General features: G+C 71.9%; 42 protein-coding genes and 1 pseudogene (1 of these 43 running past the window's edge). 21 read left to right on the top strand and 22 right to left on the bottom strand.

The genetic code is table 11. The annotated features are described in order from the left end of the window. From ACIRFL_RS25620 to tkt, 5 genes and pseudogenes are all read right to left on the bottom strand, one after another. Positions 1-491, bottom strand: a pseudogene (locus ACIRFL_RS25620) (glucose-6-phosphate isomerase); the annotation flags it as partial. A gap of 1 nt (position 492) precedes the next feature. Next, positions 493-1,419 carry a glucose-6-phosphate dehydrogenase assembly protein OpcA gene (gene opcA, locus ACIRFL_RS25625; RefSeq protein WP_404032653.1) on the bottom strand — a complete coding sequence of 309 codons (927 nt, stop codon included), beginning with the start codon at positions 1,417-1,419 and terminating at the stop codon, positions 493-495. Continuing rightward, the gene (zwf, locus tag ACIRFL_RS25630; RefSeq protein WP_404032656.1) at positions 1,416-3,017 is read right to left on the bottom strand and encodes a glucose-6-phosphate dehydrogenase; all 1,602 of its coding nucleotides are present in this window, start codon (positions 3,015-3,017) and stop codon (positions 1,416-1,418) included. The genes opcA and zwf overlap by 4 nt, the downstream gene beginning before the upstream one ends. After that, positions 3,014-4,195: a transaldolase gene (gene tal / locus ACIRFL_RS25635; protein ID WP_404032659.1), complete on the bottom strand. Its 1,182-nt coding sequence runs from the start codon at positions 4,193-4,195 to the stop codon at positions 3,014-3,016. Before tal ends, zwf begins: the two co-directional genes overlap by 4 nt. A gap of 19 nt (positions 4,196-4,214) precedes the next feature. Beyond that, positions 4,215-6,290, bottom strand: coding sequence for a transketolase (tkt, locus tag ACIRFL_RS25640; RefSeq protein ID WP_404032661.1), 2,076 nt, complete (start codon positions 6,288-6,290; stop codon positions 4,215-4,217). A gap of 145 nt (positions 6,291-6,435) precedes the next feature. Here tkt and ACIRFL_RS25645 point away from each other — a divergent pair, with 145 nt between their 5' ends. Beyond that, positions 6,436-7,362, top strand: coding sequence for a helix-turn-helix domain-containing protein (locus ACIRFL_RS25645; RefSeq protein WP_404032664.1), 927 nt, complete (start codon positions 6,436-6,438; stop codon positions 7,360-7,362). Positions 7,363-7,603: 241 nt separating this feature from the next. Continuing rightward, positions 7,604-9,925, top strand: coding sequence for an Ig-like domain repeat protein (locus tag ACIRFL_RS25650; protein WP_404032667.1), 2,322 nt, complete (start codon positions 7,604-7,606; stop codon positions 9,923-9,925). Between the two features lie 119 nt (positions 9,926-10,044). On the opposite strand, the gene ACIRFL_RS25655 is transcribed toward ACIRFL_RS25650, so the two are convergent. The 6 genes from ACIRFL_RS25655 to ACIRFL_RS25680 all read right to left on the bottom strand — a co-directional run bounded on the left by ACIRFL_RS25655 (position 10,045) and on the right by ACIRFL_RS25680 (position 18,798). After that, positions 10,045-11,442 carry a glycoside hydrolase family 16 protein gene (locus ACIRFL_RS25655; RefSeq protein WP_404032670.1) on the bottom strand — a complete coding sequence of 466 codons (1,398 nt, stop codon included), beginning with the start codon at positions 11,440-11,442 and terminating at the stop codon, positions 10,045-10,047. A gap of 243 nt (positions 11,443-11,685) precedes the next feature. Further along, positions 11,686-14,604, bottom strand: coding sequence for a glycoside hydrolase family 2 TIM barrel-domain containing protein (locus ACIRFL_RS25660; RefSeq protein WP_404032672.1), 2,919 nt, complete (start codon positions 14,602-14,604; stop codon positions 11,686-11,688). After that, complete coding sequence (locus tag ACIRFL_RS25665; RefSeq protein ID WP_404032675.1) at positions 14,604-15,440, bottom strand: carbohydrate ABC transporter permease; 837 nt, start codon at positions 15,438-15,440, stop codon at positions 14,604-14,606. The genes ACIRFL_RS25660 and ACIRFL_RS25665 overlap by 1 nt, the downstream gene beginning before the upstream one ends. 15 nt (positions 15,441-15,455) lie before the next feature. Next, positions 15,456-16,409, bottom strand: a complete 954-nt coding sequence (locus ACIRFL_RS25670; RefSeq protein ID WP_404032677.1) for a carbohydrate ABC transporter permease — start codon at positions 16,407-16,409, stop codon at positions 15,456-15,458. Then, a complete protein-coding gene (locus ACIRFL_RS25675) occupies positions 16,409-17,695 on the bottom strand; it encodes an extracellular solute-binding protein (RefSeq protein WP_404032680.1) in 1,287 nt (428 codons plus the stop codon). The genes ACIRFL_RS25670 and ACIRFL_RS25675 overlap by 1 nt, the downstream gene beginning before the upstream one ends. A 50-nt stretch (positions 17,696-17,745) precedes the next feature. Continuing rightward, positions 17,746-18,798: a carbohydrate kinase family protein gene (locus ACIRFL_RS25680; protein WP_404032683.1), complete on the bottom strand. Its 1,053-nt coding sequence runs from the start codon at positions 18,796-18,798 to the stop codon at positions 17,746-17,748. Positions 18,799-18,926: 128 nt separating this feature from the next. On the opposite strand from ACIRFL_RS25680, the gene ACIRFL_RS25685 reads away from it, so the two are divergent. The 3 genes from ACIRFL_RS25685 to ACIRFL_RS25695 are packed head-to-tail and all read left to right on the top strand — an operon-like array spanning position 18,927 to position 24,105. Beyond that, the gene (locus tag ACIRFL_RS25685) at positions 18,927-19,691 is read left to right on the top strand and encodes a DeoR/GlpR family DNA-binding transcription regulator (protein ID WP_404032869.1); all 765 of its coding nucleotides are present in this window, start codon (positions 18,927-18,929) and stop codon (positions 19,689-19,691) included. Beyond that, entirely contained in the window at positions 19,688-21,025 is a 1,338-nt protein-coding gene (locus ACIRFL_RS25690; RefSeq protein WP_404032686.1) for a 6-phospho-beta-glucosidase, read from the top strand. The genes ACIRFL_RS25685 and ACIRFL_RS25690 overlap by 4 nt, the downstream gene beginning before the upstream one ends. 35 nt (positions 21,026-21,060) lie before the next feature. Beyond that, on the top strand, positions 21,061-24,105 hold the full coding sequence (locus ACIRFL_RS25695) for an alpha-mannosidase (protein ID WP_404032689.1): 3,045 nt from the start codon (positions 21,061-21,063) through the stop codon (positions 24,103-24,105). Positions 24,106-24,405: 300 nt separating this feature from the next. On the opposite strand, the gene ACIRFL_RS25700 is transcribed toward ACIRFL_RS25695, so the two are convergent. The 4 genes from ACIRFL_RS25700 to ACIRFL_RS25715 form a co-directional block, all read right to left on the bottom strand. After that, complete coding sequence (locus tag ACIRFL_RS25700; protein ID WP_404032692.1) at positions 24,406-25,509, bottom strand: ATP-grasp domain-containing protein; 1,104 nt, start codon at positions 25,507-25,509, stop codon at positions 24,406-24,408. A gap of 303 nt (positions 25,510-25,812) precedes the next feature. Continuing rightward, entirely contained in the window at positions 25,813-26,040 is a 228-nt protein-coding gene (locus ACIRFL_RS25705) for a hypothetical protein (protein WP_404032695.1), read from the bottom strand. Between the two features lie 186 nt (positions 26,041-26,226). Then, positions 26,227-26,775: a toxin-antitoxin system, toxin component gene (locus ACIRFL_RS25710; RefSeq protein WP_404032872.1), complete on the bottom strand. Its 549-nt coding sequence runs from the start codon at positions 26,773-26,775 to the stop codon at positions 26,227-26,229. A 32-nt stretch (positions 26,776-26,807) separates the two neighbouring features. Then, positions 26,808-27,464, bottom strand: coding sequence for a helix-turn-helix domain-containing protein (locus tag ACIRFL_RS25715; RefSeq protein WP_404032697.1), 657 nt, complete (start codon positions 27,462-27,464; stop codon positions 26,808-26,810). Between the two features lie 232 nt (positions 27,465-27,696). Here ACIRFL_RS25715 and ACIRFL_RS25720 point away from each other — a divergent pair, with 232 nt between their 5' ends. Next, positions 27,697-28,368 (top strand): hypothetical protein, encoded by a 672-nt coding sequence (locus tag ACIRFL_RS25720; protein ID WP_404032700.1) that lies wholly within the window; start codon positions 27,697-27,699, stop codon positions 28,366-28,368. Between the two features lie 75 nt (positions 28,369-28,443). Here ACIRFL_RS25720 and ACIRFL_RS25725 read toward each other — a convergent pair whose 3' ends face one another. Both ACIRFL_RS25725 and ACIRFL_RS25730 read right to left on the bottom strand, forming a co-directional pair. Continuing rightward, complete coding sequence (locus ACIRFL_RS25725; protein ID WP_404032703.1) at positions 28,444-29,226, bottom strand: cache domain-containing protein; 783 nt, start codon at positions 29,224-29,226, stop codon at positions 28,444-28,446. A 33-nt stretch (positions 29,227-29,259) separates the two neighbouring features. Then, positions 29,260-30,018, bottom strand: a complete 759-nt coding sequence (locus ACIRFL_RS25730; RefSeq protein ID WP_404032706.1) for a FadR/GntR family transcriptional regulator — start codon at positions 30,016-30,018, stop codon at positions 29,260-29,262. Between the two features lie 95 nt (positions 30,019-30,113). Between ACIRFL_RS25730 and ACIRFL_RS25735 the strand changes: the two genes are divergently transcribed. The 12 genes from ACIRFL_RS25735 (at position 30,114) to ACIRFL_RS25790 (ending at position 46,335) form a co-directional block, all read left to right on the top strand. After that, positions 30,114-31,151, top strand: coding sequence for an ABC transporter ATP-binding protein (locus ACIRFL_RS25735; RefSeq protein WP_404032709.1), 1,038 nt, complete (start codon positions 30,114-30,116; stop codon positions 31,149-31,151). 25 nt (positions 31,152-31,176) lie between these two features. Next, complete coding sequence (locus ACIRFL_RS25740) at positions 31,177-32,376, top strand: ABC transporter substrate-binding protein (protein WP_404032711.1); 1,200 nt, start codon at positions 31,177-31,179, stop codon at positions 32,374-32,376. A 4-nt stretch (positions 32,377-32,380) separates the two neighbouring features. Further along, a complete protein-coding gene (locus tag ACIRFL_RS25745; protein ID WP_404032713.1) occupies positions 32,381-33,286 on the top strand; it encodes an ABC transporter permease in 906 nt (301 codons plus the stop codon). 10 nt (positions 33,287-33,296) lie between these two features. Beyond that, the gene (locus ACIRFL_RS25750; RefSeq protein ID WP_404032716.1) at positions 33,297-34,112 is read left to right on the top strand and encodes an ABC transporter permease; all 816 of its coding nucleotides are present in this window, start codon (positions 33,297-33,299) and stop codon (positions 34,110-34,112) included. A 721-nt stretch (positions 34,113-34,833) separates the two neighbouring features. Continuing rightward, complete coding sequence (locus ACIRFL_RS25755) at positions 34,834-35,832, top strand: LacI family DNA-binding transcriptional regulator (protein WP_404032719.1); 999 nt, start codon at positions 34,834-34,836, stop codon at positions 35,830-35,832. A 119-nt stretch (positions 35,833-35,951) separates the two neighbouring features. Further along, complete coding sequence (locus tag ACIRFL_RS25760) at positions 35,952-37,304, top strand: ABC transporter substrate-binding protein (protein WP_404032722.1); 1,353 nt, start codon at positions 35,952-35,954, stop codon at positions 37,302-37,304. 5 nt (positions 37,305-37,309) lie between these two features. Further along, positions 37,310-38,263 (top strand): carbohydrate ABC transporter permease, encoded by a 954-nt coding sequence (locus tag ACIRFL_RS25765; RefSeq protein WP_404032724.1) that lies wholly within the window; start codon positions 37,310-37,312, stop codon positions 38,261-38,263. After that, on the top strand, positions 38,260-39,135 hold the full coding sequence (locus ACIRFL_RS25770) for a carbohydrate ABC transporter permease (RefSeq protein WP_404032728.1): 876 nt from the start codon (positions 38,260-38,262) through the stop codon (positions 39,133-39,135). The genes ACIRFL_RS25765 and ACIRFL_RS25770 overlap by 4 nt, the downstream gene beginning before the upstream one ends. A gap of 30 nt (positions 39,136-39,165) precedes the next feature. Beyond that, positions 39,166-40,773, top strand: coding sequence for a glycoside hydrolase family 13 protein (locus ACIRFL_RS25775; protein WP_404032731.1), 1,608 nt, complete (start codon positions 39,166-39,168; stop codon positions 40,771-40,773). Between the two features lie 168 nt (positions 40,774-40,941). Continuing rightward, a complete protein-coding gene (locus ACIRFL_RS25780; RefSeq protein WP_404032734.1) occupies positions 40,942-43,119 on the top strand; it encodes a discoidin domain-containing protein in 2,178 nt (725 codons plus the stop codon). Between the two features lie 264 nt (positions 43,120-43,383). Continuing rightward, positions 43,384-45,435 (top strand): phosphocholine-specific phospholipase C, encoded by a 2,052-nt coding sequence (locus tag ACIRFL_RS25785; RefSeq protein WP_404032737.1) that lies wholly within the window; start codon positions 43,384-43,386, stop codon positions 45,433-45,435. A gap of 66 nt (positions 45,436-45,501) precedes the next feature. Then, positions 45,502-46,335 (top strand): phospholipid scramblase-related protein, encoded by an 834-nt coding sequence (locus ACIRFL_RS25790; protein ID WP_404032739.1) that lies wholly within the window; start codon positions 45,502-45,504, stop codon positions 46,333-46,335. On the opposite strand, the gene ACIRFL_RS25795 is transcribed toward ACIRFL_RS25790, so the two are convergent. Continuing rightward, positions 46,318-47,292 (bottom strand): hypothetical protein, encoded by a 975-nt coding sequence (locus tag ACIRFL_RS25795; protein ID WP_404032742.1) that lies wholly within the window; start codon positions 47,290-47,292, stop codon positions 46,318-46,320. The two genes, ACIRFL_RS25790 and ACIRFL_RS25795, sit on opposite strands and share 18 nt — an antisense overlap. After that, a complete protein-coding gene (locus ACIRFL_RS25800) occupies positions 47,289-48,083 on the bottom strand; it encodes a phosphatase PAP2 family protein (RefSeq protein ID WP_404032744.1) in 795 nt (264 codons plus the stop codon). The genes ACIRFL_RS25795 and ACIRFL_RS25800 overlap by 4 nt, the downstream gene beginning before the upstream one ends. A 232-nt stretch (positions 48,084-48,315) precedes the next feature. Between ACIRFL_RS25800 and ACIRFL_RS25805 the strand changes: the two genes are divergently transcribed. Beyond that, a complete protein-coding gene (locus ACIRFL_RS25805; protein WP_404032746.1) occupies positions 48,316-48,930 on the top strand; it encodes a TetR/AcrR family transcriptional regulator C-terminal ligand-binding domain-containing protein in 615 nt (204 codons plus the stop codon). 633 nt (positions 48,931-49,563) lie between these two features. Here the strand turns inward: ACIRFL_RS25805 and ACIRFL_RS25810 are convergent. After that, on the bottom strand, positions 49,564-50,559 hold the full coding sequence (locus ACIRFL_RS25810; RefSeq protein ID WP_404032749.1) for a DUF2510 domain-containing protein: 996 nt from the start codon (positions 50,557-50,559) through the stop codon (positions 49,564-49,566). 251 nt (positions 50,560-50,810) lie between these two features. Between ACIRFL_RS25810 and ACIRFL_RS25815 the strand changes: the two genes are divergently transcribed. Continuing rightward, complete coding sequence (locus tag ACIRFL_RS25815; RefSeq protein ID WP_404032752.1) at positions 50,811-53,492, top strand: ATP-binding protein; 2,682 nt, start codon at positions 50,811-50,813, stop codon at positions 53,490-53,492. Positions 53,493-53,846: 354 nt separating this feature from the next. Here the strand turns inward: ACIRFL_RS25815 and ACIRFL_RS25820 are convergent, their stop codons facing one another. Continuing rightward, positions 53,847-54,917 (bottom strand): ATP-dependent DNA ligase, encoded by a 1,071-nt coding sequence (locus ACIRFL_RS25820; RefSeq protein WP_404032755.1) that lies wholly within the window; start codon positions 54,915-54,917, stop codon positions 53,847-53,849. Positions 54,918-55,006: 89 nt separating this feature from the next. Here ACIRFL_RS25820 and ligD point away from each other — a divergent pair, with 89 nt between their 5' ends. Then, the gene (ligD, locus tag ACIRFL_RS25825) at positions 55,007-56,032 is read left to right on the top strand and encodes a non-homologous end-joining DNA ligase (RefSeq protein ID WP_404032758.1); all 1,026 of its coding nucleotides are present in this window, start codon (positions 55,007-55,009) and stop codon (positions 56,030-56,032) included. Positions 56,033-56,094: 62 nt separating this feature from the next. Here ligD and ACIRFL_RS25830 read toward each other — a convergent pair whose 3' ends face one another. Then, positions 56,095-57,671 carry the 3' portion of an OmpL47-type beta-barrel domain-containing protein gene (locus ACIRFL_RS25830; protein ID WP_404032875.1) on the bottom strand. 571 nt of this gene lie beyond the right edge of the window, so only the last 1,577 of its 2,148 coding nucleotides appear in the window; its start codon lies beyond the right edge, outside the window; its stop codon occupies positions 56,095-56,097.

The following is a 57,671-nucleotide window of genomic DNA, read 5'->3' on the forward strand; positions in this document are numbered from 1 at the left end:
GCAGGACCCAGATCAGAGCCACCGATCCCGATGTTCACCACATTCCTGATCCGCCGGCCGGTATGACCCGTCCACGCACCCGAACGCACCCGCCCGGCGAAATCCGCCATCTTGTCCAGCACCGCGTGCACCGCGGGGACCACGTTCTCCCCGTCGACCTCGATCACCGCATCCCGCGGCGCCCGCAGCGCCGTATGCAGCACCGCCCGGCCCTCCGTGACATTGATCTTCTTCCCACGGAACATCGCGTCCCGCAGCCCGAACACATCACTCGCCACGGCCAGTTCCTGGAGCAGCGCCAGCGTCTCGTCGGTGATCAGGTGTTTGCTGTAGTCGATCAGCAGGTCGCCGACGCGTACGGCATACCGCTCGGCCCGCCCGGGGTCGGCCGCGAACAGCTCGCGCAGGCCCGGTTGCCACGCGGCGCGGTGGTCGGCGAGCGCGACCCACTCGGGCCGCCGGGTGAGCACGGGGTGAGGGGACTCGGCCATGTCAGACGTTCTCCTTGGTGCCCTCGCCGCGCAGGGCGATGGCGTACATCTCGTCGGCGTCGAGGCGGCGCAGCTCCTCGGCGATGAGTTCGGAGGTGGGCCGGACCTTCAGGGCGAGGGTGCGCGGCGGCTGCCCGGGCAGGGTCAGCGTGGCGAGTGGGCCCTCCGGCCGGTCGATGAGGATCTCGCCGTCCGTGGTGCCGAGCCGGACGGCCGTGACGACCGGCCCGGCCGTGACGATCCGTTCGGCCGGAACCCCGAGGCGCGCCTCGAGCCAGCGGGCGAGCAGTTCGGCGCTGGGGTTCTCCGCCTCGCTCTCCACGACCGCCGAGGTGATCTTCACCCGGGCCTGGTCGAGGGCGGCGGCCAGCATGGAGCGCCACGGGGTGAGCCGGGTCCAGGCCAGGTCGGTGTCGCCGGGCGCGTAGGAGCGGACCCGGGCCTCCAGCGCGTCCAGCGGGTGCTCGACGGCGTACATGTCGGTGATCCGGCGCTGGGCGAGCGTGCCCAGCGGGTCCTTGGCCGGGTTGTCGGGGGCGTCCACCGGCCACCAGACGACGACCGGGGCGTCCGGCAGCAGCAGCGGCAGCACCACGGAGTCGGCGTGGTCGGAGACATCGCCGAACGTGCGCAGCACCACCGTCTCGCCGGTGCCCGCCTCCGAGCCGACCCGGACCTCCGCGTCCAGTCGCGACCGGGTGCGCTCGCGGGGGGTGCGGGCATGCCGCTTGATCACGACGAGGGTGCGCGAGGGGTGCTCGCGGGAGGCGTCCTCGGCCGCCTTGATGGAGTCGTAGGCGTTCTCCTCGTCCGTGACGATCACCATCGTCAGGACCATGCCCACCGCCGGGGTGCCGATGGCACGGCGACCCTGCACAAGGGCCTTGTTGATCTTGCTTGCCGTGGTGTCGGTCAGGTCGATCTTCATGGCCTGCGCCAGCTCCGTCCGTCTCGTGCGAGCATCTCGTCGGCTTCCTCGGGTCCCCAGCCGCCCGACGCGTACTGGGCCGGCCTGCCGTGCGCCGCCCAGTACTCCTCGATCGGGTCGAGGATCTTCCAGGACTCTTCCACTTCCTCGGTCCGCGGGAAGAGGTTGGCGTCGCCGAGCAGCACGTCCAGGATGAGCCGTTCGTACGCCTCCGGGCTGGACTCCGTGAACGACTCGCCGTAGGCGAAGTCCATGGACACGTCCCGGATCTCCATGGAGGTGCCCGGCACCTTCGAGCCGAACCGGACGGTCATGCCCTCGTCGGGCTGGACGCGGATGACGACCGCGTTCTGGCCCAGTTCCTCGGTCGCGGTGTGGTCGAAGGGGGAGTGCGGTGCCCGCTGGAAGACCACCGCGATCTCGGTGACCCGGCGGCCGAGCCGCTTGCCGGTGCGCAGATAGAAGGGGACGCCCGCCCAGCGGCGGTTGTCGATCTCCAGCTTGATCGCGGCGTAGGTGTCGGTCTTCGACCTGGCGTCGATGCCGTCCTCCTGGAGGTAGCCGACGACCTCCTCGCCGCCCTGCCAGCCCGCCGCGTACTGCCCGCGGACGGTGTGCGCGCCGAGGTCGTCGGGCAGCCGCACCGACCTGAGCACCTTCAGCTTCTCGGTGAGCAGCGACTCCGCGTCGAAGGCGATGGGCTCCTCCATGGCGGTGAGCGCCATCAGCTGGAGCAGGTGGTTCTGGATGACGTCACGGGCGGCGCCGATCCCGTCGTAGTAGCCGGCCCGGCCGCCGATGCCGATGTCCTCGGCCATGGTGATCTGCACATGGTCGACGTACGAGCGGTTCCATACGGGTTCGTACATCTGGTTGGCGAAGCGCAGCGCCAGGATGTTCTGGACGGTCTCCTTGCCCAGGTAGTGGTCGATCCGGAACACCTGGTCCGGTTCGAACACCTCGTGCACGACCTTGTTCAGCTCCTCGGCCGACTTCAGGTCGTGGCCGAACGGCTTCTCGATGACCGCGCGCCGCCAGGAGCCCTCCGGGGGGTCCGCCAGGCCGTGCTTCTTCAGCTGCCGCACGACCTTGGGGAAGAACTTGGGCGGCACGGAGAGGTAGAAGGCGAAGTTGCCGCCGGTGCCGCGGGAGGCGTCCAGTTCCTCGACGGCCTCGCGCAGCTGCTTGAACGCCGTGTCGTCGTCGAAGTCGCCGGGCACGAACCGCATGCCCTCGGCGAGCTGCTGCCAGACCTCCTCGCGGAACGGGGTGCGGGCGTGCTCGCGGACGGCGTCGTGCACCACCTGCGCGAAGTCCTGGTCCGCCCAGTCCCGGCGGGCGAAGCCCACCAGTGAGAAGCCCGGCGGCAGCAGACCCCGGTTGGCCAGGTCGTAGACGGCCGGCATCAGCTTCTTGCGGGACAGGTCGCCGGTCACACCGAAGATCACCAGGCCGGAGGGGCCGGCGATCCGGGGAAGCCGGCGGTCGCGGGTGTCGCGCAGCGGGTTCACCCAGTCGGCGGTCGGTGCGGCATCGGCGGCCCGTGCGGCCGGGACGCGCGCGGCGGCCGCCGCCGGTTCCTGCTCGGGGGTGCTCATCGGGCGTCAACTCCCTTGCTGTCCAGTGACTTCGCGACGGCGGTCAGCAGGTCCTGCCAGGCCGCCTGGAACTTGGCGACGCCCTCGTCCTCCAGCTTGCGGACGACGTCGTCGTAGGAGATGCCGAGCCGTTCCACGGCCGCGAGGTCGGCCCGGGCCTGTGCGTAGCCGCCGGTCACCGTGTCACCGGTGATGTCGCCGTGGTCGGCGGTGGCGTCGAGCGTCGCCTCCGGCATGGTGTTGACGGTGCCGGGCGCGACCAGACCGTCCACGTACAGGGTGTCCTTGTAGGCCGGGTCCTTCACGCCGGTGGACGCCCACAGCGGGCGCTGCTTGTTGGCCCGGGCCCCGGCGAGCGCGGTCCAGCGCGGGCCGCCGAACACCTCCTCGTAGGCCTCGTAGGCCAGCCGCGCGTTCGCCAGCGCCGCCCTGCCCTTGAGGGCGAGGGCCCGGTCGGTGCCGAGGAGCGTCAGCCGCTTGTCGATCTCGCTGTCGACCCGGGAGACGAAGAAGGAGGCCACGGAGTGCACGGCGGACAGGTCGAGGCCCGCCGCCCGGGCCTTCTCCAGACCGGCCAGATAGGCGTCCATGACCTGCCGGTAGCGCTCAAGCGAGAAGATCAGCGTGACATTGACGCTGATGCCGAGGCCGATCACCTCGGTGATGGCCGGCAGGCCCGCCTCGGTGGCCGGAATCTTGATCATCACGTTGGGGCGGTCGACGAGCCAGGCGAGCTGCTTGGCCTCGGCGACCGTCGCCCGGGTGTCGTACGCGAGGCGCGGGTCGACCTCGATGGAGACCCGGCCGTCCCGGCCGCCGGTCGCGTCGTACACCGGCCGCAGCACATCGGCCGCGGCGCGGACGTCGGCGGTGGTCATCATCCGTACGGCCTCGTCGACCGTGACACCGCGCACGGCCAGGTCGGCCAGCTGCTCCTCGTACCCCGATCCGCCGTCGGTCCCGCTCGGGTCGGCGGACCCGCCCACGGAGCCGATGGCGGCCTGGAAGATGGACGGGTTGGTGGTGACACCCACGACGTGCCTGCGGGCGACGAGTCCGGCCAGGTTGCCGCTGCTGATCCGGCGCCGCGACAGATCGTCGAGCCAGATCGACACGCCCTCCTCGGTCAGGCGCTGGAGTGCTCCCGCGGTCGCGGTTGCTTCGGTCACTTTGATCATCTTCTTTCTGGCGATCGGATCAACCGCGGGCGGCGGCCAGGGATTCCCGGGCCTTGGCGGCGACGTTCTCGGGGGTGAAACCGAACTCGGCGAACAGGGTCTGCGCGGCGGCGGAGGCGCCGAAGTGCTCCAGCGAGACGATGCGCCCGGCGTCGCCCACAAAGCGGTGCCAGGTCAGGCCGACGCCGGCCTCGACGGCGACCCGGGCCCTGGTGGCGGGCGGCAGGACGCTGTCCCGCCAGGCCCGGTCCTGCTCCTCGAACCACTCCACGGACGGCATGGACACCACACGGGTGCCGATGCCCTCGGCCTCCAGCAGGTCCCGTGCGGCGACGGCGAGCTGCACCTCGGAACCGGTGGCGATGAGGATCACCTCCGGGGTCTGGGTGGACGAGTCGTGCAGGACGTAGCCTCCCTTGGCCGCGTCCGGGTTGCGCGCGTACGTCGGCACGCCCTGACGGGTCAGCGCGAGTCCGTGCGGGGCGGGCTTGGTGGTGTGCCTCTTCAGGATCTCGGCCCAGACGGTCACGGTCTCGTTGGCGTCCGCCGGGCGGACGACGTTCAGGCCGGGGATGGCGCGCAGCGAGGCGAGGTGTTCGACGGGCTGGTGGGTGGGGCCGTCCTCGCCCAGGCCGATCGAGTCGTGCGTCCACACATAGGTGACGGGCAGCTGCATGAGGGCGGACATCCGCACGGCGTTGCGCATGTAGTCGGAGAACACCAGGAAGGTGCCGCCGTAGATCCGGGTGTTGCCGTGCAGGGCGATGCCGTTCATCTCCGCGGCCATGGAGAACTCGCGGATGCCGAAGTGGACGGTGCGGCCGTACGGGTCGGCCCCCGGCAGCGGGTTGCCCTTCGGCAGGAAGGAGGAGGACGCGTCGATGGTGGTGTTGTTGGAGCCGGCCAGGTCGGCGGAGCCACCCCACAGTTCGGGTACGACCGGGCCGAGGGCCTGGAGGACCTTGCCGGATGCGGCGCGGGTGGCGACGGACTTGCCGGGTTCGAAGACGGGCAGGGCGTCCTGCCAGCCCTCCGGGAGCTGACCGGCGACGACGCGGTCGAACAGGCGGGCGCGCTCGGGCTGGGCGGTGCGCCACTCGGCGATCCGCTTGTCCCAGGAGGCATGGGACTCGGCGCCCCGGTCCAGGGCCTGCCGGGCGTGCGCGAGGACGTCGTCGGCGACGGTGAAGTGCTGCTCGGGGTCGAAGCCGAGGACCCGCTTGGTGGCGGCGACCTCCTCGGCACCCAGGGCGGAGCCGTGGGCGGCCTCGGTGTTCTGGGCGTGGGGGGCGGGCCAGGCGATGATCGTGCGCAGCGCGACGATCGACGGGCGTCCGGTCTCGGCCCGGGCCGCGTCCAGCGCCGCGTACAGGGCGGGCACGTCGACATCGCCGTTCTCCGCGGGCGCCACACGCTGCACGTGCCAGCCGTACGCCTCGTAGCGCCCGAGCACGTCCTCGGAGAACGCCGTGGCGGTGTCGCCCTCGATGGAGATGTGGTTGTCGTCGTAGAGGAAGACCAGGTTGCCGAGCCGCTGGTGGCCGGCGAGCGAGGACGCCTCGGCGGAGACGCCCTCTTGCAGGTCGCCGTCCGAGACGATCGCCCAGATGGTGTGGTCGAAGGGCGAGGTGCCCTCGGGGGCGTCGGGGTCGAACAGACCGCGCTCGTAGCGGGCGGCCATCGCCATGCCGACGGCGTTCGCGACGCCCTGGCCGAGCGGCCCTGTGGTGGTCTCCACACCCGCGGTGTGCCCGTACTCGGGGTGGCCGGGCGTCCTCGAACCGTGGGTGCGGAACGCCTTCAGATCGTCCAGCTCCACCTCGTAGCCGGCGAGGAAGAGCTGGGTGTAGAGGGTCAGCGAGGTGTGGCCGGGGGACAGGACGAAGCGGTCCCGGCCGGTCCACTCCGGATCGGCCGGATCGTGACGCATCAGCTTCTGAAAGATCGTGTACGCGGCGGGGGCGAGGCTCATCGCCGTGCCCGGGTGCCCGTTCCCGACCTGCTGCACGGCATCGGCCGCCAGGAGGCGGGCGGTGTCCACGGCACGCCGGTCGAGGTCGGTCCACTCGAAGCCGTCGGTTGTCTGCGTGCTCATCTTCAAGAAGTCCTCGATCTCAGCGGGGTTCTGGCTGAACGCGTTCAAAAGTAAAAGTCTGACTTTTAACGAGGAAGGTCGGGGTGTGTCAGCCTGTGGTGAAAATGGGACACCGACGGCGGTGCAGGGGCGGCACAAGAGGGGCATGGTGGGCGGAACAGTGCAAGGCGGTGACGGTCGCGAGCGCGGCGACGGGATCGGCGAGGGCGGTGACGGGATCAGAACGTTCCCCTTCCCGGTCGATCTGAGCGTCGGCGGCGTCGGCATCCAGGTCGGCCCGATGGGAGTCGGCCGCGCCTGGCACGAGGACGCCCCGCTGCACCGCGTCCACCGCATCGACTTCCACGTGGTCATGCTCTTCAGCGACGGCCCCGTCCACCACATGATCGACTTCGCCGAGTACGAGGCGACGGCGGGCGACGTGCTGTGGATACGGCCCGGACAGGTCCACCGCTTCTCCCGGGCGAGCGAGTACCGCGGAACCGTCCTCGCCATGCAGCCCGGTTTCCTGCCCCGCGCCACCGTCGAGGCCACCGGCCTGTACCGCTACGACCTGCCGCCCCTGCTGCACCCCGACCCGGCACGGCTGGACGCCCTGCGCGCCGCGCTCGACCAGCTGCGACGTGAGTACGAGGACGCGGTGACCCTTCCGCTCAGTCTGCACACGGCGGTGCTGCGGCACTCCCTGACGGCGTTCCTGCTGCGCCTCGCCCATCTCGCGGCCAGCTCCGCCGAGGCGGCCAGGCAGCAGGCCGACACGGCCTTCACGCTCTTTCGTGACGCGGTCGAGCAGGGCTTTTCCACCAATCACAGCGTCAGCGCCTACGCCGACGCCCTCGGTTACTCCCGGCGCACCCTCGTCCGCGCGGTCCGCGCCGCCACCGGGGAGACCCCCAAGGGCTTCATCGACAAGCGGGTGGTTCTGGAGGCCAAGCGGCTGCTGGCGCACACCGATCTGCCCATCGGCCGGGTCGGCGCGGCCGTCGGCTTCCCCGACGCGGCGAACTTCTCCAAGTTCTTCCAGCTGCGCACGGGCCGCACCCCGGCGGCCTTCCGGGCCGAGCTGGCCTGACCGAGCCCGCCTGCTGAGCCGAGCTGGCCTGAAGGCGGTCCGCGCGACCGCGGGACCGGCCGACCGCAGCGCCGGTGCCCGTCTGGCATGCGAGCGGACCCGGGGCCGGCGGTCGAGCGTCCGATTGGGTGGGCGGTTTGCCCTGCTTACCAACCACTTCAGGTTTATGTCTGCTAAACCCTGATCGCGAGAAACGTGCCATGGAATCGGCGCCATCCCATACCCCCCAGGAGGGGCCGTAGTGGAATCTACTTTCAGGGGCAGGCTTCCGGACCTGCCCCGACGGCTGTTGCGTGCGGTGCGGTCCGTCTCATGGTGCGCCGTCGCGGTGGTGGCGGCCTTCGTGCTGGCACTCGCCTCGTCCGCTGTGACGCCGGCCGCTGCGGCCCCCGACGGCGGTGATGTGTGGACCTGGGGACGCAACCAGTACGGGCAGCTGGGCAACGGAACCACCGTGCCGAGCCCCAATCCCGGCAGCATGGTGCCGCTCCAGGCCGACCTGCCGGCGGGCACCACCGCCACCGCGGTGGCCGGCGGGTACGGCTTCTCGGTGGCGCTGACCTCCACGGGCCAGGTCCTGGCGTGGGGTCAGAACGACGTCGGACAGCTGGGTAACGGCACCTACACCGACAGCACGACGCCCGTCCAGGTCCATCTGCCCGCCGGCACCACGGTCACGGCCATCGCGACCGGCGACGACTATGTACTCGCGCTGACCGCGAACGGCCGGCTGCTGGCCTGGGGTTACAACGAGTGGGGCCAGCTGGGCAACGGCGTGACCGGTGGTGACAGCAACGTGCCGGTTCAGGTGCATCTGCCCGCCGGCACCACGGTCACGGCGATCTCCAGCGGAGCCGGTCACGGCCTGGCACTGACATCGACCGGTGAGGTGCTCGCCTGGGGTGACAACGACTTCGGGCAGGTGGGCGACGGCACCACCGTCAGCCGCAACGAGCCGGTGCCGGTCCATGTGCCCGCCGGCACCACGGTCACGTCGATCGCCGGAGCCGACGACCACAGCCTCGCGCTGACCTCCACCGGTGAGGTGCTCGCCTGGGGGTACAACGGCCGCGGTCAGCTGGGCAACGGCACCACCACGAACAGCAGTGTGCCGGTCATGGTGCAACTGCCCGCGGACGTCGTCGTCAGCTCGGTCGCCGGGGCCCACGGGTTCCAGAGTTTCGCGCTGACGTCCACCGGCCAGGTGCTGGCCTGGGGAGACAACACCTACGGCCAGCTGGGCGACGGTACGACCACGCGCCGCACCGTGCCGGTCCCGGTTCATCTGCCGGCGGGCACCGACGTCACGGCGGTCATCGGCGGCGACGACCACACGGTCGCGCTGACCTCCACCGGCCAGGTGCTGGCCTGGGGATACAACCGCTACGGCCAGGTCGGCGACGGCACCACCACCAACCGCACCGAGCCGGTCCCGGTGGAACTGCCCGAAGGGGCCGTCGTCACGGCCATCGGCGCCGGCAACTACCACTCCCTCGCCGTCTTCCTCGCCCAGCCCGCGGAGAGTTCGACGACGCTCACGGCCTCCCCGACCACAGCCGCGCCCGGGGAACCGGTCACCCTGACCGCAGACGTGACCTGCACGACCGGGACGCCTACCGGTCAGGTCCTCTTCTACGACGACGACACCCAGATCGGCACCGCCACCCTCGGCCCCGACGGCACGGCCACCCACACCACCACGGCCCTCGGCCTGGGCGCGCACGAGATCACCGCCCACTACCAGGGCGACGGCAGCTGCCCGCCCTCCGTCTCCGAACCGGTCGTGGTGATCGTCGAGGAGGCGCCACAGCCCTCCCTCGGCCTGACCAAGCGGGTGGAGTCCACCGGCCCGTTCCAGGTCGGCACCACGGTCGAGTACTCCTACACGGTCACCAACACCGGCAACACCGCCCTGCACAACCTGACCGTCACGGACGACCAGGCCGCCGGCGTCACCTGCGACACGACAGGTCTCGCCGCAGGCGAGAGCACCACCTGTCACGGCAGCCATGTGATCACCGAGGACGACATCACCCCGTGCCGGCCCGCCACGGGGGGCTGCGAGCTGACCAACCTGGCACAGGCGACGGCGTTCGAGCCCGGCGGCCAGGAGGTCGCCAGCGACCAGGCCACTGCCACCGTCACCGTCCAGCAGCCGGCCGCCGAACTGACCCTGGTCAAGCGGGTCGTCTCGAAGGGCCCGTTCCGGGTCGGGGACAAGGTGAAGTACGCCTACACAATCACCAACACCGGCAACACCGTTCTGCACGGTGTGCTGGTCCGCGACGACCACCTCACCGGCGTCACCTGCGCCACGGCCGTCCTCGACCCGAGTGAGAGCACGACCTGCCACGGCAGCTACACCGTCGCCCGCGCCGATCTCCAGAACTGCCACAAGGCCCCGAAGGGGTACGGCAAGGGCACCGACGGCTGCAAGGTGTGCAGCGTCACCAACACCGCGACCGCGGCGGGCGTCGACCCGAACGGTCACCAGGTCGTCAGTGAGGCCGCCAAGGCCACCATCACCGTGACCACGAAGAAGCCTTCTCACCACGGCAGCTGACAGCCCGACCCCCTACGACAAGCCGCCCCGCACCCCGCAGAGGGGAACGGGGCGGCTTGTCGTGCGACCCGACCGTCGGCCGGCTCATCCGTACGGAGCCCTTGGTGCGGCGGAGCCGGTCAGTGGCCGAAGTCGAACCAGTTCACGTTCACGAAGTCGGCCGGCTGGCCGCTGGTGAACGTCAGATACACATCGTGGGTGCCGGTCACCGCGCCGATGTTGGCCGGGACCGTCCGCCAGGACTGCCAGCCGCCCGTGTTGGCCAGCGCGAAGCTGCCTATGGGAGCGTTGCCGCGGCTGTCCAGGCGCACCTCCACGAGTCCGCTCACCCCGCTCGCGGCGCCGCTCGCCACCCGGGCGTAGAACTGGGTGGCGGCCGTGGAGCCGAAGTTGACGCCCTTGTACTGCACCCAGTCCCCGTTCGCGATCGCGCCGATGTTCTGCCCGCCGCCGGTGTCCGACGTGCCCTCGGTGATCACCCCGGACTGGCCGTCGTAGGACTCGGCCTGGATGGCGCTGTAGGCGTCCCGGTTGCCGGTCGGCGGGGGAGTGGTGCCGCCCCCACCACCGGACTGCAGTACCTGCACGTAGTCCACGACCATCGGGTGGTTCGGCTCGGTGCCGCCGTCCGGGCCGCCGCCGAAGGCGCCCGGGAAGCCGCCGCCCATGGCCACGTTGAGGATGATGAAGAAGCCGTGGTTGGTCGCGTTCGACCAGGTCGTCGCGTCCACCTGGTTGGCCCGCACGGTGTGGAAGTTGACGCCGTCGAGGTAGAAGCGGATCTCCTCGGGGCTGGTCGAGCGGTCCCACTCCATCCGGTAGGTGTGGAAGCCCGCCTGACAGGTCGTGCCGGTGCAGGAGGTCGAACCGCCGATGCCGGTCGTCTCGTTGCAGGGGCCGCCCGGGTTGGTGCCGCAGTGCATCGTGGCCCAGGCCGTGTTGAGGCCCTGGACGTTCTCCATGATGTCCAGCTCGCCCACGCCCGGCCAGTTCCAGTAGTTGCCGCGGAACGGCGCGCCGAGCATCCAGAAGGCCGGCCAGTAGCCCTTGGCGGCGGCGCCGGTGACGTTCGGCATCTGAACGCGGGCCTCGACGCGCAGCTTTCCGCCGGCCGGGGGCTGGAAGTCGGTGCGGTTGGTCTCGATGCGGCCGGAGGTCCAGTTGCCCGCGGCGTCGCGGCGCGGAGTGATCAGCAGGTTGCCGTTGCCGTCGAGCGCGACGTTGTTGGTGCTCGACGTCATCGTCTCGACCTCGCCCGTGCCCCAGTTGGCGGCGCCACCCGGGTACGAAGTCCCCGTGGCGTACTGCCAGTTGGAGGTGTTGACCCCGGAGCCCGCAGTGCCGTTGAAGTCGTCGAGGAAGACCTGGGACCAGCCGGACGGGGGCGTGGGCGCGGAGGCGTTGGCGGGCAGGGTGGCGGCCGTGGCGGCGGCGGCCGTCAGGGCGAGGGTGCCGAGCACGGCGACCAGCGCGCGGCGCAGCGGGCCGCGTCTGTGGGTTCCGGAGGGTTCGCTCATGGGGGGCCTCTCGGGTGCGGAGCGGGCGGGGAACATCCGTGAGAGCGCTCTCAAGATGCGGCCAATGTGCTCCGGGCGCCTCCGCACGTCAAGAGTTGAAGCCAAGAAACACCGGTGGCCGGTAAGGAAACTGACGTTTCGTCACGGTGTCGTCGCCTGTCACGGGGGTGCGTGGTGGTCCATCGCGCCCGTCCCCGCGCCCCTGGCCGGGCGCGGGGAACGTGCGAACCAAGCTCGCCCCGACTACAGGGTGCGTAGGGTCCAGCTCCAGTCATGGGTGCCTGGGGAGATGAGGTGGGCGGGTGAGGTGTCCGGGCCGCAGGACGCCGTGCCCAGGCCGCGGTGGGCCGCGTCGAGGTGCACCACGCACCCGGGGCGCGGCACCAGTTCGTCGTGGTGCGCCGCGGCGGTCAGGTCGGCGGCACGGAACCGGGTGACGGACACCTGGCGCGGCTCGTCCAGCTCGACCGCGAGCCCGGTGGCGTCCGGCGCCGACAGGGTGAAGCGGCGCACGCCGTGCCGGCCGCCGCTCTCCTGCGGACGCAGATACGGGGTGAACAGCTCGTCCACCGGCAGCGCGTGATGGCCGACCGGAGCGCCCGCGCTGCGGTCCGGGTACGACTCCCAGGGCCCCTGCCCGAACCACTCCAGCAGGTCGAGGCCCGCGACCGTCTCGAACACCGAGCCGACCCGCGCCACATCCGCGAACTGTGCGGGCAGCTCGGCCCGTTCGTCGACGCGCAGCCCGCCCTCGACGGCGGTGAACTCCTGCCGGTGCCGGACGACGCCGGCCGTGCCCGCGTACTCGGCCAGCACCCGCACCCGGCCCTCGGACCGGTCCACGGAGATCAGCTTGCGGACGAGCGAGTCGAGGCCCCAGGCCCGCCAGCGCCCGGCCATGCCGCCCAGCTCGTCGTTGTCGGTGGGCGCCCGCCACAGGGACAGCACGGGCGCGCTGGTCAGCAGCGGATGCACGAGCAGCCCCTCGGCGTCCACCTCGACGGCCCGGGCAGCCGCGGGCACCGCCGGCACCGCGACCGGCGCCCGCAGCCGCAGCTGCGGTGCGCACAGCTCGGTGCCGCCGGGCGCCCACGGCTCGTCCCGCGCGGTCCGTACCCGCAGCGTCAGCCAGGCCTCGCCGCCGTCCGGCGGCAGCCGGAAGGGCAGCGGCACCGCCGCCGTCTGTCCCGGCCGCAGGTCGGGCAGTTCGGCCGGCGCGGTCAGCGTGCGGCCGTCGGCGAGGACCAGCTCCCACTGGCCCGTCAGCCAGTCCAGGCCGCGGAAGTGCTGGTGGTTGCCGAGGACGATGCCCTCGTGCCGGTAGCACTCGATCCGGACCGGAGCCGCGAGCTCCCGGTGCTCGTACATGGCGGGCTTGGGCGTGCGGTCCGGGAAGACGAGTCCGTCCGCGACGAACGCGCCGTCGTGCACCGCCTCGCCGAAGTCGCCGCCGTACGCCCAGCGGTGGCCGGGCGCGGCGACGCCGTCCGCGTACAGCCCGGCGCCGGAGCGCCCGGCGGGTTTTCCGTCGCTCACCCGCTGGAGGATGCCGTGGTCCCAGAACTCCCAGATGAACCCGCCCTGAAGGCCCGGCGTTGACTCGATGGCCGCCCAATGCTCGGCGAGCGTGCCGTTGCTGTTGCCCATGGCGTGCGAGTACTCGCACTGGATCAGCGGCTTGGTCTGCCGCCCGGACAGGGCGTGCGCCACGCAGTCCTCCAGCGGTGCGTACATCGGGCAGGCGATGTCGGAGGCGACCGAGGGATCCGCCCACCCCGTCTTCGCCGCGCCCTCGTACTGCAGCGGCCGGGTCGGATCGTGCCGGCGCACCCAGCCCGCCGCCGCGTCGTGGTTCGCGCCGTAGTCGGACTCGTTGCCCAGCGACCAGACGATGACCGAGGGATGGTTGACGTCCCGCAGCACCATCCGGGAGACCCGGTCGACGAAGGCGTTCAGATAGCGGGGGTCGTCGGCGATCTCATGGGCGTGGTCGTGGGACTCGATGTCGGCCTCGTCGACGACGTAGAAGCCGAGTTCGTCGGCGAGGTCGTACAGCGCCGGGTCGTTCGGGTAGTGGGCGGTGCGGATCGCGTTGAAGCCGAACCGCTTCAGCAGCACCAGGTCGGCCCGCATGTCCTCGTACCCGACCGTGCGGCCGGTCAGCGGGTGGAAGTCGTGCCGGTTGACGCCGCGGATGTACACCCGCTCGCCGTTGACCAGCAGGTCCCGGCCCGCGATCTCGACGTCGCGGAAGCCGATGCGGTGCCGTGAGGTGTCGGCGACCGTGCCGTCGGCGCGGTGCAGCCGGACGGTCAGGTCGTACAGTTCGGGTGTTTCCGCGTTCCAGGTGCGCACCTCGGGCACGGTGGCCGCAAGGCGCGCCTCGCCGAGGAAGTCGGAGACCCGTTCGTCCGCGGCGTTGGCCCGGTCGAACTCCGTGTCCCGGTCGAGCGGCAGCCCGTCGAGTTCCCCGCTGATCTGCCAGCCCGCGGGCAGCGCCCCGCGCGCGTCCCGCACCCGGCAGTCCACCCGCAGGGTGCCGTCCCGCCGGGCCCGCACCAGCACGTCGGCCAGGTGCAGCGGGTCCGTCGCGTACAGCAGCACCGAACGCGTGATGCCGCCGTGCCACCAGTGGTCCTGGTCCTCGATGTGCGAGGCGTCCGACCACTTGACCACGGTCAGCCGCAGCAGCGACCGGGCCCCGGGCCGTACGTGTTCCGACAGGTCGAACTCGGCCGCAAGATGGGAGTCCTTGGAGACGCCGACGGGCCGCCCGTCCACGTGCACCAGCAGGACGCTCTCCGCGGCCCCGACCTGGAGCACGATCCGCCGCCCGGCCCACTCGGCGGGGATGTCCACCTCGCGTTCGTAGACGCCCGTCGGGTCGGCTGCGGGCACGTGCGGCGGGAACTGCGGGAACGGCATCCGGACGTTGGTGTACTGCGGCAGGTCACCGGTGTCCTGGAGCGTCCAGGCGCCGGGGACGTGCGCCGTGGACCAGGTCCCGCCGAGCGGCGCGTCCGGCGCGGGCAGCAGTTGGAAGCGCCAGTCGCCGTCGAGGCGGACGGCGCCGGTGCGCCGGTCGACCGCGTGCATCGGGAGCCGTCCGAGGGAGGTCACCTCGGGCGCCTCCCAGGGGCGCAGTGCGAGCAGGGGGTCCATCAGCGGATGGCTCCCTTCGCGAGGTCGCCGATGATCTGCCGGGCGCCGAGCGCGAACACGATCAGCAGCGGTACCAGGGCGAGCAGGGCGCCGGTCATCACCATGCCGTAGTCGGTCGTGCCGTGGGTGCCGTTGAGCTGGGACAGCGCCACCTGGAGGGTCACGTTGTCCGGGTTGGTCAGGGCGATCAGCGGCCAGGCGTAGTCGTTCCACTGGCCCATGAAGGTGAAGATGCCGAGGAAGGCCAGGCCGGGACGGACCACGGGCAGGGCGACGTGCCAGTACTGGCGCAGGAAGTTCGCCCCGTCGATGCGGGAGGCGTCGAGGAGTTCGTCGTGGATGGCGCCCTTCATGTACTGGCGCATCCAGAAGATGCCGAACGCGTTGGCCGCGGCCGGCACGATCAGCGCCGTCATGGAGCCGATCCAGCCGATCCGCGCCATGATCACGAACTGCGGGATGGCCGCGAGCTGGGCCGGCACCATGAAGATCAGCATGAGCAGTGCGAACAGCACGCGCTTGCCCGGGAACTCGAACTTGGCGAACACGAAGGCCGCCAGGGAGTCGAAGAACAGGACGAGGACCGTCACCGACCCGGCCACCAGCAGCGAGTTGAGCATCGAACCGAAGAAGTCGATGCTGTCGAACAGGTTGCGGAGGTTTTCCAGGAAGTGCGAGCCGGGCAGCAGCCTGGGCGGGTAGGAGAAGATCTCGCTGGAGGTGTGGGTCGACATGATGACGGCCCAGTAGAACGGGAAGGCCGACAGCAGCAGGCCGGCCACGAGGACGGCGTGCAGCGCGATGCCCCGGCTCCGGGAGCCCTTGACGGATGCCATGGTGGACCGGCCTCCCTATTCGCCCCGGCGCTGCACCAGGCGCCAGTTGATGATCGAGAAGATGACGACGACGAGGAAGATGCCCCAGGCGACGGCGGCGCCGTAGCCGAAGTCGTTGTTGTCGAAGGTCTGCTGGAAGAAGTAGAGGACCATGGTGCGGCCCGCGTGCCCCGGACCGCCGGAGTACGTCGACTCGTTGGCGGTGTTCTGCAGCAGCACCTGCGGTTCGGAGAAGCTCTGCAGACCGGTCACGGTCGAGACGACCAGCACGAACAGCAGCACCGGGCGCATCATAGGGAGCGTGATCCGGAAGAAGGTCTGCACCGGCCCGGCCCCGTCGATGCGCGCCGCCTCGTACAGCTCGCCGGGTACGGTCTGCAGGCCGGCCAGGAAGATGATCGCGTTGTAGCCGGTCCACTGCCAGGTCATGAGGGTGGCGATGGCCACCTTGATGCCCCACGGCGTGTTCAGCCATGCCACCTGGTCCAGGCCGACCGCCTGCAACAGGGCGTTCATCAGGCCGAAGTTGGTGGAGAACACCGAGCCGAAGATGATCGCCACGGCGACGACCGAGGTGACGTTGGGCAGGAAGTAGGCGAAGCGGTAGACGTTCTTGAAGCGGACCGCCGAGTTCAGCATCACGGCCGTGACCATCGCCAGGAAGATCATGGGGAAGGTGGCCAGTGCCCAGATGACGATCGTGTTCCCGATCGAGCTCCAGAAGTCCACGTCGGTCAGCAGATACTGATACTGCGACAGACCCGCCCACTCCATCGTGCCGAGGCCGTCCCAGCGGTGCAGCGACAGATACAGCGAGAAGCCGACGGGGATCAGACCGAAGGCCAGGAACAGCAGATAGAAGGGGGATATCGCGGCGTACAGGTGCCAGTTCTTGCGCAGGCCGGTCTTCGGCCGTGCGGTGGCGGGCCGCTCGGCGGTGACGGGGGGTTTCTCCAGCGCGGTGGCCATCAGATGCTCACCCCCAGGTGTTTCGCGATGCGGCGGCACTTGCTCATGGCGTCCTTCCATGCCTGTTCGGGGTTCTTGCCGAGGACGCCGACGTTCTTGATCTCGTCCTTGACGGGCTGCCCGAGTGCCACGTCGTACGGGCTGTCGTAGGCGACCGGGACGCGCCGCGCGGCCGGTCCGAAGACGTCCATCGTGATCTGGCCGCCGAAGAACGGGTCGGGCTCGCGCAGCTTCCGCATGGTGTACGAGGCGGGCGTGGACGGGAACAGGCCCGCGTCGACGAAGCCCTGCGCCTGGTTGGCGGCGTCGAGCACCCAGGTGATGATCTCGAAGGCCCGCTCGGGCTCCCGGCACGCCTTGGTGATCGACAGGAACGATCCGCCGATGTTGGACGGCCCGCCGGGACACGCGGCCACCCGCCACCGGCCCTTGGTCCGCGGCACGCCGTTCTTGATGTCGTTGGTGGCCCAGGAGGCGTTGAGCTGGCTCGGCAGCTTGCCGTCCTCGGTCGCCGACCACTGGTCGGGGGTGCCGCTGACGAGGTTGGAGACGATGCCGCGCCGCTTGGCCTCCACCGCACGGTCCCAGGCGGCGCGCACATGCTCGCCGTCGCCGATGAAGTGCCGGTCCCGGTCGACGTACCGCTGGGTGCCCTGGTTGACCGACATCTCGAAGACGCTGGTGATGTCGGTGAGGATATGGGTGCCGGGCAGGCGCTTGCCAAGGCGCTCGCCCGCCGCGAAGAACTTCTCCCAGGTGTTCAGTTCGGCCGAGACGTCCGCGGGCTCGTAGGGCAGCCCTGCCTTCCGGAACACCGCGTACTGGTAGTAGTGCGCGACCGGCCCGCAGTCGATCGGGAAGCCGACCATCCGGCCGTCGTCGGCGGTGCCCGCCTGCCACTTCCAGGGCAGGTAGCCGCTCTTGAGCCGGTCCGCGCCCAGGGTGCGCAGGTCCACGAACTGGTCGGCGTCGGGCAGGTAGGAGGCCATGTCCTCGCCCTTGAGGCCCGCGATGTCGGGGACGTGGGCGCGGCCGGCGAGCGTGGTGATGAGCTTCGAGCGGTAGTAGCCGCCGATCTTGACGGCCCGCAGGTCGACCGCGTCGTCGAAACGGGCCCTGGCCCGCCGCACGACCGTGTCGCCGAGGCCGCCGTCCCAGTACCACAGGACCATGTTCCGGCCGGTCGAGCCGGCCGGAACGGCACAGCCGGACGCCAGGGCGCCGAGCCCGGTGCCGGCCGCACCGGCCAGCCCGGCGCGCAGCACGCCTCTTCGTGAGAGCCGCACAGCTCCCACCGCCTTTCGGATCTGTTCGGGTCTTCGCATACGTATGCGGGTCAGCAGGGCCACGCGGGCGGCGTGACGGGGGCGTGGCGCACGGGAGGGCCGGGGTCGGCCGGCAGCCGGTCCGCGAGGAAGCCGTACGCCGCGGTCAGTTCCGGGTCGGTGAGCGAGCGCCACCAGCGGTCCACGCCGTACCAGCCGGGGGCCGCCAGGGCGCCGCCGTGCCGGCGCACCGAGAGTCCGGCCGCGAGGACCGCGAACCGCAGCCGCTCGGCCAGCGGCCAGCCGCCGAGCGAGGCCGCGACGAAGCTCGCGCCGAAGACGTCCCCGGCGCCGGTGGCGTCCAGGACGTCGGTGTCGAGGGCCGGGACGTCCGCGTACTCGCCGGTCGTCTGGTCGACCGCGATCGCGCCGTCGCCGCCGCGGGTCACGACGGCCACCGGCACCAGGTCGGCGAGCGCGCCGAGCGCGGCGGCCGGGCTGTCGGTGCGGGTGTAGGCCATCGCCTCGGTCTCGTTGGGCAGGAAGGCGTGGCACAGGGCGAGCTGGCCGAGCAGATCGCGGGACCACTGCCGGGTGGGGTCCCAGCCGACGTCGGCGAAGATGCGGGTGCCGTTCGCGGCGGCCTTGGCGAGCCAGGCGCGCGGTTCGGCCTCCAGGTGCACCAGGGCGGTGCGGGCCGCGGGCGGGTCGCCCATGAGCACGTCCTGGGAGTACGGCGGTTCCTGGCCGTGGGTGACCAGGGCCCGGTCGTGCACCGGGGCCGCGCCGGCCGGGCCCGGGGCGCGGGGCAGGGCGAGGGAGACGGTGACCGGGGTGGGCCAGCCGTCCGCCGTGCGGGACAGCGTGAGGTCCACGCCCTCCTGGCCGGCCAGGATCTGCCGGCAGTGGGCGCCGTAGAAGTCGTCGCCGAAGACCGTGGCGAGCGAGGTGCGCAGGCCGAACCGGGCGGCGGCCACGGCGAGGTTGGCGATGCCACCCGGGCCGCAGCCCATCCCGGTGGTCCAGATCTCCTCGCCCGGTGCGGGCGGGCCGTCGAGACCCGTGAGGACGAGGTCGTAGAAGAGCAGCCCGGTCAGCAGCACATCGGGCCGGTCGTCGTCCACGCGATCGTCCTCTCGTCAGAACCGTTCACATTCGGTGCACGGAATCGTGCGCTGCTCTTCGACTTCGGTCAATACCTGAGCAGAACTGAGCATAGAAATGATTGAAGATGACGAGTACTGTGCGTGTCGTGCTGGCAGAACGACGACATCAACTCATCCTGCGGGCCCTGCGCTCCGGCGGCCCCGCGGCCGTGACCGATCTCTCCGAGCAGCTGGGCGTGAGCCCCGCCACCATCCGGCGCGACCTGGTCAAACTGGAGGAGGACGGCCTGCTCACCCGGGTGCACGGCGGCGCCGTCGCCGAGGAGGGCGACCAGCCCTTCGCCGAGGTCGCCGAGGTGCGGGTGTCCGTCAAGGACGCCATAGCCGAGCGCGCCGCGGCCCTCGTCCAGGACGGCCAGTCGGTGCTGCTCGACATCGGCACCACCGCCTACCGGCTGGCCCGCCGGCTGCACGGCCGCCGCCTCACCGTGATCACCAGCAACCTGGTGGTCTACGAGGAGCTGGCCGACGACGAGGGCATCGAACTGGTGCTGCTCGGCGGCATGGTCCGCCGCGAGTACCGCTCCCTGGTCGGCTTCCTCACCGAGGACAACCTGCGCCAGCTGCACGCCGACTGGCTCTTCCTCGGGACCAGCGGGGTGCGGCCGGGCGGCCAGGTGATGGACACGACGGTGGTCGAGGTGCCGGTCAAGCGGGCCATGATCGGGGCAGGTGACAAGGTCGTGCTGCTCGCCGACGCGGCGAAGTTCCCCGGCACCGGAATGGCGAAGGTGTGCGGCCCGGAGGATCTGGACATGGTGGTGACCGACGCGCCGGTGGACACGGTGACCCGGACCGCGCTGCGGGACGCCGGCGTCGAGGTGCTGGTGGCGAAAGAGGTGACGGTGTGAGACTCACGATTCTCGGCGGCGGCGGATTCCGGGTGCCGCTCGTGTACGGGGCGCTGCTGACGGACCGCGGAGCGGGCCGGGTCACCCGTGTCGTGCTGCACGACCTGGACGCCGAACGGCTGGCCGCGGTGACCCGGGTGCTCGCCGAACAGGCCGCCGGGGTGCCCGGCGCCCCCGAGGTGAGCGCCACCACCGACCTCGACGAGGCGCTGCGCGGCGCCGACTTCGTCTTCTCCGCGATCCGCGTCGGCGGCCTCGCGGGCCGGGCGGACGACGAGCGGGTGGCCCTCGCCGAGGGCGTCCTCGGCCAGGAGACGGTCGGCGCGGGCGGCATCGCCTACGGCCTGCGCACCGTTCCCGTCGCCGTGGACATCGCGCGCCGCGTGGCCCGGCTGGCACCGGACGCCTGGGTCATCAACTTCACCAACCCGGCCGGCCTGGTCACCGAGGCGATGTCCCGCCACCTCGGCGACCGCGTCATCGGGATCTGCGACTCACCGGTCGGCCTCGGCCGGCGCATCGCCCGGGTGCTCGGCGCCGACCCGCGGCAGGCGTGGATCGACTACGTCGGCCTCAACCACCTCGGCTGGGTGCGCGGCCTGCGCGTCGCAGGCCGCGACGAACTCCCGCGCCTGCTCGCCGACCCCCGGCTGCTCGGCTCGTTCGAGGAGGGCAGGCTGTTCGGCGCCGACTGGCTCGGCTCGCTGGGCGCGATCCCCAACGAGTACCTGCACTACTACTACTTCAACCGGGAGACCGTCCGCGCCTACCAGGAGGCCCGGCAGACCCGCGGCGCCTTCCTCCGTGACCAGCAGGCGCGCTTCTACGCACGGGTGAAGGATCCGTCCGCCGCGGCCCTGGCGGCCTGGGAAGACACCCGGGCCGAGCGCGAGGCGACGTACATGGCCGAGAACCGGGAGACGGCGGGCGCCGGCGAACGCGACGCCGACGACCTCTCCGGCGGGTACGAGAAGGTGGCCCTCGCCCTGATGCGGGCCATCGCCCGCGACGAGCGCACCACCCTGATCCTCAACGTCCGCAACCGGGCCACCCTGTCCGCGCTGGACGCCGAGGCCGTCATCGAGGTGCCCTGCCTGGTCGACGCGAACGGCGCCCACCCGGTCGCCGTCGACCCGCTGCCCACGCACGCCACCGGCCTGGTCTGCGCCGTCAAGGCGGTCGAGCGCGAGGTGCTGTCCGCCGCCGAGTCCGGCTCCCGGGCGCGGGCCGTGACCGCGTTCGCGCTGCATCCGCTGGTCGACTCGGTCACCGTGGCCCGCAGGCTGGTCGAGGGATACACCGAGGTCCATCCCGGCCTGGCCTACCTCAAGTAAGCGCCGTCCGGCCCCGCTGCTCTCTGGAGACTCCCATGCACGACGAACGCCGCCGGATCGAGGAGCGCGCGGAGCGCCTCCACAACCAGCGCATCAAACCCGCCCTGTACGCGGCCACCGTGCCCCTCGACATCGCGGCCTGGCAGGCGCCGGGGGAGCCCGTCCCGTTCGCGGAGGCCGCGGCCGCCCCCTACGAGCCCTTCGCCACGGGCACCCCCTGGGGCCCGCCGTGGGGCACCACCTGGTTCCGGATGCACGGCCGGGTGCCCGACGACTGGGCGGGCCGGCGCGTCGAGGCCGTCATCGACCTCGGCTTCGTCGGCGACTGGCCCGGCAACCAGGCCGAGGCCCTGGTGCACCTGCCCGACGGCACCCCGCTGAAGGCGGTCAACCCGCTCAACCAGTATGTGCCCATCGCCCACCCCGCGAGCGGCGGTGAGCGGGTCGACTACCTGGTCGAGGCGGCCTCCAACCCGGACATCCTGGCGAACGACTTCGCAGGACCGACCCCGCTCGGCGACGTGCTCACCGCCGGCGACGCGCCCCTGTACACCTTCCGCCGCGCCGACCTCGCGGTCCTCGACGAGGACGTCTTCCACCTCGACCTGGACCTCCAGGTGCTGCGCGAACTGATGGCGGAGCTGGGCGAGCACGAGCCGCGCCGGCACGAGATCATGCACGCCCTGGACCACGCGCTGGACCAGCTCGACCTCGACGACATCGCCGGCTCGGCGCCCGCGGTGCGCGCCGCGCTCGCGCCCGTGCTCGCCAGACCAGCCCACGCCAGCGCCCACATCATCTCCGGTGTCGGCCACGCCCACATCGACTCCGCCTGGCTGTGGCCCATCCGCGAGACCAAGCGCAAGACGTCCCGCACCTTCTCCAACGTGACCGCACTGGCCGACGAGTACGAGGAGTTCGTCTTCGCCTGCTCCCAGGCCCAGCAGTACGAGTGGGTGCGCGACAGCTACCCGAAGGTGTGGGCCCGCATCCAGGAGGCGGTCGAACGCGGCCAGTGGGCGCCGGTCGGCGGCATGTGGGTGGAGGCCGACGGCAACCTGCCCGGCGGCGAGGCCCTGGCCCGCCAGCTGGTCCACGGCAAGCGGTTCTTCATCGAGCACTTCGGGATCGAGACCAAGGGCGTGTGGCTGCCGGACTCCTTCGGCTACACCGCGGCCTATCCGCAGCTCGCCAAGCTCGCAGGCAACGAGTGGTTCCTCACCCAGAAGATCTCCTGGAACCAGACCAACACCTTCCCCCACCACACCTTCTGGTGGGAGGGCATCGACGGCACCCGCATCTTCACGCACTTCCCGCCCGTCGACACCTACAACGCCGCCCTCACCGGGGAGGAGATGGCCCGCGCCGTCCACAACTACCGGGAGAAGGGCGGCGCCACCCGCTCGCTGGCGCCCTTCGGCTGGGGCGACGGCGGCGGCGGCCCCACCCGCGAACTCATGGAACGGGCCCGCCGGCTGCGCGACCTGGAAGGCTCACCCAAGGTCGAGGTGGAACACCCGGACGCGTTCTTCGCCAAGGCCCGCGCCGAGTACGAGGACGCCCCCGTCTGGGTCGGCGAGCTGTACCTGGAGCTGCACCGGGCGACGTACACCTCGCAGGCGCGCACCAAGCAGGGCAACCGGCGCAGCGAACACCTGCTGCGCGAGGCGGAGCTGTGGGCGACGACCGCCGCCCTGCACGCGCCGGGTTACGCCTACCCCCACGAGCGGCTGGACCGGCTGTGGAAGACGGTCCTGCTGCACCAGTTCCACGACATCCTGCCGGGCTCCTCCATCGCCTGGGTGCACCGCGAGGCGGAGGCCGAATACGCCCGCGTCGCACAGGAGTTGGAGGCACTGACGACCGAGGCGGTGGCCGCGCTCGGCGACGGGGCGGCACGGGTGTTCAACACGAGCCCCTTCGACCGCGCCGAGGTGGTCCGCACGGCCGACGGCACCCCGGTGTACGTACGGGTGCCCGCGCAGGGCAGCGCCGAGCTGACCGGGGCCGACGCGCCGGCCCGTCCGGTCGAGGTCGCGCAACGGGTGCTCGACAACGGCCTGGTGCGCGTCGAGGTCGCCGCGGACGGCACCCTGACCTCCGTACGCGACCTGCGGGCCGACCGCGAGGTACTGGCCGGCCGGGGCAACCTGCTGCGGCTGCACACCGACCTGCCCAACTACTGGGACGCCTGGGACATCGACAAGCACTACCGCAACCGCTACACCGACCTGCTGGAGCGGGACTCGGTGACGGTCGTCGAGCAGGACCCGCTGATCGGCGCCATCCGGGTGGAGCGCTCCTTCGGCAAGGGCTCCAGGATCACCCAGACGATCACCGTACGGGCCGGCAGTCCGCGCATCGACTTCGAGACCGAGATCGACTGGCACGAGGCGGAGAAGATCCTCAAGGCGGGCTTCCCCGTCGACATCCGGGCACCGCACTCCAGCGCCGAGATCCAGTTCGGCCACATCCAGCGGCCCACCCACACCAACACCAGCTGGGAGGCGGCCCGTTTTGAGGTCTCCGGCCACCGCTGGGTGCACATCGCCGAGCCCGGCTACGGCGTCGCCGTCATCAACGACTCGACCTACGGCCACGACGTCACCCGCACCGTCCGCGAGGACGGCGGGACGACGACCACGGTCCGGCTCAGCCTGGTGCGCGCCCCGCGGGTCCCGGACCCCGGCGCCGACCAGGGCAGGCACCGCTTCACCTACTCCCTGCTCCCCGGCGCGAGCATCGAGGACGCGGTCGCCGAGGGGTACGCGCTCAACCTGCCGCTGCGGTCGGCGCGGTCGGCGGGTGCCCCGGCGCCGGTGGTCTCCACCGAGGGCGACGGCGTCACCGTGGAGGCGGTGAAGCTCGCCGACGACGGCTCCGGCGACGTGATCGTACGGATCTACGAGTCCCGCGGCGGCCGGGCCGACGGCCTGCTGCGCACCGGCTTCCCCCTGGCCGGCGCCCAACTGACCGACCTGCTGGAACGCCCGCTGGGCCCCGCGAACACCCACGGCAACACAGTCCCGGTAACCCTACGCCCCTTCGAAATCCAAACCCTACGCCTGACCACCACCTGAAACCCCACAGCCACCCCGCGCCCCGCAAGGGGCGCGGGGATCTCCCCGACCAACCACGATCGGCCTGCGCCCCGTAAGGGGCGCGGGGAACTGCGCGACCAGCCACAACCAACCCGCACCCGCCCGATCGCCCCCGCCCCCCGTTCGCCGACGCGCTCCCACCACATACCGCAGATTTCCAACGGGGGGCCTGCGCCCCGTAAGGGGCGCGGGGAACTGCGCGACCAGCCACAACCAACCCGCACCCGCCCGATCGCCCCCCGCCCTCCCGTCGCTGGGGCGAGACCCGCGGGGACACACTCACCCCAACGGCAACACCACAGCCGCGGCAACCGCCGGAGGCAACGGCTCGGCCTCCTCCGATTGCTGCCGGTCGACCGGAACGGACCGCAGCGGACGCGGCCCCGACACCACCGTGTAGTCCTGCCCGAGGAACGGCGGCACGATCTGCCCGGGGTCCTCCCCGAGCGCCAACTGCACCGCCGCCCAAGGGGCGTTGATGCCGCACAGGGACAGCTGGTACAGGCCGCCCGCGGGCCGTGTGTTGACGTCGAGCAGCACCGGCCGGTCGCCGTACATCCGGAACTGGATGTTGGACAGATGGTGCAGCCCGAAGCCCTCGGCGATCAGCCGGGCGGGCTCCAGCCACTGCTCCTGGAGCGTGAACCCGCGGCGACGGCCGTTCTTGGTGCGGCCGACGGACAGCCGGACCCGGTTGTCCGGCCCGGTCAGGCAGTCCACGGACACCTCCGGCTGCTCCAGTCGCGGCATCACCAGCCAGTCCACCGGGTGCTCGGCCCGGCGGAGCGCCGAAACGACTAGGTCCAGCTGGACGTAGGGCCCGGGGAACCCGCCGAGCTGCAGCAGCGAGAAGGGGCTGCGGGTGATCACACGGAAGCCCACGCCACCGGCGCCGGAGGCCGGTTTGAAGCATGCCCTGTGCCCGCCCGCCTCCAACTCCTCGACGGCGGCGATGAGTTCGTCGGCCGTCCGGACCCGTTGGAACGGCGGCACCGGCACCCCGACCGAGCGGACCGCCTCGTACGCGGTCGCCTTGTCCTCGAAGACGGCGATCGCCTGCGGGGTCGGCGCCAGCAGCGCCGTGCCGGCCGCCTCGAACTCGCCGCGGTGCGCGACGATGGCCGCCTGGTGCAGCCGGGGCACGAACACGTCGATGCCGCGCCGGGCGCACTGGTCCAGCGCGTACTCGACGTACCCGGCCGGGGACAGGCCCTCGGGTTCCAGGTCGGCGGTGTCGGCGGCGGCGAGTACGGGGGAGTCGGCGTCCCCGTGGGTGGCGTGGATCTCGACCGCGCGGTCGCTCGGGTTTCTGCGCAGCTGATCCATGAAGAACACGTTCTCCGCGTACGTGCGGTTGAGCCAGACGCGTACGCGAGAGAGCATGCAGGCCGCCCTTTCGGGGTTTTCGGGCAGGGCACAGCGGCCCGTGCCCGGGCAAGGTGGTGGGAGGGACACCGAACCGCCCGTGCTGAGGGAGATCGGGACGGTGGTGTTGGGGCGATCATACGGCTTTCCGGAGGCCCGTCTGCAACGTGCGTGTTACGGATTCCCCCCTGCCGGGTGTCGGTTCTTGCGCAACCCGGATCGGGCCGTCCGGACGCCCGCCGCCGGCCCTGCGTCCGGACGGCGGGCGGTCTCACCCAGGCGCCGCGGGCCGCGACGCGCGCGGCGCGGCGGCACCTCTGCTCAGGGCTGCGGGCACCAGGTGTGCAGCAGCCGGAAGAACGCCTCCTCGTTGCCGGCGAGTCCCGCGTCCGTCAGCGCCTGTTCCGCCTCGGCGAGCGCCTGGGGTGGGACCAGGAACGGCCCGCCGCCGTCCGGTGGGCCGTCGAATGCAGCGCGCACCGTATGGAGCAGCCGGAGATAGGACTGTACGGCGGTACGCTCGCGGTCGGTCAGTACGGCGGTGGTCATCGGTCGGCTCTCCCCGGGTCGGCTCTGCGGTCACGCGCCGGGACGGCGCGTACGCCGCGCGTGCCGGCGGCGCCCCTCCAGCTTGCCGTCCGCCACTGACAACGCCGTCCGTCCACACGCGTTGTCGCCCGCTCGGCCGAGCCGGAACCCGCTGGGGCCGGCTGCGGGCCGTGCGGCGGGGCGGGGTCAGCCCTGGGGGCCGCGGTAGCCCAGGGACGCCTCGATCCGGCCCGCCAGGTGGTCGCGTTGCGCGGGGCCGCGCAGCGCCGAACCCGTCAGCCACGTGCGGCACTTGCTGGCGAGGAGCAGGCCGAAGGTCTCGGCCTCGCGCTCGTCGTGGAGGTCGAAGCGGGTGCGTGCGGCGACCCGGTGCACCGCCGCCTGGAGGGCGGCCTGGCCGGCGTCGCCGACGCCGTCGCCGAGCAGCCGTGCGGTCACGGCCGCGCCGCCGACCTGGTGGCCGCGGTGACCGGCCTGCATGTGCCACAGCTCGTGGCCGAGGATCACCAACTGGTGGTCGGGCGCGGTGCGTTCCTCGACCACGATGAGGTCCTGGTCCGTCATGTCCAGCCACAGCCCGCTGGCCGTATCGGTCGGGAAGACGGCCGTACGGAAGTGGACGGGGCGGCCGCGGCGGCGGCTCATCGCATCGCACAGGGCGGTGTAAAGGTCCCGCGGACGGGCAGGCGTGGGCAGTGTCAGTTCTCCGAGCAGCGCCCCGCACAGCCGCCGCATGTCCTTGCCGATGCCCACGTTCCTCCCCCGGCTCACGACTCGGGCCGCTTGACGCTCTCCAGGAGCATGTCCAGCCACTCGGCGACCTTGTCCCGGTGCTGGTCGGTGGGGAGCTGCGCGGCGCGCCAGGCGATGCCCCGCACACCGTGGTCCTGCAGCAGCCGTTCCAACGGGTCAGCGGCGGCCTCGGCCGCCGCCCGCTCGCGGTCGGCGAGCTTTTGCAGCAGTTCCTGCTCGGTGCGCTGGAGGGCGCCCGCGACGGCCTCGGAGTCCTCCGCGGTGAGGAATCCGGCGTGCACGCGGAAGAAGCGCTGGAGGGCGTCGCAGTGCTCCATGGTGGGCCGGCGGTCGCCGTTGATGAGGGCGCCGGCCTGCTGCCGGGACATGCCCGCGCCGTCGGCGATCTCCTGCTGGGTGTACTTGCGTCCGTTGGGTTTGAGCCGGGTGCGGCGCAACAGGTCCAGGCGTTGCAGAAAGCGGGCCTGCACATCGGGTTCGCCCGCGGACCGGCCGCTCAGGAGGGCCCTGACGACGGGCTCGGGGACGCCGCAGGCGACGGAGAGCCGCGGGGCGTCGAAGACTTCGGGGTGCGGCACGCCGAGCCGGTCGGCGAGCGCGGTGACGCGGGCGACGACGGCCGGCAGCTGGGCGGTCGCCGCGGCGCCCGGATCCTCGTAGCCATCCGTCACCGACAGAACTCCTACATCTCTCAAGGGATTCAGTGCCCTGCCACCAGAGATTGCCGTGAACTTCCCGGAGGGTAGCCCGTGCCTCGAACCCACATCCAGGTCTCGCCACAACTGTGGCCAATTTCAGCCGTCAACCGCCATGAAATGCCACGATAGTTGACACGACTGTCGTCGGGGCAGCAGGATCACTTCGCCGCGTGAAGGCCGCATAGGCAAGAGGGGTGACCTCCCGATGGCATATCAGGCAGGTGGGCAGCGGCCGGCGCCGCGGCCGGTCCCCGAGGGCCGCGAGGCCCAGGCGTACCTCCAGGACTACGCCACGCTCCTCGAATCGGTGCCGTTCCCGTCCCTCGTCGTCGACCACCGCTGGGACGTGGTCCTCACCAACGGCGCGTTCGAGACGCTGTTCCGCGGGATCGGCCCGCATCCCACGGCCATGCCCGGTGACAACTTCCTCCGCTTCGTCCTGTTCCACCCCGACGCGGGCACGGTCCTCAGGGACCACGAGTCGAGCTGGGGCCTGCCGATGTTGGCCCACTTCAAGTACGCCCTGGAGCGGTACGCCCACGACCACGGACTCCAGGCGATCCGCCGGGAGATCGCCCAGGACCCGATCATGGAGGCGGCCTTCCGGCAGGGCCTGCCGCACTGGATCCGCGCGGTCGGCGAGGGCGCGGCCGAGCACGACGGCGCCGTCCGCCCGCTGCTGCACCCGGACCCGCGCTGGGGCGCCACCGACTGCCGGATCGTGAGCGACACCCCGAAGACCCTCCGGGAACTCGGCTACATCCGTCTCACGCTCGTGCTGCGCGACCCCCGCCGCCCCGCGGTCACCGCGCGCCGCCCGCGCCGCGCCCCCGGCACGGCCACCCATCTGACCGTCGTACCCACCCCGGAGCCCTGACCCGGCACCGCCGGCGTTCAGGTCGCCGACGGCGCCGGGCGGGTCCGCCGTGCGCCGGCTCAGCCCACCGTGCGCCTAGCCCGCCGTCACGACCAGCACCAGCGGCACGCCACGACAGGGCACGAGCCGCCTTGCGCCGGACCGCTTGGCGCGCGCCCGCTTGAGGACGGCCGCGAAGTCGGGCCCCCTGGTGAGCGATCCGGCCAGGTGGGCCGGGTCCGCGGAGGCCGCGACCCGGCCGCGGGCGTTCACCAGATGGGCGGGGCCCGGCAGCCGGCGCAGCAGGGGCAGCGCGGCGGCCTCGAAGTCACGCAGGCGGACATCGGCCGCGGCCACACCCGTGAACCGGCCGGCCACCCTGACCGGCGCGGACAGGGTGAGGATGTACTCGGCGGAGCAGAGGTAGTCGACATATGGCCCGACCACGGCCCGCAGCCCCGTGTCCCGGGGCAGCGCGAACCAGTCCCAGTGCGTGTAGTCCGCGTACGCCGACCGCTCGGGATCGAGCAGCGGCGCGAGCGGCCGTACGTCCCCCTCGGCGCTGGTCTGCCACCACTCAAGCCAGGCCGGTACGTCGCCCAGCAGGCCGGGCGCGGCGATGAAGCCGATGCCGCAGACCAACTCCTGCCGGGCGAGCCGCAGATGCAGTCCCGGCCGCAGCGCGGCCAGATCGGCGCAGACCGGCGGCCGGCCCCGCGCGGCGACGCGGGTCAGCAACTCGGCCGTGTCGGCGCGGGTCTGCGCGACGGCGTCGAAGACCGCCTCCAGCACCGCGCCCACCCGGGCCGCGACCCGTTCCTCGGCCCGCGTGTCGAGCGTGCCGGGCGCGGCGCCGACGGGTCCGTGGCTGCTGCGCATGGCGCCCTCCAGCGGACGGGGACCGGCGGGTCCCTACAGGGTGAGCCGCACCGCGACCAGCCGCGCCGTCGACTCCTGCACGCACCGCTCGGCCAGCGAACCGGCCGAGGCGTGCGCCCCATCCTGCACGGCCGCGATCACGCGGAGCTGACGGTCTGCGACTTCTTCACGATATTCGTCGTCCCCGAGCACGAGGCAGAGCAGCGCACCGACCTCCGTCTGCAGGGCGACCTGCTCCCGGGTGAGGCGGGCGGACTGGGCCGCCGCCGCGAGTTCCACGTGGAAGCGGCCGTACACCCGGCTGCGGGCCGCCGGGCCCGCGGCCCCGGCCAGTTCCCCGGCCGTGCGGCGCAGCGGGGCCAGGTCGTCCGGCTCGGTGCGCCGCGCCGCGAGCCTGGCCGCCGCGCCGGACAGCGCCGCCCAGTGGTCGCCGAGGTCGCGCAGTTCCTCCGTGCTCCAGCCGCGCAGCCGGGCCCGGAGCCGGTCCGCGCCGGGGAGTTCGGGCAGCGAGACGAAGCTGCCGCCGCCACGGCCCCGCCGGGTGGTGACCAGGCCCTGCTGGCGCAGCGCCATCAGCGCCTCCCGCAGCGTCACCGTGGACACCCCGAGCCGGCCGGCCAGTTCGCTCTCGCCGGGCAACTGCTCCCCGTCGGCGAGCAGTCCGAGTTCTATGGCGTCACCGAGCCGGTGGACGACCGCGTCGACCCGGGCCCGGCTGTCCACCGGGGCGAAGACGGCGCGGCGGGCGCCGCCGCCGTACCCCTGCTGTTTCACGGTCACCACCCTGCGCATTGACCCAGGCTTTACCCCGAGGCGGTCTTGAGCTTTGAACTATGACTTCATATGTTTCTGGGCAACGACCGCGAGCGCCAGAAAGGTTCCCGCCCATGGAGGGAAGCGCGATCCGGCTGCAGGGACTGCGGAAGTCCTTCGGCGAGACGACCGCCGTGGCCGGGATCGACCTGGAGGTCCGGGACGGGGAGTTCTTCTCGATGCTCGGCCCGTCCGGCTCTGGCAAGACGACGGTCCTGCGGCTCGTGGCCGGCTTCGAGACCCCGACCGAGGGCCGGATCGAACTGGCCGGTCAGGAGGTCACCGGCCGCGCCCCCTTCGAGCGGGACGTGCACACCGTCTTCCAGGACTACGCGCTCTTCCCGCACATGACGGTCGAACAGAACGTCGCCTACGCCCTCAAGATACGCAAGGTACCCAAGGCCGAACGCCTCGTGCGGGCCCGCAAGGCGCTCGCCGAGGTCCGCCTGGACGGCTACGGCAAGCGGCGTCCCGCCCAGCTCTCCGGCGGCCAGCGCCAGCGCGTCGCGCTCGCCCGCGCCCTGGTGGGCCGGCCCCGTGTGCTGCTGCTCGACGAGCCCCTGGGCGCCCTCGACCGCAGGCTGCGCGAGCAGATGCAGGCCGAACTCAAGGCGCTGCAACGGGAGGTGGGCATCACCTTCGTCTTCGTCACACACGACCAGCAGGAGGCCCTGGCGATCAGCGACCGCATCGCCGTCTTCCACCAGGGCCGTATCGAACAGGTCGGCACCCCCGCCGAGATCTACGAACGCCCCGCCACCGCGTTCGTCGCCTCCTTCGTCGGCACCTCCAACCTGCTCGCCGGCGAGGCGGCCCAGCGCGTCGTCGGCACCCCCGGCACCTATAGCATCCGCCCCGAGAAGATCCGCCTGCTGAAGGAGTCGGCCGTCGCCGACGAACCCGGGCACGCCACCACCACCGGCACCGTCGCTGAGGTCGTCTACCTGGGCGACACCACCCGCTTCCTGGTCGACCTCGACGCCGGCGGCCGGCTCACCGTGCTCCAGCAGAACCTTCAGACCACCGCAGAGGACGTCGCCGCCCACCGCGGCGCCCGGGTCCGCCTCCAGTGGCACCGGCGCCACACGGTCCACGTGCCCGCCCCCCGTTGAAACCGCCCGACGTAGGGAGAACCGCGTGCGCCCCATCCGAACCCTCCAGACGACGGCCGCCGCCGCGCTGCTCCTCGCCGTCGCCGCCTGCGGCTCCTCCGGCTCCGGCGGCGACCGGGCGGCCGGCGGCCTCAACCCGCCCGACCTGAAGGCGCCGACGAAGCTCGGCGCGAGCGAGGGCAGCGTCAATCTGATCGCCTGGGCCGGCTATGTGGAGGACGGCTCCAACGATCCGAAGGCCGACTGGGTCAGCGGCTTCGAGAAGCAGACGGGCTGCCAGGTGCACTCCAAGGTGGCCGCCAGTTCGGACGAGATGGTCAAGCTGATGAAGACGGGGGAGTACGACGCGGTCTCGGCCTCGGGCGACGCGTCCCTGCGTCTCATCGCCTCCGGGGACGCGGCCCCCGTCAACACCGCGCTCGTGCCGAACTACAAGGACGTCTTCGCCGACCTGAAGATGCAGCCATGGAACTCCGTCGACGGCAGGGCCTACGGCATCCCGCACGGCCGGGGCGCCAACCTCCTCATGTACAACACGCGGAAGGTCACCCCCGCCCCGACCTCCTGGGCCGCCGTCTTCGACGACGCCGGCCGCCACAAGGGCCACGTCACGGCCTATGACTCGCCGATCTACATCGCCGACGCCGCGCTCTACCTCAAGGCCACCCGGCCCGAGTTGGGCATCAAGGACCCCTACGCGCTCGACCAGAAGCAGTTCGACGCCGCCGTCGCGCTGCTGAAGAAGCAGAACGCCGACATCGGCGAGTACTGGGGTGACTACCTCAAGGAGGTCTCCGCCTTCAAGAGCGGCGACTCCGTCGTCGGCACCACCTGGCAGGTCATCGCCAACCTCGCCGCCGACGAGGGCGCCGCGGTCAAGGCCGTCGTACCGAAGGAGGGTGCGACCGGCTGGTCGGACACCTGGATGGTCTCCGCCAAGGCCAAGCACCCCGACTGCGCCTACAAGTGGCTCGACTGGATCGTCTCGCCGAAGGTCAACGCCCAGGTCGCCGAGTACTTCGGGGAGGCACCCGCCAACGCCAGGGCCTGCGCCGAGACCACCGACAAGAACTTCTGCACGACCTACCACGCGGCCGACACGGCCTACTGGAAGCGGATCGCCTTCTGGAACACGCCCATCGAGCAGTGCCTCGACGGCCGCACCGACGTGACATGCGTGCCCTACGCCCGGTGGGTCCAGGCGTGGACCGAGATCAAGGGCTGACACCATGACCGCCGTCGCGCAGGGCCCCGGGCGCAGCGCCCCGGACCCCGGGCCGCTCGGGCGGCTCGCCGGGGCGCTGCACCGCCGCCCCCGCCTCCGTCTCGCCCTGCTGCTCAGCGCCCCGCTGCTGTGGCTGGCCGTGCTCTACCTCGGCTCGCTGGCCGTGCTATTCGTCTCCGCGTTCTGGACGACGGACTCCTTCACCTCCGAGGTGGTGAAGGTCTGGTCGACCGACACCTTCCACACGCTGCTGACCACCCCCGTCTACCGGCAGGTGATCCTGCGCAGCATCGGCGTGGCCCTCGCGGTCACCGCCCTGTGCGCGGTGATCGCCTTCCCGGTCGCCTGCTACACCGCACGGGTCGCCCGCCCGCGGTGGCGCCCGCTGCTCGTCGTCGCCATCCTCACCCCGCTGTGGGCGAGTTACCTGGTCAAGGTGTACGCCTGGCGGCTGATCCTGTCCCAGGGCGGGCTCGCCGACTGGATGCTGGCGCCGTTCGGGCTCGGCGGCCCCGGGTTCGGACTCCGGGCCACCGTGCTGACCCTCACCTACCTCTGGCTGCCGTACATGATCCTGCCCGTCCACACGGCGCTGGCCCGGCTGCCCGACCGACTGCTCGACGCCTCCGCCGATCTCGGGGCACGCCCCTGGCGCACCTTCCGCTCCGTGGTGCTGCCGATGGTGCTGCCGTCGGTCGCCGCCGGATCGGTGTTCACCTTCTCGCTCAGCCTCGGCGACTACATCACCGTGCAGATCGTCGGCGGCAAGACCCAGCTCATCGGCAACCTCGTCTACTCCAACATCGAACTGAACCTGCCCATGGCCGCCGCGCTCGGCACCGTCCCCGTCGTCGTCATCGTGCTGTACCTGCTGGCGATGCGCCGCACCGGCGCGCTGAGCAGCCTGTAGAGGAGCCGCCGTGCAACTCTCCCGTACCGCGCGGATCGCGCTGCGCGTCGCCGCCGGGTTCGGCTTCGCCGTCGTCTACGTGCCCCTGCTGCTGGTCCTCGTCAACTCGCTGAACCCGGACCGCAGCGCGAGCTGGCCGCCGCCCGGGCTGACCGGCCGCTGGTGGTCGGCCGCCTGGCACAACTCGGGGGCACGCGCGGCGCTGTGGGTGTCCGTCAGGGCGGGCCTCGGGGCCACCGCCGTCGCGCTGGTGCTGGGCACGCTGATCGCCTTCGCGGTGGCCCGGCACCGGTTCTTCGGGCGGGACACCGTCTCCTTCGTGGTCGTCCTGCCGATCGCGCTGCCCGGCATCGTCACCGGCATCGCGCTCAACTCGGCCTTCGGTACGGTCCTCGAACCGCTGGGTGTGGGGCTCGGACTGTTCACCGTGGTCGTCGGGCACGCCACCTTCTGCATCGTGATCGTCTTCAACAACGTCGTCGCCCGGCTGCGGCGCACCTCCGCCGCGTACGAGGAGGCGGCGATGGACCTGGGCGCGCACACCTTCCGCGCGTTCGTCGACGTCACCTTCCCGCTGGTGCGCTCCGCGCTGTTCGCGGGCGGGCTGCTCGCCTTCGCGCTCTCCTTCGACGAGATCGTGGTCACCACCTTCACCGCGGGGCCCGGCATCCAGACCCTGCCCCTGTGGATCTTCGAGAACATGACCAGGCCGCAGCAGGCACCGGTGGTCAACGTGGTGGCGGCGGTGCTCGTCCTGCTCTCGGTGATCCCGATCTACCTCGCCCAACGCCTGTCATCGGACACGGCGACCGAGAGCCGGATCTAGCGGTTCGGAGAGTGCCGGCCCGCCGACGCCGGCCGCGCGGCGCTCGCAGCCCTCCGTGGGTGGGTGGTTCCGGTCTTCGGTGGGGTGGCCGGACGCGACGAGCAGCGCGGGCGTCGTCGTGGGGAAGTCGTGGCGCGCGCCGGTCGGATGGGGAGAGGGTGGCGTGGAACGCGTGGGCCACTTCCCGGTCCGCGCAGGCCCGCGCCACCGCCCCTCCGCGCGCGGGAACCGAATCTTCCACGGCGGTCCCACCCGGCGGGCTGCTCCGCCGCGGTCCGCACGACGTTGCGCTGCGCAAGCCAGACGTGCAGCGGGCCCGCGGCGGCCATGACGGCGACGAGTGCGATCACAGGCCGGGGACGGGCGGGGAACGCCGGAAACCCCGGACCTCGCGGAATCGCCCGGCCCACCAGAACCGCCTGGCCCCCTGACGCCCGGCGACCCCGGCAATCCCCAGAACTGCCCGTGAACACCGGGACCACCGTGAACGCCGAGACCTCCCGGAGCCCCGGGACCCGTGAACCTCGGGACCACCGTGAACGCCGGAACGCAGGTGAACCTCGGGACCTCGGGGAACCCCGGGACCCACGTGAACCCGGGGCCCCGGGAACCCAGGACCCCCGGGAACCCTGGGACCGTCGGCGAGGCGGGGCAGCATGCGCGGGGCTCCCGCAGGTCTCCTACGCAAGCGGCTTGCGTAACTTGCGCTACCCTTGCGGGCATGACGCGACGACTTGCGGAAGTGGCCAAGAAGGTCGGGGTCAGCGAGGCCACGGTCAGCCGGGTGCTCAACGGCAAGCCCGGAGTCTCCGAGGCCACACGGCAGGCGGTGCTGTCCGCCCTCGACGTCCTCGGCTACGAGCGGCCCACCCAGCTGCGCGGCGAACGGGCCCGGCTCGTCGGCCTCGTCCTGCCCGAGCTGCAGAACCCCATCTTCCCGGCGTTCGCCGAGGCCATCGGGGGCGCGCTGGCCCAGCTCGGGCTCACCCCGGTGCTGTGCACCCAGACCAAGGGCGGGGTCTCCGAGGCGGACTACGTCGAGCTGCTGCTGCAACAGCAGGTCTCCGGCGTGGTGTTCGCCGGCGGCCTGTACGCGCAGGCGGACGCGCCGCACGACCACTACCGGCAGCTCGCCGACCGCAACATCCCGGTGGTGCTCGTCAACGCGGCCATCGACGACCTCGGTTTCCCGGGCGTGTCGTGCGACGACGCGGTCGCCGTGGAGCAGGCGTGGCGGCATCTGGCCTCCCTCGGGCACGAGCGGATCGGCCTGGTGCTCGGGCCGGGCGACCACGTTCCTTCGGCGCGCAAGCTCGCCGCCGCCCGCGCCCTCGCGGGCGGGCTGCCCGACGCGCACGTGGCCCGGGCGATCTTCTCCATCGAGGGCGGCCACGCGGCCGGGGCCAAGCTGATCGACCGCGGGGTCACCGGCTTCATCTGCGCCAGCGACCCGCTCGCCCTGGGCGTCGTACGGGCCGCCCGGCGCAAGGGGCTCGACGTGCCCGCACAGGTCTCCGTCGTGGGCTACGACGACTCCGCGCTGATGAACTGCACGGAACCGCCGCTCACCACGGTCCGCCAGCCCATCGAGTCGATGGGCCGGGCCGCGGTCGAGCTGCTCAACGCGCAGATCGGCGGCACCTCCGTACCGGCCGATGAGCTGCTGTTCGAGCCGGAACTGGTGGTCCGCGGCTCCACCGCGCAAGCGCCGCGTGCCTGAGATCCAGCAGATCCCATCTGCTGTCGAATAATTACAGATTCTGCGCGACATCTTGCGAAGCGCTGTCGCCGGTGCTTGAGTGTGCGGCGCCCACAGCTCCTGTCCAGAGGGGTCCACCGATGTCAAGCACCGGCCTGAGCCGCACCTTTGTCGCGATCGGCGTCTGTTCCTCCCTTGCCCTCGCCGCCTCGGCCTGCGGGTCGTCCGACGACGAGTCGGCCGGCGGCAAGACCCGCATCACCGTCAACTGCGAGCCGCCCAAGAGCGCCAAGGTCGACCGGAAGTTCTTCGAGGAGGACATCGCCGCCTTCGAGAAGAAGAACCCGGACATCGACGTCGTCGCACACGACGCCTTCCCCTGCCAGGACCCGAAGACGTTCGACGCGAAACTGGCCGGCGGTCAGATGGAAGACGTCTTCTACACCTACTTCACCGACGCAAGACACGTCGTGGACATCAACCAGGCCGCCGACCTCACCCCGTACGTCAAGGAGCTGAAGAGCTACGAGACCATCCAGAAGCAACTGCGCGACATCTACACCGTCGACGGGAAGGTCTACGGCATCCCGCGCACCGGCTACTCGATGGGCCTGATCTACAACCGCAAGCTCTTCGAGAAGGCGGGCCTCGACCCCGACAAGCCGCCGGCCACCTGGCAGGAGGTACGCGCCGACGCCAAGAAGATCGCCGCGCTCGGCGGCGGCACCGTCGGCTACGCCGACTACAGCGCCCAGAACCAGGGCGGCTGGCACTTCACCGCCGAGCTGTACTCACAGGGCGGCGACGTCGTCAGCGCCGACGGCAAGAAGGCCACCGTCGACACCCCCGAGGGCCACGCCGTCCTGCAGACCCTGCACGACATGCGCTGGAGCGACGACTCGATGGGCAGCAAGCAGCTCCTCATCATCAACGACGTGCAGCAGATGATGGGCTCGGGCAAGCTCGGCATGTACCTCGCCGCCCCCGACAACATCCCGATCCTCGTCAAGGAGAAGGGCGGCGACTACAAGGACCTGGCGCTCGCCCCGATGCCCGGCGGCAAGGCCACGCTCATCGGCGGCGACGGCTACATGTTCAACAAGAAGGCCACGCCCGAGCAGATCCGGGCCGGACTCAAGTGGCTCGACCACATGTTCCTCACGCCGGGCTCCGGCTTCCTCGGCGACTACGCCCGCGGCCGGCAGAACAACGCCCCGGTCGGCCTGCCCGAGCCGCGTCTGTTCACCGGAGCGGCCGACGCCAAGGACCAGGAGATCAAGAAGGCCAACGCCAACGTCCCGGTGGAGAACTACCGTGCCTTCCTCGACGGCAACCAGAACCTCCGGATGAAGATCGAGCCGCCGAACGCCCAGCAGATCTACTCCGTCCTCGACGGGGTTGTCTCCGCCGTCCTCACCAAGGAGGACGCGGACATCGACCAGCTCCTCAAGGACGCCTCCGGCAAGATCGACGGCATTCTGGCCCGGAGCTGACCGCGATGACGAAGACGGCAGCGCGGCGGGACGTCCCGGCCCTCGCCGTACGCCCCCTTCCGGCGCCGCCCCCGGTAGGGGGCCGGGGGCGGCGCCGCCTGAGCGACCAGCTCCGGGCCTACGGATTCCTCCTCGGCGGCCTCGTCTGCTTCGCCCTGTTCTCCTGGTACCCGGCGATCCGCGCGGTCGTGATCGCCTTCCAGAAGTACACACCGGGCTCCCCGCCCGAGTGGGTCGGCACCGCCAACTTCACCCGGGTCCTGCACGATCCGGAGTTCGCGGCGGCCTGGCGCAACACGCTCACCTTCACCCTGCTCGCCCTGCTCATCGGCTTCGCGATCCCGTTCGTCCTCGCCCTGGTGCTCAACGAACTGCGGCACGCCAAAGCCTTCTTCCGGGTCGTGGTCTACCTGCCGGTGATGATCCCGCCGGTGGTCAGCGCCCTGCTGTGGAAGTGGTTCTACGACCCGGGGGCCGGCCTCGCCAACGAGGCGCTGCGCTTCGTGCACCTGCCGACCTCCACCTGGTCCAACGGCGCCGACACCGCCCTGGTCTCCCTGGTGATCGTGGCGACCTGGGCCAACCTGGGCGGCACCGTGCTGATCTACCTGGCCGCTCTCCAGTCCATCCCCGGCGAGCTGTACGAGGCGGCCGAACTGGACGGCGCGAGTCTCCTCCAGCGCGTGCGGCATGTGACGATCCCGCAGACCAGGTTCGTCATCCTCATGCTGATGCTCCTTCAGATCATCGCCACCATGCAGGTGTTCACGGAGCCGTTCGTCATCACGGGCGGGGGCCCGGAGAACGCCACGGTCACCGTCCTGTACCTCATCTACAAGTACGCCTTCCTCTACAACGACTTCGGCGGCGCCTGCGCGCTCAGCGTGATGCTCCTGGTCCTGCTCGGGGCGTTCTCCGCCGTCTATCTCAGGCTCACCCGCTCGGAGGGGGACGCATGAGCACCCGGACCCTCGTCTCCCCGTCCGTGCTGGCCCGGCCGCGCGGCAAGGCCCTCTACTGGACCGTGTTCACCGGCACCGTCGTGCTCTTCGCGCTCGCCTTCCTCTTCCCCGTCTACTGGATGGTGACCGGCGCGATGAAGTCGCCGGACGAGGTGGCACGGACCCCGCCCACCCTCGTCCCCGAACGCTGGCACATCGACGGCTTCACCGACGCCTGGGACCTCATGCAGCTGCCCCAGCACCTGTGGAACACCGTGGTGCAGGCCGCCGGCGCCTGGGCGTTCCAGCTGGTGTTCTGCACGGCCGCCGCCTACGCCCTGTCCAAACTGAGACCCGCCTTCGGCAAGGTGGTACTCGGCGGCATCCTGGCCACCCTGATGGTCCCGGCCCAGGCCCTGGTCGTACCGAAGTACCTGACGGTCGCCGATCTGCCGCTGATCCACACGAGCCTGCTCAACGACCCCCTCGCGATCTGGCTGCCGGCCGTCGCCAACGCCTTCAACCTCTATCTCCTCAAGCGCTTCTTCGACCAGCTCCCGCGGGACGTGCTGGAGGCGGCCGAGATCGACGGCGCCGGAAAGCTGCGCACCCTGTGGTCCATCGTGCTGCCCATGTCCCGCCCCGTCCTCGGCGTGGTCTCCATCTTCGCGCTGGTCGCCGTCTGGCAGGACTTCCTGTGGCCGCTGATGGTCTTCTCCGACACCGACAAACAGCCGATCAGCGTGGCCCTGGTCCAGCTGTCCCAGAACATCCAGCTGACCGTGCTGGTCGCCGCCATGGTGATCGCCAGCATCCCCATGGTCGCCCTGTTCCTCGTCTTCCAGCGGCACATCATCGCCGGGATCAGCGCCGGCAGCACCAAGGGCTGACACGGCCCCCTCGACAGAAAGGCACGCACTGTGGGACAGCCCACCCAGGCCCGCGACCAGAGCGACTGGTGGCGCTCCGCCGTCATCTACCAGGTCTACGTGCGCAGTTTCGCCGACGGCGACGGAGACGGCACCGGGGACCTCGCGGGAGTCCGCGCGAAACTCCCCTACCTCGCCGAACTCGGCGTGGACGCACTCTGGTTCAACCCCTGGTACCTGTCGCCGATGAAGGACGGCGGCTACGACGTCGCCGACTACCGGGTCATCGACCCGGCCTTCGGGACCCTCGCGGAGGCGGAGAAGCTGATCGCGGAGGCCCGGGAACTGGGCATCCGCACCATCGTCGACGTCGTACCGAACCACGTCTCCGACCAGCACCCCTGGTTCCGCGCCGCGCGCGCCGCGAAACCGGGCAGCCCAGAGCGCGCGCTGTTCCACTTCCGGCCCGGGCGCGGCGAGCACGGCGAACTGCCGCCCAACGACTGGCCGTCCCAGTTCGCCGGCTCCACCGAACCGGTGTGGACCCGGCTGCCCGACGGCGACTGGTACCTGCACCTGTTCACACCCGAGCAGCCCGACCTCAACTGGGCCCACCCGGCGGTCCGTCAGGAACACGAGGACATCCTGCGCTTCTGGTTCGAGCGGGGCGTCGCGGGTGTCCGCATCGACTCGGCGGCCCTGCTCGCCAAGGACTCCACGCTGCCGGACCTCACCGAGGGACAGGACCCCCACCCGTTCGTCGACCGCGACGAACTCCACGACATCTACCGCTCCTGGCGCACCGTCGCCGACGCCTACGACGGCGTCTTCGTCGGCGAGGTGTGGCTGCCCGACCCGGAGCGCTTCGCCCGCTATCTGCGCCCCGACGAACTCCACACCGCCTTCAACTTCTCCTTCCTGTCCTGCCCCTGGGACGCCGGGCGGCTGCGGGACTCGATCGACACGACGCTCGCCGAGCACGCCCCGGTGGGCGCCCCGGCCACCTGGGTGCTCTGCAACCACGACGTGACCCGCACCGTCACCCGTTACGGCCGCGTCGACACCGGCTTCGACTTCGCCGCCAAGGCCTTCGGCACCCCGACCGACCTCGCCCTGGGCACCCGGCGCGCCCGGGCGGCCGCGCTGCTGTCCCTGGCCCTGCCCGGCGCGGTCTACCTCTACCAGGGCGAGGAACTGGGCCTGCCCGAGGCCGACATACCGGTGGACCGCATCGAGGACCCGATGTACGTCCGTTCCGGCGGCACCGACCCGGGCCGCGACGGCTGCCGGGTGCCGCTGCCCTGGGTGGCCGAGGCGCCGTACGCGGGCTTCGGATCCCGGCAGGAGCCCTGGCTGCCGCAGCCGGCCGGCTGGGCCGACTACGCCGCCGACCGGCAGCAGCGGGACCCCGCCTCGATGCTCGCCCTCTACCGCGCGGCGATCCGGCTGCGCACCGCCTTCGGGCACGGCCCGCTGACCTGGCTGCCCGCCCCAGAGGGCGTTCTCGCCTTCACCCGCGCGCAGGGCGCCACCTGTGTGGTGAACCTCGCCGCGGCCCCCGCCGACCTGCCCGCGCACCGCGAACTCCTGCTCACCAGCGGCCCCCTGGACGACGAGGGCCGGCTGCCCCAGGACACGGCGGCCTGGCTGCACACCTGAGCCGCCGCACCCCCGCTGTCCCCGTCCACCGGACGGTCCACCGGACCCCCTGCCGTGCCCGTCCACCGCACGCTCGTGATCCCCGCACGCCCCGCCGTTTCCCTCCACGGCACCCCGCTGTTTTGCACCTCGCTCATCCCCGCACCCCCACCACGAAGGGATCAGCACATGTTCAGCAGCACCCGCAGAACTGTCAGGCGCATGCCGGCCATCGGCGCGGCCGTCGCCCTCGCGGCCGGCATGCTCGTCACCCTCGCGCCGTCCGCGCACGCGGCGGCCGGCGCCACCCTGCCGTTCACCTCGGTCGAGGCCGAGTCGGCCACCACCACCGGCACCCGGATCGGCCCCGACCACACCCAGGGCACGCTCGCCTCCGAGGCATCCGGCCGCCAGGCCGTGCGGCTCACCTCGGGCCAGCGCGTCGAGTTCACCGTGCCGCGCGCGGCCAACGCGATGAACCTCGCCTACAGCGTCCCGGACGGCCAGTCCGGCACCCTCGACGTGTACGTCAACGGGCAGAAGCTGGCGAAGACGCTCACGGTCACCGCCAAGTACTCCTACATCGACACCGGCTGGATCCCCGGCGCCAAGACCCACCACTTCTTCGACAACGCCCGGCTGCTGCTCGGCCAGAACGTGCAGGCGGGCGACAAGGTCGCCGTCCAGTCGACGGGCACCCAGGTCACCGTGGACGTCGCCGACTTCGAACAGGTGGCCGCCGCGGCCACCCAGCCCAACGGATCGGTCTCCGTCACCGCCAAGGGCGCCGACCCCAGCGGCAACGGCGACTCCACCCAGGCATTCCGGGACGCCATCGCCGCCGCGCAGGGCGGCGTGGTCTGGATCCCGCCGGGCGACTACCGGCTGACCTCCTCGCTCGGCGGCGTGCAGAACGTGACGCTGCAGGGCGCCGGCAGCTGGCACTCCGTCGTGCACACCTCCCGCTTCATCGACCAGTCCACCTCCTCGGGCAACGTCCACATCAAGGACTTCGCGGTCATCGGCGAGGTCACCGAACGCGTCGACTCCAACCCCGACAACTTCGTCAACGGGTCGCTGGGGCCGAACAGTTCGGTGTCCGGCATGTGGATCCAGCACGTCAAGGTCGGCCTCTGGCTGATGGGCAACAACGACAACCTGGTCGTCGAGGACAACCGCATCCTCGACACCACCGCCGACGGCCTCAACCTCAACGGCAACGCCAAGGGCGTCCGGGTCCGCAACAACTTCCTGCGCAACCAGGGCGACGACTCGCTCGCCATGTGGTCGCTGTACGCGCCGGACACCGACAGCAGCTTCGAGAACAACACCATCTCGCAGCCCAACCTCGCCAACGGCATCGCCGTCTACGGCGGCACGAACATCACCGTCAAGAACAACCTGATCTCCGACACCAACGCCCTCGGCAGCGGCATCGCGATCTCCAACCAGAAGTTCCTCGACCCCTTCTCCCCGCTGGCCGGCACCATCACCGTCGACGGCAACACCCTCGTGCGCACCGGCGCCATGAACCCGAACTGGAACCACCCGATGGGCGCGCTGCGCGTCGACTCCTACGACAGCGCCATCAACGCGACCGTCAACATCACCAACACCACCATCACCGACAGCCCTTACAGCGCCTTCGAGTTCGTCTCCGGCGGCGGTCAGGGCTACCCGGTCCGTGGCGTCACCGTGGACGGCGCGACGGTGCGCAACACCGGTACCGTCGTCGTCCAGGCCGAGGCACAGGGCGCCGCCACCTTCCGCAACGTCACCGCAACCGCGGTCGGCGCCGCCGGCCTCTACAACTGCCCCTACCCGACGGGCTCCGGCTCCTTCACCCTGACCGACGGCGGCGGCAACTCCGGCTGGAACAGCACCTGGTCGGACTGCTCCAGCTGGCCCCAGCCGGGCCAGGGCAACCCCGACCCCGACCCGGCCCGCAACCTGGCCAAGGGCCGCCCCGCCACCGCCACCGGCTCCGTGGACGTCTACACACCCGGCAAGGCGGTCGACGGCGACGCGAACAGTTACTGGGAGTCCACCAACAACGCCTTCCCGCAGTCCCTGACGGTCGACCTCGGGTCCGCGCAGGCGGTACGCCGCCTGGTGCTGAAGCTGCCGCCGTCCACGGCCTGGGGCGCACGCACCCAGACCATCGCCGTGCTCGGCAGCACCGACGGCCAGAACTACGCCACGGTGGCCGGCGCCCAGGGCTACCGCTTCGACCCGGCCACCGGCAACACGGCCACCGTCGCCCTGCCGAGCGGCACCAGCCTGCGCCACCTGCGGCTGACGGTCAGCGCCAACACCGGCTGGCCGGCGGGCCAGTTCAGCGAGGTGGAGGCCTACCTGACCCCCTGACCCGCACCGCCCCGCGGCCCGCGCCCCCCGACACCGGGGCGCGGGCCGCGGCGTGAAGAGAGTGCACGGGCCGCGCCCGCCGCCGCGCCGCCCTGCCCGCGCCGTTCCGTGTCTGACCCGTCGGGTGCCGCTGCCTGTACCACCGACCTTCACATCGACGCCATCACACCCTTCCCTGACGTTCGCTGCTCTTGGAACACTCGCACCGCGCACCTTCCGTCACACCCCTGACGTCCCGTACGCCAGAGATGAGAGGCCCCTCGCATGCCCGAAGTCAACCGGCGCAGATTCCTCCAACTCGCGGGCGCCACCTCGGCCTTCACCGCCCTGTCCGGCAGCATCGAGCGGGCCGCCGCGCTGCCCGCGAACCACCGCACCGGCTCGGTCGAGGACGTGGAGCACATCGTCGTCCTCATGCAGGAGAACCGCTCCTTCGACCACTACTTCGGCTCGCTCAGCGGCGTCCGCGGCTTCGGCGACCCGCGCCCGGTGGCGCGGCCCGACGGCAGGCCCGTCTGGTACCAGTCGGACGGCGGGAAGGACCTGCTGCCCTTCCGCCCCGAAGCCGACGACCTGGGGCTCGCCTTCATCCAGGACCTGCCGCACGGCTGGAACGACACCCAGGCCGCCTTCGCCCAGGGCAGGTACGACCGGTGGGTGCCGGCCAAGGGCGCCACGACCATGGCGTACCTGACCCGGCAGGACATCCCCTTCCACTACGCGCTCGCGGACGCGTTCACCATCTGCGACGCCTACCACTGCTCGTTCATCGGCTCCACCGACCCGAACCGCTACTACCTGTGGACGGGCCACACGGGCAACGACGGCCGCGGCGGCGGCCCGGTCCTCGGCAACGACGAGGCGGGCTACTCCTGGACGACGTACCCCGAGCGCCTGGAGCGGGCCGGGATCTCCTGGAAGACCTACCAGGACGTCGGCGACGGCCTCGACGCGAAGGGCGGCTGGGGCTGGATACAGGATGCCTACCGCGGCAACTACGGCGACAACTCGCTGCTGTACTTCAAGCAGTACCAGAACGCCGAGCCCGGCGACCCGCTGTACGACAAGGCGCGCACCGGCACCGACGCCCGCAAGGGCGAGGGCTTCTTCGACCGGCTGCGGGCGGACGTGGCGTCCGGCAGCCTGCCGCAGATCTCCTGGATCGTCGCCCCCGAGGCGTTCACCGAGCACCCCAACTGGCCCGCGAACTACGGCGCCTGGTACATCGCCCAGGTCCTCGACGCGCTCACCTCGAACCCCGAGGTGTGGTCGAAGACGGCCCTGTTCCTCACCTACGACGAGAACGACGGCTTCTTCGACCACCTGGTCCCGCCGTTCCCGCCGGCCTCCGCCGCACAGGGCAAGTCGACCGTCGAGGCGGGCCTCGACCTGTTCAAGGGCGACGGCGGCCATGTCGCGGGACCCTACGGGCTGGGCCAGCGGGTGCCGATGCTGGTCGTCTCCCCGTGGAGCAGGGGCGGCTTCGTCTGCTCCGAGACGTTCGACCACACCTCGGTCATCCGGTTCATGGAGCGCCGCTTCGGCGTGCACGAGCCGAACATCTCGCCCTGGCGGCGCACGGTCTGCGGCGACCTGACCGCCGCCTTCGACTTCTCCCGCAGGGACACCCGGCCCCTCGCCCTGCCCGCCACCGACGGCTATCTGCCGCCCGACCGCGACCGGCACCCCGACTACGTGCCCACCCCGCCCGCCGACCCGGCGCTGCCCCGGCAGGAGCGCGGCCTGCGACCCACCCGCCCGCTCGGCTACGCCCCCGTGGTGGACGGCGCGGCCGATCCGGCGGCCGGGACGTTCACGCTTCGCTTCGCCTCCGGCGCGCGGTCCGGCGCCGCCTTCCTCGTCACCTCCGGCAACCGCACCGACGGCCCCTGGACCTACACCACAAAGGCGGGCACGTCCGTCGCCGACACCTGGAACTCGGCGTACTCGAAGGGCTCGTACGACCTGACCGTGCACGGCCCGAACGGCTTCCTGCGCGTGTTCAAGGGCCCCGGCAGGAGCGCGGGGCCCGAGGTCACCGTGCGGCCCCTGGGCGACGACGTGCAGCTCACCTTCACCAACAAGGGCTCCGGCACGGTGCGGCTGAGGGTCGCCGACGGGTACGGCGGCAAACCGTGGACGGTGACGGTGCGGGCCGGGGCCACCGTCCGGCGCACCGTGGACCTCTCGGCGAGCCGGCGCTGGTACGACCTGACCGTGACGTCCGAGACCGACCCGGGCTTCCTGCGCGGGTTCGCCGGACACGTCGAGAACGGACGCCCCGGGGTCAGCGATCCGGCGATCGCCGCGCAGTGACGCCCCGATGACAACCGGGGCGGACGGACCGGACGGGTACCGGCCGGATCGGGGTAGTGTGCCCCGGTGACCACGCAATCGAACACACCCGCGGGCTGGTACCCCGATCCGCACGGAGCGCCCCAGACGCTCCGTTACTGGGACGGCGCGCAGTGGACCGAACACACCCATGCGGACCAGGGGGGCGCCCAGCAGGCGGCCGCCCCGCAGTCCTCGGTGCCGCAGCAGCCCGCCGCCGACGCGCGCGTCCAGCGGCAGGTGCAGCAGCAGGCCGGGGTCGCGGGCGGCGCGGCCGGCGGCGGGACGCTGTTCACCGAGCCGGTGCTGGTCGTGAACCAGAAGGCCAAGCTGATCGAGCTGACCAACGAGTACAAGGTCATGGACCAGCAGGGCCGCGACCTCGGCGCCGTGGTCGAGGTCGGGCAGAGCGCCCTGAAGAAGGTGCTGCGCTTCGTCTCCAGCCTCGACCAGTTCATGACGCACCGGCTGGAGATCCGTGACCCCTACGGGCAGCCCCAGCTGGTGCTCACCCGGCCCGCGAAGGTCTTCAAGTCCCGGGTGGTCGTGACCCGCCCGGACGGCTCGCCGGTCGGTGAGATCGTCCAGCAGAACATGATCGGGAAGATCAACTTCGCGATGAACGCGGACGGCCGGCAGGTCGGCGCCATCAGGGCGGAGAACTGGCGGGCGTGGAACTTCGCCATCGTCGACCACGCGGACAACGAGGTGGCCCGGATCACCAAGACCTGGGAAGGGCTCGCCAAGACGATGTTCACGACCGCGGACAACTACGTCCTGCAGATCCACTACCAGCTCCCCGAACCCCTGCTGAGCCTCGTGGTGGCCACGGCCCTGACCGTCGACACCGCACTCAAGCAGGACTCACGGGGCCTCGGCTGACCCTCCCGACAGCGCGGTGAGGGGGCCGGGATCCGGGCGAGGGGGTGTGCGGGGCGGTTCGGCCGGGCCGGTCCGCGGCTCCAGAGCCAGCACCGCGGTCACCGGGTGCGCCGTCGCACGGTCGGCGACGGGCCGCGGCACCCGGGTCAGCACCACCACCCCCCAGGACGCCACCGCCGCCCCGGCCAGCGCCAGCAGCACACCGCCGACGCCGCCCCTGAGGCCCTGCCCGAGCAGGGCGAGGCCGATCACCGCGGCGGCCAGCGGATTGGCCAGCGTCACCACGGCGAGCGGCGCGCCCAGGCCGTCCCGGTAGGCGCTCTGCGAGAGCAGCAGCCCGCCGGTGGCGAACCCGGCGACGAGCAGCGCGACCACGATCACCGCCAGGCTCAGCACCGGCCCCGTGCGGTCCGTCGCCGCCACGGTCACCGTCTGGGTGAGCGCCGAGGCCACGCCCGAGGCGACGCCCGAGGCCGTCGCGTGCCGCAGGCCCGGCCGGGTACCGGGCCGGGCCAGCACGCCGACCAGGGCGGCCGTCGAACCGGCCACCGCCAGCGCCTCGGTCAGGGACAGCACCCGGTGCGGCGCCGGTCCGGACGCCGTGACCAGCAGCGCCGCGAGTCCGAGCAGCGTCAGGGCGGTGCCCCGCCACTCGGCGGCGCCGACCCGCCGTCCCGCCAGCCGGGCCCCCATCGGCACCGCGGCCACCAGAGTGAGCGCGCCGAGCGGCTGTACGACGGTCAGCGGACCGTACTTGAGGGCCGCCACGTGCAGCACCGCGGCGCCCCCGTTCAGCCCGACCGACGTCCACCACGCACCGGTGCCCAGCAGCCGCAGCAGGCCGATACCGGAGCTGCGGGCGGCCAGCCGCTCCTGCGCGACCGCGGCGGCCGCGTACGCGACGGCGGAGACCACGGAGAGGGCGACGGCGACCAGGGCTGAGCTCGTCGGGCTCATCGGTCCGCTCCCACCAGGACCCGCTCCTTCGGCAGGGACCGCCGGGTGCCGCGGCCCGCCGTCGCGGTGCCGCGGCGCGGGCGATGGATCGCGGCGAGGGCGAGGCCGAGCAGGGCCGCGGCGACGATCGCGTCCAGCCAGTAGTGGTTCGCCGTCGCGACGATCACGAGGAGGGTGATCAGCGGGTGCAGCAGCCACAGCCAGCGCCAGTGCGAGCGGGTCGCCGCGGTCAGCCCGATCGCCACCATCAGGGCCCAGCCGAAGTGCAGCGACGGCATCGCCGCGAACTGGTTGGACAGGTGGTCGCTCGACGGCGGACCGTACACCGAGGGTCCGTAGACGCGGGCGGTGTCCACCAGACCGGTGGCGGCCAGCATGCGCGGCGGGGCGAGCGGGAACGTGAAGGGCAGCACCAGGGCGGCGGTGGTGACCGCGGCGAGCACCCGGCGGGCCCAGAGGTAGTGCGCCGGGCGCCGCAGGTACAGCCAGACCAGGAAGGCCAGCGTGGCCGGGAAGTGGACCGTCGCGTAGTAGGTGTTCGCCAGGTGGACGAGCGGGCCGCCGTGCAGCAGTGCGGACTGCACGGAGCCCTCGCCGGGGAGGTGCAGTGTCCGTTCCAGGTCCCAGACGCGGTGGGCGTTGTGGAAGGCCTCGCCGGTGTGGCCCGTGGCCAGTTGCCGGCCGAACTTGTAGACGAGGAAGAGCCCCGCGACGAGCAGGAACTCACGGACGAGCGGGGGCCGGGCTATGGAGTCCGGCTCCGCTTCTGCAGGCTCGGTTCGGGCATTCATCCCCCGGCCCTTTCGCTGACGGTCGTGCGTGTGGTGGTGCGCAGCCCCGGACCCCCGGCCAGGACTCATCGATACGCATCGATACGTATGCGTACCGAAACGACAGTGTACCGATACGCTCCTGTACCGGTACACTGGCGTATCGATTGATGTGCGACACACTGGGAACGGATGGTGGACCCGCCCTTCGAGCGCAGCCCCGGGGCGGGCCGAGCAGTGAGGAGACCAGCGCATGACGTCGCAGGCCGCGGACGGACCGGAGACGGTCGCCGCCTCGCGCCGCTCCAAGATCACGCCCGAGCGTGAGCGGGAGTTCTTCGACGCCGTGCTCGAACAGATCCGCGAATGCGGCTACGACTCCGTCACCATGGAGGGCGTCGCCGCCAGCACGCGGTGCAGCAAGTCCACGCTCTACCGGCAGTGGAAGACGAAACCCCGGTTCGTGGCGGCCGCGCTGCGCGCGAACAGCCGGGTGCGGTTCGGCGGCATCGACACCGGGTCGCTCGCGGACGACCTGCGCGAGGCCGCGCACGCCGCGGGCGACTGGTCCGGCAAGGACACCCGGCTGCTCCAGTCGCTCGGCCATGCGATCACGGCCGACCACGAACTGAAGGGCGTGCTGCGGGAGGCACTGGTCGACCCCGAGATCGCCGCGCTCCAGGAGATGCTGCGGCGCGGGGTCGAACGCGGCGAGGTGCGCGCGGACAACCCCGCGCTGGAGTACGTGCCCGCCATGATGTTCGGAGTGCTGCGCATCCGGCCCGTGCTGACCGGCCAGTACGCCGACTCCGCCTATCTCGTCGGGTTCGTGGAGGCGGCCGTGCTGCCCGCGCTGGGCCTGACCTGAGACTCAGGCCACCGTCCACGGGATGACGGGACGGAGGCCTGTGCGCGCCGCACCGTGGGGACGGGGGCGGCGCACCCCGGCCGGGTGGGGTTCCCCTTGAGCGGAGGGACACCCCACCCGGCCGACCGCTTCCCCGGACCACCCCTCGCCCGAGAGCACCGGCGAAGCACCCCACCCGCCCGCTCCACGAACAAGCCCCCACCGGCCGGCCCCATGCGGCGGGCCGCAGGGAGGCTGCGTCGCGCGCGGGCGAAGGGCCGGAGCTTGGCCATCTCACGCCGGCGACGATCCGAGACGGCCGTCCGGCGTGCGCGCCGGCCGTCTCCATGCGGCGGGCCGCACGGGAGGGTGCGTTCCGTGCGGGTGGCTCCCGGTCGGCCGTCTCACGCCGGCGAGGATCCGAGACGGCCGTCCGGCGTGAGCGACGGCCGTCTCCACGCGGCGGGCCGCACGGGAGGGTGCGTTCCGTGCGGGTGGCTCCCGGTCGGCCGTCTCACGCCGGCGAGGATCCGAGACGGCCGTCCGGTGTGAGCGACGGCCCCACGACGGCCGCCTCCATGCGGCGGGCCGCACCGGAGGGTGCGGCGCGCGCGGCCGACCGCACCGGTCGGCTCTTCCGCGTGGGCGGGGTTGTCAGACGTTCTGGCCGTTGCCGCCGCCCGACGAGACCTTGATGCCCTTGGTGATGTCGTCGATCACCGATGTGCCCTCACCGGCGTCCACGCCGAAGCGGACCACCACCATCTGCCGGGCGTTGGCGGGGGAGGGGAACGCCAGCGACTCGACGTAGCCGTCGCTGCCCTTGCTCGTGACCGCCTTCCAGCGCACCATGTAGCCCTTCTGCCCGGCCACGGTGACCGCCTTGGCGGCCAGCACCTCGTGCGAGGTGATGCTGCCGTAGGTCTTGCCGCCGTACGACTCCTCCGCGTTGGCCGCGATGTCCGCCTTGGCGACCTCCTCGGCCGTGCTCCCGTCGGTGCCGAGCACCAGCGCGGGCGCCGAGTAGGCACCGCCGTCGGTGCACGTCTTGGAGGTGTCGCCCGGGCACTTGTAGGAGTGGCCGGACGTCACCTGCGCGCCCGCGTTGAACACCTGCCCGGTCCAGCCGTCCGGCACCGGCAGGCTGATGCCGTTGACCGGGTCCGACACCGTGCCACCGCCCTCGACCTTCGGCGCCTCGGACTCCCCGGGCGCCGGCGAGCCGCCACCGGATTCGCCCGAGCCGCCGGATCCGCCTCCCGGACCACCGCCCGAGCCGCCGCCCGGCCCGCCGAACGGCCCGCCGTTCTGCCCCTCGGTACCGCCCGGCACCCGCTGGGAACCGGCCCTGTCGCCACCGGAGCCGCCGTCGGACAGCGCGTACACGCCGATCCCGATGCCCGCGAGCACCGCCGCCGCCACGCCGACCGCGATCCCGGTGCGCAGCCCCCGCCGCGGGCCGGCCGGCGGCTGCGCGGGATAGGGCGGGTAGAGCCCGGCCGGCTGCGTCGGGGGACCCCAGGCGGCGGCCGGCCCGGCGGGGCGGGTCTGGTCCGTCCATGCCTTGCCGTCCCACCAGCGTTCGGTGGGCGGACCGTCATTCGTCTGCCCGGGGTCGGGGTACCACCCGGGAGGAGTCACCTGCGTCATGGCCCCACCGTATGAGGCGTCGGTGAAAGCCGGATGAGAGGACCCCCGACCACCGCCACCGGCCTGCCGCCCCGGCCCGGTCGACCCTCCGTTCGCTCGACACCGGCCCGCCGGGACCGGGGCACCTCGCCCGGGTCGGCAAGCGGTTCACCCCTCATGACAGGAGCTGCCCGGACGCTCCTCCGCGCGACCCGCCGGACGGCTACGCTCGGGATCCGTACGTCGTTCGGGCGACTTGGGGAGGTAACGGGATGACGCAGGTACGGCCCCGCGCGGCCGGCTCCGCCTCCCTGTGGGAGCGCGACGCGGAGATCGCCGCCGTCACGCGGGCGCTCGACGTCCTGTGCGCCGACCGGTCGTCCGCGGGAAGCCTGCTGGTGTTCCAGGGCGAGGCGGGACTCGGCAAGACCGCGCTCCTCGCGGAGAGCAGGCGCATCGCCGAGCGCCGCGGCTGCACGGTGTGGTCAGCCCGCGGCAGCGAGACGCTGCGGTCCGTCCCGTTCAACGTGGTACGCCAACTGCTCCAGCCCGCCCTGGTGTCGCTGCGACCCGAGGAGGCGCGCGACCACCTCGGCGACTCGTACGACATCGCGGGCCCCGCCCTCGGCATCGCGGACCCCGTTGCGGGGCAGCCCGACCCGCGGGACGTGTGCGACGGACTCGTCGCCGCCGTCGGCCGGCTGGCCGAACGGGAGCGGCCGCTGGTGCTGCTCATCGACGACGCCCACTGGGCCGACCAGGAGACCCTGTGCTGGCTGGCCGCCTTCGCGCAGCGCCTGTACGAGCTGCCCGTGCTGGTCGTGGTCGCCCGCAGACCCGGCGAGGTGAGCGGCGAGAGCGCCCGGCACCTCGAAACCGTGGCCGCCGTCGCGGCCGGCCCCGTCGCCCGCCTCAGCGCCCTCACCCCGGACGCCACTGCAGGACTGACCCGCGCCACCCTCGGCCCGCACGCCGACGCCGCGTTCTGCCGCGAGGTCTGGGCGGTCACCGGCGGCAACCCGTACGAGACGGTCGAACTCCTCGCCAAGGTCCAGGACAGCGAACTCGAACCGGTCGAGGCCCGGGCCGGCGACCTGCGCCCGCTCAACCGCTCCGCCCGCGGCGGCGAACTCGTCGCCCGGCTCGAGGGCCTCGGCATGGACGCCACCCGGTTCGCCTGGGCCGCCGCCGTCCTCGGCACCGGCATCACCGTGGACCAGGTCGCCCGACTGGCCACCATGAACGTCGAGGCGGCGCAGCGCTGCGCCGACCTGCTGTGCACCGCCCGCATCCTCGCCCGGCCCGACCCGGCGGACGCCCGCCCGGACCAGGGCGACCTGGAGTTCGTCCACCCGCTGATCGCCTCCGCGGTCTACCACTCCATCCCCGAGGCGCTGTGCACCGCCATGCACGGCATCGCCGCCCAGGTCGTCACCGACTCGGGGCGCGGTGCCGCAGCGGCCTCCCGGCACCTCCTGCGGGTGCACCCGGACGACGACGAGGAACTGGTCGAGCAGTTGCGCGAGGCCGCCCGGGAACACCTCGCCGTCGGCGCGCCCGACGCGGCCCGGCGCTGTCTGGAGCGCGCCCTGCTGGAGCCGCCGCTGCCCGAGGTGCACGCCCACGTGCTCCTCGAACTGGGCTGCGCCACCCTGCTGACGGCGCCCGCCACCACCGTCGACCACCTGCGCAGCGCCCTGGCCATGCCCGGCCTCGACGGTGCCACCCGCGTCGACGCCGTCGTCCGGCTCTCCCAGGCGCTCCTGCACAACGACCAGGTGGAGGACGCCGTACGCACCGTCGAGGCCGAGGCGGCGCGCCACGCACCGGGTCCCGCCCGGCTGCGGCTGCAGGCCGTGCGCTTCATGGGGGAGGTCATCCACGGCGAGGCCGCGGCGCCCGGCCGCTCCCAGCGGCTCGCCGACCTGGCCCGGACCTGCACCGGCCGCGACAACTCCGAACGGGCCCTGCTGATCCTGCGTGGATTCGACGCGATGACGCACGGTGAGAGCGCCGAGGAGGTCGTCGAGTGGTGCGACCGCGCCCTGGTCGACGGCCGTCCGGCGCCGGGCCTCGGCTGGACCGACACCGAGTGGGGCATCGAACTGCTGATGATGCTGGGCGGCTCGTACGCCTACGCCGACCGGCTCGACCGTGCCGAGAGCCTGTTCGCCGAGGCGCTGCGCGCCTATACGACCGCGCGCTGGAGCGGCGGCCACCTCGCCCTGGCGAACGCGTCCCTCGGGCTCGCCCTGCGCAGGCAGGGCCGGCTGAAGGAAGCGGAGGCCGTCCTGCGCGATGCGCTGGAACTGGCCGAGGGGGTCGGCCGCCGGCTGCACCTGCACTGGTCGGCCAGCTGCGGACTCGTCGACACGCTGCTGGCCCGCGGCCGGGTCGAGGAGGCATGGACGGTCGCCGAGCAGTACGACTTCGCGCCGCCCCATCCGTCGACCATCGTGCTGCCCGACACCCGCTGTGTGCGCGGCCGGCTGCTGCTCGCCGTCGGCCGCACCGAGGAGGGCATCAACGAGCTGGAGGCCGCCGAGAAGGCCGCCGCGGCCCGCGGGGGCCACAACCCGGTGCTCGCGCCCTGGGCCGTCGACCTGGCCAGGGCGCTCGCCGCGACGGACCCGGCGCGGGCCGCCCGACTGGCCACCGACGCCCGCCGGCAGGCCGAACGGTTCGGCACCGACACGGCGATCGGCGAGGCCCTGCGCTGTGCGGCGGCCCTGGAGACCGGGCAGCGCGCGGTGCGGCTCGCCGCCCAGGCCGTGGCGTATCTGGAGACCTCGCCCTGTCGGTACGAGCACGCGGCGGCCCGCATCGAGTACGGCATCGCGGCGCGGTCGTCCGCCGAACTCGACCGGGGCCTGTCGCTTGCGCGGTCCTGCGGAGCGGACGGACTGGTGAGGCGGGCGGAGCAGGCGCAAAGCGCTCCGCTGGGGGCGCCGTGATGTGTCGCCGTTTGCCTGCGGCACCGTTTGCCTGCGGCGCCGTTTGCCTGCGGCACCGTCGTGACTGGTTGCGCTGGTGCTGCGCTGGGAGTGCTGTGATGTGTCGTCGCTTGTCTGCGGCGTCGTTGTGGCTGGTCGCGCCCGCGCGGCGGAGCCGCATGTCGATACAGCCCCGCGCCCCTTTGGGGCGCTGTCGAAGTGAGTCGGCTGCGGCGCCGTTGTGGCTGGGCGCGCAGTTCCTCGCGCCCCTTTGGGGCGCTGCTGAAGTGGGTCGGCTGCGGCTTCGTTGTGGCTGGGCGCGCTCGCGCGGCGGAGCCGCATGTCGATACGGCCTCGCGCCCCTTTGGGGTGCTGTCAGGGTTGGGGGGTGAAGATCTCCGCTAGGTCGTAGCGCACCGGTTCCTCCAGTTGGGCGTAGGTGCAGCTGTCGGGGGTGCGGTCCGGGCGCCAGCGGCGGAAGCGGGCCGTGTGCCGGAAACGGGCGCCGCTTTCCATGTGGTCGTACGCCACCTCCGCCACCCGCTCCGGCCGCAGCGGCACCCAGGACAGGTCCTTCTTGCCCGACCAGCGGCTCGGCGCCCCGGGCAGCCGGGCCGTCTCGTGTGCGGACTCCTCGCCCCAGGCCGCCCACGGGTGCCCGGTCACGTCCGTCATCCGCAGCGGCGCCAGCTCCTCGACCAGCTCCGCGCGCCGCTTCATCGGGAAGGCGGCGGACACGCCCACATGCTGGAGCGTGCCGCGGTCGTCGTACAGGCCAAGCAGCAGCGAGCCCACCACCGGGCCGCTCTTGTGGAGGCGGTAGCCGGCCACCACGACGTCCGCGGTGCGCTCGTGTTTGATCTTGAACATCACCCGCTCGTCCTGCCGGTAGCGCCCCGCCGGCGGCTTGGCGATGACGCCGTCCAGGCCCGCGCCCTCGTACTGCTCGAACCACTGCCGCGCCACGTCGATGTCCGTGGTGGCCGGCGCCACGTGCACCGGAGCCGTCGCCCCGGCCAGCGCCCGCACCAGCAGCGCCCGCCGGTCCGTCAGCGGCGCGTCGAGCAGCGACTCGTCGTCCAGCGCCAGCAGGTCGAAGGCGACGAACGAGGCCGGCGTCCGCTCGGCGAGCGTGCGCACCCGGGAGTCGGCCGGATGGATGCGCTCGGTCAGCGCGTCGAAGTCCAGCCGCCCGTTCAGGGCGATCACGATCTCCCCGTCCAGCACGCACCGCTTCGGCACCCGCTCCTTGAGCGCCGCCACCAGCTCGGGAAAGTACCTGGTCAGCGGCTTCCCGGTGCGGCTGCCCAGCTCCACCTCGGGCCCGTCGCGGAACACGATGGCGCGAAATCCGTCCCACTTGGCCTCGTAGTGCATGCCGGGCGGGATCCTCGCCACCGGCTTGGCGAGCATCGGCTTCACGGGCGGCATGACCGGTAGATCCATGTTCTGATTCTGCGCGTATGCACGACATCGTGCATACGCCGGGTGTCTCCCGGTGTGCGAGGTGTGCCCGGTACGCCTACCGTGGCCGCATGGCTGACGCGGTGGAACTGGAAGCGGGCGCGAGGACGGTGCGGCTGTCCAGCCCGGACAAGGTCTTCTTCCCGGAGCGCGGTTTCACCAAGCTGGACCTCGCCCGGTACTACCTGGCGGTCGGCCCCGGCATCCTGCGCGCCCTGCGCGACCGCCCCACCACCCTGGAGCGCTACCCCGAGGGTGTGACCGGCGAGTCCTTCTTCCAGAAACGGGCGCCCAGAAACATGCCCGACTGGATCCCGACCGCCCACATCACCTTCCCCAGCGGTCGCAGCGCGGACGAGATGTGCCCCACCGAGGAGGCCGCCGTCGTGTGGGCGGCGCAGTTCGGCACGCTCACCTTCCACCCCTGGCCGGTGCGCCGCCACGACGTCGACCGGCCCGACGAACTGCGCATCGACCTCGACCCGCAGCCCGGCACCGACTTCGCCGACGCGGTGCGCGCCGCCCACGAACTACGGGCCGTCCTCGACGAGTTCGGCGGACTGCGCGGCTGGCCCAAGACCTCCGGCGGACGCGGCCTGCATGTCTTCGTGCCGATCGAGCCGCGCTGGACCTTCACCCAGGTGCGGCGCGCGGCGATCGCCGTGGGCCGGGAGATGGAACGCCGGATGCCGGACCTGGTGACGATCAGATGGTGGAAGGAGGAGCGCGGCGCGCGCATCTTCCTCGACTACAACCAGACCGCGCGCGACCGCACCATCGCCTCCGCCTACTCCGTGCGCCCCCGCCCGAACGCCCCCGTCTCGGCCCCGCTGCGCTGGCCCGAACTGGACGAGGTACGGCCCGAGGACTTCGACCTCGCGACCATGCCCGCGCGCTTCGCCGAACTGGGCGATGTGCACGCGGACATGGACGACCACGCTTTCTGTCTGGAGGCCTTGCTCGACCTGGCACGCCGGGACGAGCACGAGCACGGCCTCGGGGACCTGCCGTATCCGCCCGAGTACCCGAAGATGCCGGGGGAGCCCAAGCGGGTGCAGCCGAGCCGAGCGCGCAAGGAGAAGCCGGCCGGGTCCTGACGGCCGGCCGGCTCCTCACCGCACGGTTCCTCGGTGCCCGCGTCCCAGGTGCTCCGCGGCCCCTACAGGTCCTTGATCCGGACGTCCCGGTAGGAGATCACGTCCGTCGTGCTGTGCACCTGGAGTCCGACGTAGCCGGACGCGAACCGCCGCCCGTCCGTGCCCGGGTCGTCCGAGCGGGGCGGGTAGAAGTCCTGGCCGCCGATGTTGTCGAACTCGTTGATCAGCACGCCGTTGCGGTACACGGAGTAGTGCTGGTCGACCACGCGGATCTCGTAGTCGTTCCAGGTGCCCTTCTGCGTCACACCGGCACCGGCCAGCCCGACCCGGTCGAAGCCGTAGATCGAGCCGGTCTTGTACATGTCGCCGTCGGGCCGGTCGAACACCTGCACCTCGTGCCCGAACTTGATGGCGACCCACTCCGGCCGCGACTCCTCCGGATTGTCGTGGACCTGCGGGAAGCGCACGAACACACCGGAGTTGGCGTTGCCGGTGCCCGGTGCGTCGTCACGCCACTGCAGCCGCAGCGAGAAGTCGCCGTACTTGCGCTGCGGGTACCACAGCATGCCCAGGCCGTCCTTGCTGGTGCCGCTGGTGATCGACCCGTCGCCGTTGCGGGCGAAGGAACCGCCGCCCACGTGCTCCCACTTGGCGAAGGAGTCGGCGGTGCCGTCCAGGATCGTGCGGTAGCCCGTCGTCTGGCCCGGCTTGCCGATGCCGGACTGGCGGGCGGCCTTCTGGATGGCGTTGTACTCCCGCTGGTCGATGACCCCTTCCTTGCGGAGCCGGTCCAGGACCGTCTTCACATGCTTGAGGAACAGCGCCTGGGACGTCCACTCCTTCTCGTCCTCGATCAACTCGTTGATGCGGCACCGGTTGTTGGTGACCCGGTTCGGCACGCCCGAGTCGACCGTGCCGACGATCACCGTCAACCGTTCGTCGTACTCGGGGCAGTTGGGCGCGGGCACGCCACCGCCCGCGACGACCGTGAAGCTCACGGACCGCGGTTCGGAGGTGTTGCCGGCCTTGTCGCTCGCCCGGTAGGCCACCGTGTGCGCACCGGCCCGGTCCACCACCACGGGGCCGGTGTACGCCAGGTAGGGCCCGGCGTCGAGCGAGTACTCGATGCCGGCCACCCCGGAACCGCCCTCGTCCGTGGCGGTCACGGTCACCTTGGCGTTGCCCACGTACGCCCCGTCCGAGTTGCGCGTGCCGTCGACGCTCACCCCGGTGACCGGCGGGACGGTGTCCTGCGGCGGGGCGGAGACCACGGTGAACTCCACGCTCTTGTCGGCGGACACATTGCCCGCCTTGTCCGTGGCCCGGTAGCGGACGGTGTGGGTGCCGGTCTGGTGCACCATCACCGGTCCGTTGTACGGCTGCCAGGCGCCCGTGCCGATGGCGTACTCGATGGTGTTGACCCCCGACCCGGTGTCCGAGGCGGTGACCGTGACCGTCGCCATGTCGATGTAGGCGCCGTCGGCGTTGCGCTCACCGCTGACGGTCGCCGAGGTCTCGGGCGCCGTCGTGTCGTCCGAGGGCTGAGCGACGACGGTGAACTCGACGCTCTTCTCCGCGGACACGTTGCCCGCCTTGTCGGTCGCCCGGTAGCGCACACTGTGGCTGCCCACCTGGTCGA

The organism is Streptomyces sp. NPDC102462 (assembly GCF_044765425.1).
Classification (GTDB): Bacteria; Actinomycetota; Actinomycetes; order Streptomycetales; family Streptomycetaceae; genus Streptomyces.

Coding starts and splice junctions, on each gene's coding strand:
- ACIRFL_RS25705 (WP_404032695.1), bottom strand. CDS start 26,040: ATGACCACCGCCGTACTGACCGACCGCGAGCGTACCGCCGTACAGTCC.
- ACIRFL_RS25785 (WP_404032737.1), top strand. CDS start 43,384: ATGCCCGAAGTCAACCGGCGCAGATTCCTCCAACTCGCGGGCGCCACC.
- ACIRFL_RS25660 (WP_404032672.1), bottom strand. CDS start 14,604: ATGGACCCCCTGCTCGCACTGCGCCCCTGGGAGGCGCCCGAGGTGACC.
- ACIRFL_RS25810 (WP_404032749.1), bottom strand. CDS start 50,559: ATGACGCAGGTGACTCCTCCCGGGTGGTACCCCGACCCCGGGCAGACG.
- ACIRFL_RS25730 (WP_404032706.1), bottom strand. CDS start 30,018: ATGCGCAGGGTGGTGACCGTGAAACAGCAGGGGTACGGCGGCGGCGCC.
- ACIRFL_RS25820 (WP_404032755.1), bottom strand. CDS start 54,917: ATGGATCTACCGGTCATGCCGCCCGTGAAGCCGATGCTCGCCAAGCCG.
- ACIRFL_RS25745 (WP_404032713.1), top strand. CDS start 32,381: ATGACCGCCGTCGCGCAGGGCCCCGGGCGCAGCGCCCCGGACCCCGGG.
- zwf (WP_404032656.1), bottom strand. CDS start 3,017: ATGAGCACCCCCGAGCAGGAACCGGCGGCGGCCGCCGCGCGCGTCCCG.
- ACIRFL_RS25655 (WP_404032670.1), bottom strand. CDS start 11,442: ATGAGCGAACCCTCCGGAACCCACAGACGCGGCCCGCTGCGCCGCGCG.
- ACIRFL_RS25765 (WP_404032724.1), top strand. CDS start 37,310: ATGACGAAGACGGCAGCGCGGCGGGACGTCCCGGCCCTCGCCGTACGC.
- ACIRFL_RS25815 (WP_404032752.1), top strand. CDS start 50,811: ATGACGCAGGTACGGCCCCGCGCGGCCGGCTCCGCCTCCCTGTGGGAG.
- ACIRFL_RS25805 (WP_404032746.1), top strand. CDS start 48,316: ATGACGTCGCAGGCCGCGGACGGACCGGAGACGGTCGCCGCCTCGCGC.
- ACIRFL_RS25720 (WP_404032700.1), top strand. CDS start 27,697: ATGGCATATCAGGCAGGTGGGCAGCGGCCGGCGCCGCGGCCGGTCCCC.
- ACIRFL_RS25780 (WP_404032734.1), top strand. CDS start 40,942: ATGTTCAGCAGCACCCGCAGAACTGTCAGGCGCATGCCGGCCATCGGC.
- ACIRFL_RS25795 (WP_404032742.1), bottom strand. CDS start 47,292: ATGAGCCCGACGAGCTCAGCCCTGGTCGCCGTCGCCCTCTCCGTGGTC.
- ACIRFL_RS25700 (WP_404032692.1), bottom strand. CDS start 25,509: ATGCTCTCTCGCGTACGCGTCTGGCTCAACCGCACGTACGCGGAGAAC.
- ACIRFL_RS25665 (WP_404032675.1), bottom strand. CDS start 15,440: ATGGCATCCGTCAAGGGCTCCCGGAGCCGGGGCATCGCGCTGCACGCC.
- ACIRFL_RS25670 (WP_404032677.1), bottom strand. CDS start 16,409: ATGGCCACCGCGCTGGAGAAACCCCCCGTCACCGCCGAGCGGCCCGCC.
- ligD (WP_404032758.1), top strand. CDS start 55,007: ATGGCTGACGCGGTGGAACTGGAAGCGGGCGCGAGGACGGTGCGGCTG.
- ACIRFL_RS25710 (WP_404032872.1), bottom strand. CDS start 26,775: ATGCGGCGGCTGTGCGGGGCGCTGCTCGGAGAACTGACACTGCCCACG.
- ACIRFL_RS25770 (WP_404032728.1), top strand. CDS start 38,260: ATGAGCACCCGGACCCTCGTCTCCCCGTCCGTGCTGGCCCGGCCGCGC.
- ACIRFL_RS25800 (WP_404032744.1), bottom strand. CDS start 48,083: ATGAATGCCCGAACCGAGCCTGCAGAAGCGGAGCCGGACTCCATAGCC.
- ACIRFL_RS25645 (WP_404032664.1), top strand. CDS start 6,436: ATGGTGGGCGGAACAGTGCAAGGCGGTGACGGTCGCGAGCGCGGCGAC.
- opcA (WP_404032653.1), bottom strand. CDS start 1,419: ATGAAGATCGACCTGACCGACACCACGGCAAGCAAGATCAACAAGGCC.
- ACIRFL_RS25725 (WP_404032703.1), bottom strand. CDS start 29,226: ATGCGCAGCAGCCACGGACCCGTCGGCGCCGCGCCCGGCACGCTCGAC.
- ACIRFL_RS25760 (WP_404032722.1), top strand. CDS start 35,952: ATGTCAAGCACCGGCCTGAGCCGCACCTTTGTCGCGATCGGCGTCTGT.
- ACIRFL_RS25755 (WP_404032719.1), top strand. CDS start 34,834: ATGACGCGACGACTTGCGGAAGTGGCCAAGAAGGTCGGGGTCAGCGAG.
- tkt (WP_404032661.1), bottom strand. CDS start 6,290: ATGAGCACGCAGACAACCGACGGCTTCGAGTGGACCGACCTCGACCGG.
- tal (WP_404032659.1), bottom strand. CDS start 4,195: ATGATCAAAGTGACCGAAGCAACCGCGACCGCGGGAGCACTCCAGCGC.
- ACIRFL_RS25735 (WP_404032709.1), top strand. CDS start 30,114: ATGGAGGGAAGCGCGATCCGGCTGCAGGGACTGCGGAAGTCCTTCGGC.
- ACIRFL_RS25695 (WP_404032689.1), top strand. CDS start 21,061: ATGCACGACGAACGCCGCCGGATCGAGGAGCGCGCGGAGCGCCTCCAC.